This is a genomic window from Chthoniobacter flavus Ellin428, from assembly GCF_000173075.1.
In the GTDB taxonomy this organism is placed as follows: Bacteria; Verrucomicrobiota; Verrucomicrobiia; order Chthoniobacterales; family Chthoniobacteraceae; genus Chthoniobacter; species Chthoniobacter flavus.
Genome location: NZ_ABVL01000018.1, coordinates 1 through 57,422, shown reverse-complemented (window position 1 = coordinate 57,422; position 57,422 = coordinate 1). Strand labels below are relative to the sequence as shown.

Genomic DNA, 57,422 nt, shown 5'->3' with positions numbered 1-57,422 from the left:
GACGTGGCCGGCGAGGATGTTTCATTCTCGGTATGGGCTTCGCGACGCTCAATCTTTGGCTGCGTTTGCGTCTACTACATGCGGCTTGGGCGGGTTGGATGTCGGTATAGGATGTTCCTCCTTCGCCGCGCCGGCGGATGAGCACTCTGCGAATCAATCCCCCTCCGATGAAACACACGCTCTCACTCCTTTTACTCATCCTCCTTTCGCTGAGCCATCGGGCCTCCGCTGCGGAGTGGAGAGGCGTGGTCGGCAAAACCGCGGCCGAGTCCCGCGCCGAGTGGCAGCGCGTGACTTCCGGCGAGGAACTCGCGCGTGGCAAAGAGGTGCGCTTCTTGCCCAAGCCGAATTATCCGCTCACCACCGATGACAACGATGCGCATGACTTGACCAGTGGTGTCCTCTCTGCGCGCAAGGACGATCGTGTGTGGTTCAGCAAGGACGCGGTGGGCTGGCACTATGGGGTGGGGACGGGCACGGGCATTCTCATGATCGTCGATCTCGGGCAGGCGCAGCCGGTCGGGCAGGTGGCTTTGCGCACGTTGGGAGGACGCGAGCAAGGCGCTCTCGAACTGCCGGCATCGGTCGAGTTGCTGGCCAGCCTGGATGGCACTCACTATTATCGGCTGCAGCGCATGGCGAAACTCACGCCCGCGGAAAGCGAGCTGTCGGATTTCAAAACGGCCTTCTACATCCCCGAGGAAGGCACCGCCTTCATGGTGCCGCTCGTCTGTGCGCAACCGGTGCGCGCGCGCTTCATCGCCCTGCGCGTGACTCCCCAATCCAGCTTGTTCGTCGATCAGCTTTCCATTCTCAAAGCGACGGACGGCACGGCCCTCCAGGATTTGGCCAGCTTTCCGCCGGTCCAGGTCTTCACCGACGGACTGGCGGCCGTTCCACGCAGCGGAGAGTTCGTGGTCACGACCAATATCGTGACGCCGAACTGGATCGAAATCCAGGACTTCACCGGAACCGCTCCCGGGAAAAGTCTCGCCGGATTCCGGCTCGAGTTACCCGAGGGACTGGAATTGTTGCCGCAGTCGAAGCCGGCCTTCACCGAGACAAAATTGCCACGGGCCGGCTGGCGCTCCTATGAGTTTGCCAGGGCCGCCTCCCACGGCAGCGCGGCGGATGCGACGCCGCAAGGCCCGCTCTACATCACCGTGCACCCGGGCGCAAAAATTCCCCAGAACGCCAGCATCGTACTCACCGGTCTGCTCGATGGTCAGCCTTCGCACACGCTCGAGTATCCGCTCCAACTCGTCGAGATCCCGACCGTGCCGCCGCTCCCAGCGCTGGATATCAGCCTGGCCTGGATGTCCGATGATGAGGAGAAGGTGTGGCCGGATTTCCTGCCCAGCTTTTCCCGGATGGGCTTCAATCTGGTTTCCACATTTCCGCGCAACATCCCGATCCAGCGCGACGGAACCTGGCCATCCGCGGAATTTCTCGGACAGGCGCGCCAGCAAGGTTACCGGGTCGTCTACAATGAATCGCCGTTTCACGTCATGGACGGAGTGATCCGGTCGAGGTTGAAGGCCGGGAAGATCGAACCCGCCGAGGCCGCGGAAATCTTCAATCAGGTCAAAGGCCAGCCGGGTAAGTATCTCAGCCCGCTTTACCGCGGCCGATTCTTCCGGGAGGAGCTCGAGCGCGTCGCCAAATTGACCGCCCGGGCGCAGCCGGACCACGTCTATCTGGACGTCGAGCTCTGGGCGCGCGCGGTGGTGGAAGCGAAGCAAGATCCGCGCGTGCAGGACGCCTGGAAATCCAGCGGCCTGAGCTGGGATGACTTCATCACCAATCTCGGCAGCGAAGCGCTCGGGAGTCTCGTGAAAGCCATCCGCGATGCCGTGCCGAAGCGCCAACTTACGGTGGGACTTTATAATTCAGATCCCGACCGATCCGTGATGGATGGCATGTTCCAGTGGACGAAGATTTACCCCGGCATCCTGGATGTCGCCATGCCGTCGATCTATGTGCAAGGCCGCGCGCTCGACGTAGCGAGGCGCCTTCGCGCCGATCACGAAGCGCTGCAAAACCGCCAGATCATTCCCTGGTTGACGGCCGGAACCTACGGGAAATTTCCCGCGCACCTCATGGAGCCGATGGTGCTCGAAACCATTCTGAACGGCGCGCGTGGCCTGACCTACTATGAGTTCAGCGACTTCGATCCGATGGACTTCTACTTCCACGCCCGGGCGCTGGCCGCGCTCGGCAAATTTCCCCAGCTTTTGCAAACGGGAAAACCCATCCCTTGCCAGGGCAGCAACCCTGCCTTGCATTACACCTGCTTCGCCTCGGACAGCGAAGCCCTCTTGTTGGTGGGCAACTACAGCAAGGCTCCCCATGACGAGGTCACGGTGCCGCTGCCCATGAAATCGATTTCGCAGGCGGCCATGGTGGATGGCCAGAGTTTGCCGATTGAAAAAGGAAGCATCTCGATGCACGTTCCCGCCGGCGAGTTTCGCTTGATTCACCTGACGGCTCATACCGCCGGGGAAAAGTGAACCCGCGCATTCCGCACGCACCTTACCTCAGCATTGGGGCACAGTCCGTTCCCGGCTGGCCCTTATTTCAAAGACCATGAATACCGCTGTCACGCCGGGCAAATTTGCCGCCCTCGCGGTGAGTGCATTCTGGATGATCGTGGCGCCTGCCGCGCTCGCTCAGCGGCTCCATCCGGCCGAAATGGCGGGCATCAAGTCGGCCATCGGCGCGGCCACGAAGATCACCTTTGTCAACGGCAGCACCCAAGCCATCCAGGTCTATTGGATCGATTACAACGGCAATCGTGTCCTCTACCAGACGCTGGCCCCTGGAGAAGAATACGGGCTGAATACCTATCTCCACCACCCGTGGGTCATTACGGATGAAGAGGGCAATGCCTGGACCATTTATTATGCCGACGCGCAACCCCGCCGTGTCATCGTCACCAAGCCGGAGCCCGACTAGGGCAGTTTATCAGCCGCCTGCCCGCAGTTTCCTCCACGAAGCGAGGCAGCGTTCGGCGGTTTCGAATTCCGAAAAGCGGCTGCCTTCCTGTTCCATCAGATAGAACTCCACGCCCCCGACGGATTCGACCGCGGCCGTGATCTCCTTCCACGGGGCCACGCCTTCGCCGAAAAGCACGCGATACCCTTTCTCCGCGGATTTATCACCGGGCGCCCAATCCTTGAGGTGCACGCTCTTGATGCGGCCGGGATTCGCCCGGATCCAGGCGATCGGATCGGCGCCGGCTTCGAGGCAGGTCCCGACGTCGAACTGCAAAATAAATTCCGGCGGCGTGTTGGCGGCCAGGATGTCCATGATCCGCGGGCCGTTCTCCAACGGCAACCATTCGACATGATGATTGTGGAAGCCCGCCGAGAGGCCGTGCGGTTTCAGTTCTTCGACGGCCGTCGCCAGGTGACCGCAAAGGCGTTTCCAGTCATCGACGGTCTTGGTGGTCCGCGGCGCGGAAGCCATGATGATTTGGCGCGCGCCGAGGATCTGGTTGAGCTCGATGGCATGTGACATGGTCTCCCCCGGCAGCAGAGACTCGAAACCGTTGTGCGTCGAGAAGCAGCGGAGACCGAGATCGTCGAGTTGGGCGCGGACGTCTTTCGCAAAGGGAAACGTCCAGCCGAAATACGGTGAGTAGAACTCGACCACCTCGTAACCGATCTTGGCGACGGTGCGCAAAGTATTGGGCAGGTCTTTGGTCAGCTCACCGCGAACACTGTAGAGTTCGATGCCGATCGGGTATTTTTTTGGGACCGGAGGCGGCGCGGGGGCATCGGCGGCGCTGAGTTCACCGGGCATTAGCGATCGTGCGGCGACCATGGCGGGCAGCGCGGCGGAAATTTGCAGGAAACGCCGCCGGGATTGGGGCAAAGGGGAGGTGGTATCGGGGGACATCGGTGAGATGATATACGGTTCGTCCAAGTGGTGATACCCCCAAAATATTTTCGCCTTTGTAATATTCTCCTGCGCGTCTGCGACTAATCAGTCAAAGGAAACAATTTGAACTCTGGATTTCAAAACAACGAAGGACGCTTTCTCGAACTCGTGAACGAGAATCGACCGAAGATTTTGAAAATCTGCCGCGTCTATGCCTGGAATCGTGACGATCAAGATGACCTTTATCAGGAAATCCTGTTCCAGATTTGGCGCGGTCTGCCGAATTTGCAGGAGGATCGCTACGCCGGCACGTGGCTCTACCGCATCGCCCTCAACGCCTCGATGAGTTTTGTGCGCAGGAAGACTTCCCGCGGTGCGGCTCAAACCACGACCCACGACCACGCCCAACTCGAACAGATACTGGAAACCCAACCGGTCACTGAATCCAGGAACGATCAACTCACCCATCTCTACGAAGCGATTGCACAATTAGACGACGTGGAAAAAGCGCTCATCACGTTGTTCCTCGAAGATTTGAGTTACGAGCAGATCGCCGCAATCATGGGTATCACCGAAAGCAACGTGGGCGTGCGGTTGCATCGCGCGAAAAAGAAGCTTCTAACCTTGATGAAGGAGGCCGGACATGAATGACCAGGAACCAAAAGACCTCTGGCAGGCGCTAAAGTGCGTCTGGCAGGAGCAGAAGCCCTCCGGCGGTCCGGCGCTGACGGCCGACGAACAAATCGCGGTGATGCGAAAGAAGATGGCGAAGATGCACCCGGGATTGAATAAGACCGATTTCTGGGGAGCGGCGTTGTACGTCCTGGTCACCGTGCCGTTCATTATCTACGTCTTTACGACTCCGAATTTCGTCGTGCGGATTGGCTATTTCATCATCATTGGCGGGATGCTATTGGCGTCATGGAAAAGCATCCGGCGCCTGCGTTCCGTACCGCAACCGATTGCGGATGCACCGGTCATGGAATGGTTGAAATACGACCTGGCGAAGGTTCGCCAGCAGGCCGATGACAGCCGCACGTTGCTGTGGTGGTATGTGCTGCCGTTCCTGGTCGGAATGTGCGTTTCAACCTGGGGGATGCGGATCGAGTTGATGGCCAAGATCGGAATGTCCGTCATGACGGTACTGATTGCCGGCGTCACCTGGTGGCTGAACCGACGGGTGTGGCGCCGTCAGTGGGTTCCGATGCAACGTGAATTGGAAGCGCTCCTGTATCCCGACCCATTGGTCTCCCAACCGGAACCCCCAAAGAAAACGGGATGACGAGAATGTTCGAGTAGTCGCGGCTAATTTAAACGCAGAGGGCGCAGCGCGGCGGAGCCGCAACCAAAGGCCCTACCCATTTAAACGCAGAGGACGCCGAGAACGCAGAGGGCCGCAGAGGAAGAGCCATCCCTCCTTTCCTCTCTCAAAATTCTCTGCAGTGCTAACCATGAAAATGTCCGCACGACGCGTAGAATTTTTGGCCCGCGAATCACGCAAATAACACGAATGAGGGCAGATCATTCGCGTCATTCGGGTGATTCGCGGGTCACTTTCCCTTCCCTGTCTTTTCGAATGTTCGTGGCTCCCCTTTTGGTTGCGGCTCCGCCGCGCTGTGCCCTCTGCGTTAAATTCGGACCGTTCCCTCGAGTGATCCCGGCTGCGGTATTATTTAAAATGCTATAACCCGGGCGGCCGGTTTCACGCCCTATTCTCCCGCTCGTTTGGAGACCCAATCCCAGCGCTCGCTTGCCTGTTTCATTTGCGGCTCGCGGTCGCTCTCCAGCATGAGCCGCCGCTCGATCAGTTGCTGGATGACCGCACTCACCTTCGTCATGAACTCGTCCTTCGAGGCGTAGCGCTCTTCGAGTGAAAGGCGCGGATCGCCGGTCTTCTCCCGCTGAGTTTTGGTCGCGGCGAAGGGCGTCCATGCGCCGCGCAGCATCACGAGGGTATCAGGAGAACCCATGGATGGCGGACGAAATACCCAGCCGGCGGCGGTGCCGAGCGGCACGGCGAGGTCGGGCATGCGAATCCCGCCGAGGTCGTTGCCATCCGCATCGACTTGCGGGACGAGCAGTGGCAGTGCGGTGCCTTCGCCCGCGCCATCGGGCCAGAGCGGATCGCGTACGCGTCCACCCGCTTGCACCGCGTTGGGCGCGGCGATACCGGGCACTTTCGGGTAATGAATGTCGGCCACGGGCGTGAGCGTGCCATCGGCGAGTTTGGGGTAAACGCTCGGCGGTGGCTCGACGCCTTCGCTCACCCAGCGGTGCATCGCCGTCCGCAGCGCGTTCACCGTGGCATTCGCATTGATCGGATCCGCGAGCGGAGCGCCGCTGGCCTGGGCGGTCGGGGGAAAGGGGGCCGGTCCATGGGAGGTACCGGCCAGGAAATACGAGCGCACATTCGCGGGGAAGGCGATGTCTTGCGTGCCGGCAACATTCGTATGCGTGAGTGCGGCCACGCGACCGCCGCCCCAGTATTCGGTGGCCGTGTTGGTGTAGAAGATCTTGGGGGCTTGTTTCACCCGCGGGTTTTCGAGGATGCCTTCGGAGTGGCCGCTGACCGGATCCCGCTGCGCGGTGTCCGCGAAGGGATACGAGGCCGTGTAGTAGCTCGCGAGGCTGCGCGGCGTGGCCCAGCGCTCATTGAGCACGAGCCGCCCGGCGCCGGCGATATGGGCCATCACGCCATCGAGCGCCAGGCGATCCTGTTCGTCGGTATCGAAGCCGAGATAGACGAAGTCGCGCAGCATGCGTCCGCATTGCGACGCACCGAAAGCATACGCATGCTTCACCGGGGCGAGCGAGGTCGCATCGTACTTCAACCACGATACCGCATCGCGGATGGCCGCATAGCCCAGCCCCGCGACGGGCGGCGCTTCGCTCAGGTAGAAAATTTCGTAGGTCTTCCCTGGCGCGAATCCGCCCTCGAGATGCAGGCGCTGGTTCTTCCAACTCCACTGCGTGCGCGGAATCTCGCTGCCCCCGGGCCAGGCAGCGCGCGTGCGCACGATGAGCTTGCTGTCGGGACCATCGAGATCGACGGGCGGGTAGTCGGCCAGGTCGGAGATCGTCTGTTCCTCGGTGGGTTTGTCCGGCGTGAACTGCGCGCTCACCACGCCGCGAATCGCCGAGCCATCCTTGTTCCGCGCCCGCGGCACTTCGATGCGCAGGGCATCCGGCTTCGCCGGCACGTCGAATTCCCAGCCGACGTTCAGCATCGTGAATCCCTGCGCCATCAGGGCCGCGGACAGGCTCGCCCTGCCTCCTCGATTCGGAATCTCCACCCACGCCGCGCCATTGCTGCGCGCCGCGTCCTTCGGCTTCCACAGCCGCAGATCCGCCACGAAGCTCACCTTGCCCGACGCATTCGTCGGCGCGAGGCCGACGTCCGCGATGACTGCATTGCCGGGCAACTTCGGATCGATTGCGAAGTGCAGTTTGCCGGTGATCTGCTCGTAACCCGTCTTGTCATCCTCCGTGCGTTGCAAGACCTCCACGCTGACGACGGCGGCCCGCGCGGCAATCGCGGAGCAACAAAAGCTAATGAGCAGAAGGCGGGAGATAGAAGGGATCACAAAGTAGGCGAGGGATTGGGAGGCCAGCGGCATCTTCTGATTCGTCCAGCGATCATGTCCATCCATTCCGGTCCGGCGTACAGCGTTGGATCGCTTCTCGTACGTGATCCGCCTAAATCGACTATCGAGATTTGGAACCGTCAAAATGTCGCCCGACCCGTATCGCGCGCGTGCTTGTTTCTAGCGTGGTAGTTGCACGCCACCCGCGGGGTTTTTTCGCCGTTGCAAGTCGAGGACAATTCTCTCTATTGGAGCGATGCGTTCCTCCAGGATGGTCTGCGCCTTGTTCATCGTTTTAGTTGGTCTGTTCAACCCGGCTTGGGGAGCCGAGTTGAGCGATCCGATTTTGGGGCAATGGAAATGGTTCACCAATTCGACCAAGGTCTTCCATTCCGACGGTCGCCTCACGAGCAACGTAGGTCACACATCGACCTGGAAGTGCCTGAATCCAGGCGAAGTGCCGCGCAAATATCGCATCTTCTGGGCGATGGGAACTGTCGATACCCTCACTTTGGACAAAGACGAAAACCGCCTCTCTGGAAAGAATGCCCAGGGGGTTGTGGTTTCCGGGAAAAGACTGACTCGCGAAGACCCGGACAAAACCCCCGAGGTGCCGGCTGTCGCGGCGAACCTGCCGCCCTCCCAACAAGTCGAGCCGCTGCTGGAGCCGTGCCTGGACGCGATTCTCGCGCCCTTGCCGCAGGAGCCGCAAATGCCGCGGGTGAGCGTGGAAAAGCTGCGCGCGACGTTGAGTGGCGAGGCCGTCAGGGCCAAAACACCATCGCAAAAGCAGATTTGCCAATACGCCATTTGGGTCTGTGATGCGTTGACCAACGGGATGGACGAGCGTGCCCAGACACGGGCGGCCGCCGTCTCTTCGGCGCTGGTGCCGTCGTTGTCCAATGGCGCGAGCATTGTCAATACGATGCCCCTTCACCCGGGAAGGAATTCCGGGGGCGCCGGGGAAGCGATTCGCAAAAAGCAGAAGGACGAGCGCGCCTATGCCGACCAACAGGCCCAGGCGTTTTCGTCCTTTATGGAATCCTCCGCCTACAAAGCCTGGGTGACGAAGTCGACGAAACTGCGGGAGGACGTGATGGGCGTCTACACCAAGCTCGTCCAACTCGAAGCGGCGGAGCCTCCCGTCGAAGCTGCCAAATAGTCCGCTAAAGACTGCGTTTCTTCACGGCACGATTGGACCGTCTGCGTTGCGCTCGTCGCGGGCGGACAGAGCGACGCTACTTCAAGCAGAGCCTGGTCAGAGGAGCCGCTTGGGCTGGCGCTGGATGGATACTTCCTGGCCTGTGATTTTGAGGCTGCCGGGCTTGGCGGTGCCGCCGACGGTGACTTTCAGCTCGAATTCGCCGCCGATCTTTTTGCTGCATCTGACACAGACTTCGGTGTCGGGAATAACATCGAGCCGTTCTTTCGGTATTTCGGCGCCACAGATCCTGCAGTTTTTTACTTCGGGATTCATCGCGCCGCGCGTTTAGTCCGATTTCAGCGGGATGTCAAGCAGTCGATTGAAGCTTTCGCCAGCGTCTCTTTGAGGGTTCAACTGGATACGAACGTCATTCCGGATGTCGCCCTCCGGCCTCCCAACCTATTCGACGATAGCAAACGTGCGTTGGAAAAATGCGAGGCCGAATCGTGCGAGTCGAACCTCCTTTTAGGCTGAATGATTTCGAAGATGTTCGCTTCCAAGACGGCATGTTGCTGGTGTATTGCATCGATGCAAGATATGCGCCGCGAACCCCCCGCATCCTTCGGCCCAGACGTTCCGGAAGCAGGGCGTTTTGAATTGACGCGGTGGAGCGTGGTCGTGGCCGCCGGCGGCGATGACTCCCAGTTGGCGGACAAGGCCTTGGAGCACCTTTGCCATGCTTACTGGTATCCGCTCTACGCCTTTGTCCGGAGGGAAGGCCACTCCACACAAGACGCGCAGGATCTCACTCAGGAATTCTTCGCGCGTCTCCTGCAGAAGGGCTGGCTCCAGGCCGTCCGCCGCGAAAAGGGCCGGTTTCGCTCCTTTCTTCTGGCGTCGATGCGCCATTTCCTCGCGAACGAATGGGACCGCGCCCATGCGCTGAAGCGCGGCGGCCTGCAATCCCCGCTTTCCTTCGACGCGCAGTCCGCGGAAGAGCGCTACGCCTTGGAGCCCGCGGATCCCATGACCGCCGATCGCTTCTACGAACGCCGGTGGGCGCTCACCCTTCTCGATCGAGTCCTCGCCCGTCTCCGGCGCGAGTTCGCCGCCGTGGGAAAGGAGACGCTTTTCGAGGAGTTCAAACCCTCGCTCAGCGGCGGGAAAGTGTCTTACGCCGAAATTGCCGCGCGGCTGAATGCGCAGGAAACCGCCGTCCGGGTGGCCGCACATCGGTTTCGGCTGCGCTACCGCGATCTCATCCGCGCGGAGATCGCGGACACCGTGGCCGGCCCTGGCGAAGTGGATGCGGAACTGGCGCGCCTTTTCGCCGCCCTGGCCTCATGATTCTACAAAAAGTCCGTAACAACCTTGGGTCGGCGCTTCTTTAAGGGGGGAAACAAAACGCCCATGGAAACCTCCCGCTTCTGTCCGCAATGTCGGCAACCGCTCGCCCCGGATGCCCCCGAAGGCCTGTGCCCCCAGTGTCTGCTGAAGGCTGCCGCCGGCCCGCCGCCCAGCGGCGCTGGTGATGGCTTGCCGGACGACCTGACGGACATCGCCGCCCCCGCCGAGGTCGCGAAGAAACTGCCGCAGTTCGAAATCCTCGAATTGCTCGGCCGCGGGGGCATGGGCGTGGTCTACAAAGCGCGGCAGATCCAGCTCGACCGCATCGTCGCGCTCAAGATCCTGCCGCCGGTCGATGCGCTCTCGCCGAATTTCATCGCGCGCTTTACCCGCGAGGCGCGCGCCCTCGCGAAGCTCAATCACCCGAACATCGTCGCCGTTCACGATTTCGGCGAGACCAACGGCCTTTACTTCATCGTCATGGAATATGTGGATGGCGCCAATCTGCGACAGTTGCAGCAAGGGCGGAAGCTCTCGCCAGGGGAAGCGCTCGCCATCATTCCGAAGATCTGCGAGGCCCTGCAGTACGCCCACGAAGAAGGGCTTGTGCACCGGGACATCAAGCCGGAGAACCTCCTCATCGACACCAAAGGCCGCGTCAAGATCGCCGATTTCGGGCTGGCGAAAATGCTCGGTCGCGAACCGCTGGATATGACGCTCACGGTTTCTGGCATGGCCCTCGGCACCATGCGCTACATGGCGCCGGAGCAACTCGATAAACCGGAGACGGTGGATCATCGCGCGGATATTTATTCCCTCGGCGTGGTCTTCTACGAACTCCTCACCGGCGCACTGCCCGTAGGCCATTTCGAATTGCCCTCCCAGAAAGCGTCCGTGGATACGCGCCTCGATCGAATCGTCCTCCACGCTCTGGAGCGGTTGCCCGAGCGCCGCTACCAGCAAGCGCGCGAAGTGCAGACCGACATCGAGAGCGTCGCCTCCACTCCCCGCGCCGCCGCGGCTTCGCCCGCAGCCGCCGCCAGCACGCCGGTCGATCAGACCTTCCCGCCATCCCGATCCGCTGGGAAAAAGACATTCATCATCTCCGTCGCTGTCGCGGCCTTCCTCCTTGGATTTTGGCTGCTGTTTAGGCCAATCCCGCCGGCCGGTCCTCCGGCGCGTCCGGCGGCCGATGCTTCCACGCCCGCGGTCGCGGCCGGAAATACGGGAGTGCAACGGGTTTCGCCGCCGGTCGAGCCCCGCCGGACTCCATCACCCAGCGAGACACCAAGCGGCGGACACCTGGCGATCGATCATCCGGTGAACTCACCGGCAGCAGCCGTGGCGCCGAACCTCGCCTTCGAGGAAAAGAACTTTCGAGTGACCAGCATTCTTGTCGGCAGCGGCACGAGTCCCTCGCTCGCGGTCATCAATGGGCGGGCCTATTCGGAGGGAGAATTGCTCCGCGTGTCGAAAAATCCCGGTGCCCGGGTTCCAGTGCGAGTGAAGCAGATCTCTGGCGATAATGTCGTACTCGAATCCCATGATCAGACAATCGTCGTGCCGCTCCGGCGTCCGGAATTGAATCAAAACAAGGGAGCTACTGACGAAACCAAAACGGGTGGCCGCGAAGTCAAAAGCGTGGAATCCGCACCAGGACCGAAGATGGAGACGCCGGTCGCCACGCCTGCGGTCAACAGCCTGGGCCAGCGGTTCGTTCCCGTGGGAGACGTGGAGTTTTGCATCTGGCCGACGCGGGTGAAGGACTTCGAAGCATTCGCGCAGGCCGTCAAATTGCCGTCAGTGCGCTGGCGCAGTGCGGGTTTCAAGCAGGGACCGGATCATCCGGTGGTCGACGTCACCTGGCAGGAGGCCATGGCATTTTGTGAATGGCTCACGAACAAGGAACACCAGGAGGGAGTGCTTCCGGCGAATCGAGTCTACCGCCTGCCGAGCGACCTGGAGTGGAGCAAAGCCGTGGGGCTTCCCGAGGAACCGCAAAAAACGCCCGCCGAACGAGACAGCGTTATCGCCGATGTGTATCCGTGGGGCACCGAGTGGCCGCCGCCGCCGCGCGCTGGAAATTATACCGGCGAAGAAACGGGATCGGACGTCGCGATCAAGGGTTACGACGATGGATTCCCGTGGACCTCTCCCGTGGGGAGTTTCAAGCCGAACCAATATGGACTTTACGATATGGGCGGCAACGTTTGGCAGTGGTGTCTGGATTCCTGGAACGAGACATCCACGGCCAAAGTCCTGCGCGGCGCGTCCTGGTACAATGGCGCGCGGAAATTGAGCCTCCTCTCTTCCTGCCGGGTCCATGCGGCGCCCGACAGCAGCACCGACAATTACGGATTCCGAATCGTCAGGGCCTCGTCGGAAAAAGGGAAGTGACTGCTGATTCCCGCGTCAAAAAATGAGAGACTGTGAAATAAATGGGGAGGGTCACGGCCCTCTCCTATTTATTTCACAGTCCCTTAGGATCAAAATAATGTCGCCGCGGTCGGGCGGGGACGGAGATGCGATCGCGCTCAATTACTCTGATGGATCGAAGCCAATCCTCTGATCGTATCGAAAACGAGAAAACTGGCCTTATATTTTTGTGCCAACGAGGCATCGCAAAATTACGCGGGGAGGGGGGATTTGCCGGAACGGGGCACGCTATTTTCTCTCTAGAGAAGGATGACCGCGACCGATAGCTATGCCGATATTGCCGACGCGCCAGAGTGCGTTTCTCTTCGTGAGGGGCAGCGCGTTTTTGAACGATATGTGCTCGTAGAGATGGCCGGGCGTGAATGCAGGGGAACGCTGTGGAAGGCCCGCGACAAGACGCTCGATCGAATCGTGGCCCTGAAGTTTTTACCCGATCGGCTCTATCGGGATGCCGCGGCGCGAGACGAATTGAAACAGGAGACGCGACGGTGTCTCGAACTCGCGCACCCGAACATCGTGCGCATTCACGATTTCCTCGAGGATGGAGACATGGCCGCGATCGCCATGGAATATGTGGATGGGCTGAATCTTTCGGAGTTGCGGATGGAACGCCCGAGCCGGTGTTTCAAACCGGAGGAGTTGAGTGTTTGGGTGACCGAATTGTGCGCCGTGATCGACTACGCCCACGAGACCGGGCGCTGCCTGCTCCACAAACTCAAGCCGGACAGTCTCATGGTCAATTCCCTCGGAGCCCTGAAGATCACCGACTTCGGCTTCGTCTTTGGCACGCGAGGCCACGCAGAGGCCGGGGCGAATCACGACGCCACGCTCGGTTACATGAGTCCGCAACAGGTCATGGGAGAGCCGCCTTCACCGAGCGACGATATCTACGCGGTGGGAGCCACCCTCTACGAATTACTGACCGGCAAGCCGCCCTTTGACGGTGACGACTTGAGCACGCAGATCCGGGAGGTGATTCCGGAGAGTATGGCTCAGCGGCGCCGCAATTCCGGCCGGCCCGAGTCCGCGCTTCCGCCTGCTTGGGAAGACGCGATTGCCGCGTGTCTGGCCAAGGAACCCTGCCGGCGGCCGGCCTCCGGTAAAGAAATGGTCTGCCTTCTTGGACTAGCGGTGCAGCCCCCCGCCGAGGCCACGGGACGGGCCGCACGGGCATTTTCTTTCGCGGAAATATCGGCCTCGATCGCCAAGTGGCTGAAGGATCCCCGACTCGCGAGCGCGCTTTCGCGGGTGGCCGGGCAAGTGCGGACCGGGATGGCGCAATTGAAAAGGACGCGACTGGATCCGGCACAATTGAGCAGGGTGCCGTGGAAACAATACCGCCCCATCATCATCAGCGCGGCGATTCTCTGCGCGCCGCTGGCGATTTTCTTCGCCATTCGACCCTGGCTCGTGAAAAAGCACCCCCCATCTGCCGAGCCGGTGGCGGTCGTCGCTCCCGCAGTGGTGCCGGCTCCCGCAGTGGCATCGGTTCCCGCAGTGGTGCCGGCTCCCGCAGTGGCATCGGTTCCCGCAGTGGCGCCGGCTCCCGCAGTGGCGCCGGTTCCCGCAGTGGCGCCGGTTCCCGCAGTGGCGCCGGTTCCCGCAGTGGCATCGGCTCCGGCGTCCGCGTCGCTGCTGCCAGCCGCCCCTCCTGCGGCGGTGGCTACGGCGACTCCGGTCGTTGCCCCTGCGGTTCCTCCTTCGCCTGCCTCCGCTGAAGTGCCGGCGATTCCCCATGTGCCGCCACAGACGGCGGATCAACGTGCGTTGGCGGAGCCGATTCCCACGCCGGAGGCCGGGGCCCAGGTCCGGATCGAGACCGTTCCTCCCGGCATTCCATTTCAAGTCATGCCCGATTCTCCGGACGCCTCCGCCCATCCCGAGGCGCAGAGTTCCGGCGTGTCACCGGCGACGCTTATTCTGCCGCAGGGCGCGTACCGCATCGTTTATTCGCTCCCGGGCCAGGCGCCCCGGATGACCAGCGTGAAAGTGCCGGCCGCGGGAAGTGCCCTCTTCCAACAGGAGTTCCCGCATGGGGTGGTGAAAGTGTCCTGCCAGCCCGATCGCGCGGAGGTGATTTGCGATGGACGAGCCGTCGGCGCCGCCCCCCTTGATTTGTTGTTGCCGCCCGGCCGTCACGAAATCGGGGCCCGCTGGAATGGCCACCAGGCACGGACCCGGACTGTCGAACTGGCGGCCGCCGGAGAGCAGACGCTCGCTTTCGAATTTCACGCGAGTTCTTCCTCCCCGCGGTCTCATCACTCGAAGAAAAAGCCGGACGATTCTCTCTTCGCGAAGATCGGCCGTGGTTTCAAAAACCTCTTCGAGGGCGATTCCGACAGGAGACACTGATCCACCGGTGCGGCCGTCGGCCGCCGTGCATGGCTTACCTCGAGCGATAGCCGTTACAAGAGGCCGATGTTATACCACATGGGCGGGCGCCAGATGGCATTCCACGTCACCATGCTCGATTTGCACGGTGGAATGGCCGATGCCGAATTTTTCCCGCAATGCGTGCGCAACGTCGTGCAGGAAATTGTCCCCCGTTGGCGGCACGGGCATGACCAGATGAGCCGTGAGAGCCACTTCCGTCGTGCTCATGCCCCAGATGTGTAGATCGTGGACAGTTTGGACGCCGGGGAGGGCCGCGAGGTAGTTCTCGACAGCGTGTGGATCGATCGCCTCCGGCACCGCATCCAGTGCCAGGTTGATCGATTCACGGAGCAAACTCCACGTGCCCCAGACAATCACCGCGCCAATGAGAATGCTGACTGCCGGATCGAGCCAATGCCATCCGGTGGCGCGGATGGCGAAGCCGATGATGATGACGCCTACCGAAACAATGGCGTCTCCCGCCATGTGGAGAAATGCACCTTTCACGTTCAGGTCGTGCTTGCGGCCGGCCATGAAGAGCCATGCAGAAATGCCATTGATCAGGACGCCCACCGCAGCCACCCAAATCACGGTCGTCCCGGCAACCGGTTCAGGTTTGTATAGCCGTTCGATGGCTTCCCAAGTGATGCCTCCCACCACGATCAGCAAGACAACCGCATTGACCAATGCGGCGAGAATGGACGATCGGCGGTAACCGTAGGTGTGACGCTTGGTAGGGATGCTCTTGCCGATGTGAATCGCTCCCCAAGCGATAAGGAGACCGAAAACATCGCTTAGGTTGTGCCCGGCGTCGGACAGCAAGGCCAACGAATGTGCGGCCAGACCGTACACTACCTCCGCGATCACGAATCCCATATTGAGGGTCACGCCTACGGCGAAGGCGAGGGTGTTGTCCGGCGGCGCGTGGTGGTGATGGCCGTGGCCATGGGGATGATGATGGTCTCCCTCGTCACGATGATCGTGATCATGCCCATGACCTTCGTGTTCGTCATGGTGATGATCCTCTTTCCCATGATTGTGTTCGTGATCGTCTGGGTGGTTTTTGGGCATGGTTGCAGGATAGTATATTATTGCAAAAAGCGCTAAATCCCCCGTCCACCGCCAATGGTGTTATCGCCTGCCCCTAATGCCTCGGAAGTGCCGGCTCGACCTCGGTCTTTGTCAGATTCCTGGCAATGTCATCCGATGATGCAGTGTGGCCAGATTACCACTCTGGAAAAAGGCAGGGAGGCTGTTCTTCGGTGGGGACTTCGGCCACACCGCGTGCATCCACCCTGGCGGCAAGCCACGGATCAACGACTTCGATCTGTTGCAAAAAGCGATCCCGGTGCCATTCCTTTGCCGCCTCAAAACGCGCGGCAAAGAGTTCGACCGGAATGCCTTCGTGAACGGCTATCTCCTGTGCGAATTGCAGGAGGACCTCGCGAGTGGCGTGTTCGCTCGACATCACTTCCAGGTGCTTGCTGGCCTGTGCGGCGTCCGCGCCGCGAGCCCTTTCCAGCGACTCGACGCGCTCCGTGACGAGTTGTAGTGCTCTGCTGAGGGTTTTCAGGTTGGGTTTTTCCATATCGGAGGTTACTAGCGGGAATCGATTCCGACAAGCGCACCCCCCGATCTGCGGAAAATCAAGAAGATGAATGAACGTGTGCAGTGTGACGGTGAGTTCGCGGACAGCGTCCCACGCGTCCGCTTTTCCGCTCGGTTCATCCGCGTGCAAAACCCAAGGCGAAAGATATTTCTTGCGCTGGCGCCCAATCGCCTATCTACTGCGACTTACAAGTTTGGAACCTTTCGAGGTTTGGTAGATTGCTAGTTGTTTCAAGATGCGGATTTTTTCCGCGGACGTCAGTGGCAGTTTTGAGATCCGATAAACGGAAACAGCCACCCAGGTCCGCACTTGCAAGAAAGAAAAAACCATCATGTCCAACAAACTCTACGTCGGGAATCTCTCCTTCGACACCACTGAGATGGACCTTCAGGATACCTTTGCCGAAGCCGGCACCGTCTCCGAGGCCACCCTCATGCAGGACAAGTTTACCGGCAAAAGCCGCGGCTTCGGCTTCGTGACCATGTCTTCGAGCGAAGAAGCGCAAAAGGCGATCGACCTCTTCCACGGCAAAACCGTGCAGGGCCGTGCGCTCACCGTGAATGAAGCGCGTCCGCGTGAAGAACGCGGCGGCGGCGGCGGTGGCTCGCGCTCGTTCGGTGGGAACCGCTCCGGCGGTCAGGGCAAGCGCTACTAAGCGCCGGCAGCTTCACGATCTGCATTTCGCAAACGCCCCGTGCGCAAGCCGGGGCGTTTTGCTTTGCCGATGAGGGCTGGATCGCTGGAGTAACCCCCTCCGCAGGGGGCGTCGCGACGATGAGCATGAAATGGGCGGGACAGGCAAGGGGACCGCTGGCGCGGCGGATAGTGACGCACGAGTCTTCCAGGGGCCGTCGAAGTACTTGCCGCGATTCGGTATTGTCAAAAAATGCCGCCTGCCCCCTATCCCTTCTGCGGGCCCTGCCATTCGGGGCGTCCGATGTCGCTCAATGCAAATTCCGGCTGTGAGAGTTTCCGGTCCAATCAGAACTTCTTGGAAGAAAATCGCTGCCGAGCGTGCGGTTATGCTCATCGCTTTACGCTTTTTGCGCATCGGTTTGCCCGGCAGATTCATCCCGGTCTGTAAATCTGAAAGCCGCCCCCCATGAAACACGCCCTCCATACCCTCACCGCCGTGCTGCTGGCTCCGCTGGCGGCACTCCATGCCGCCGACCCCGACCGCATCGCTCCGCTCACCGCGCCGAAGCGGCTCATCCTGAATGATGACGGGCACAACGGATTCTACACGGGCCGGCTGAAGGACGCTGCGACGCTCCGGGAGGTACCGCAAAGAATGCGCGGCACGCAGGTGGGCATTTACCAATGGGGCGTCACCTTGGGCACGAAGGTAAACTACCCTTCGCGCATCGCCGAACTCTGCGGCGAGGGCATTTCGACGGAGACGCTCGCGGCGGTCCGCGATGGCGACCGGACGCTGGCGGGTTTGTTGCAAAAGCTGCGAGCGGATGGTGTGGATACGTTGCAGTGCATTGCCGAGGGGTGCCATGCGGCGGACATGCAGTGCTATGCCTCCGTGCGGATGAATGCGGTGTATCCCTTGAAAGCGAATGGTTGGGTCGGCGATAGCATGGCGCGATTCTTCAATTCGAAGTTCTGGTGGGATCACCCCGAGTGGCGCGTGCGTTCTCGCGATGGACGCGAGCAGCCCTCCTTGAGCTACGCTTTTCCCGAAGTGCGTGCTCGGGTGCTCGGCATCGTGCGCGAAGTGTTGGAGCGCGATGTGGACGGCGTCGATCTCGATTTCCTGCGCCATCCACCGTGCTTCGGTTATGAAGAGTCGCTGGTCAAAGGCTACCAGGATCGCTTCCATCTCGATCCGCAAACGATCCCGGACGATCACGATGAACGCTGGCTGCACTACCGCGCGGAGTTGATGACGGGGCTGCTCCGCGAGATCCGCCAGGCCGTGGACGAAGCCGCGAAGAAGAAAGGCCGGCCACTCGGCCTCTCCGCGCGCATCGATCACGCCAATTATCTGCTTTGGGGCTGCGATGTCGATGTGTGGTTGCAGGAGCGCTTGCTCGACATCCTCGTCGTCTCGCAGCACGGCCTCGGCGGATGGGATTTCGATCTGCGTCCGTTCGTCCAGAAAGCGAAAGGCACCGGCTGCGCGGTGTATCTCGGTGAAGAAGCCACCATCGCCGGGCGCGATCCCACGCCCGGAGACGTCGCCAAGTTGAAGCCTGGTGAGAAAGCGCCTGCCACCGCCACGACGATGACCGAAGCCATGTGGTTCGAGCGTGCCCGCCATTGGTACGAACAGGGAGCGGCTGGCATCCACATCTTCAATGGTGCCCCGCCGAGTGTCTTGAAATATCTGGGTGATCCGCCGGCGAAGCAGCCATCGGGAATCTGACCATCGCCAGACGTGCCCTGCCGAACACCGCTGGCGCGCGAGAGCACCTGGAAAGCGCCGATGAGTCGCCGGAATAGCCTCAGATCAATAGCTTCCTTCAATCCGCTTAGTCCAATCGGAAGCCCTCCGGCTTACGATCCATGCGTTACCCGGCGGGAATCATTGTTTTCCTGACGAGTAAGAACAACGAATTGCGTTACATTTTCGCGAGCAATCACTTCGCCGCCTTAAAGAATACATAACTGGTCTCGTCCATGCACACAGCACCAGGACTTTTTAACGCCGCTGGAAACACAATGATTCCAGTTGGCTATTTAACTTCCAAAAAAACCGCATCACTCGTGTACGACACCTCGGTATGCTGTTCCCCCTTGTTGACTCGGGTCGTGGCCACCCAGGCAATCCCCTTGGTTTTGTCAAAGTCAATACAAGCACTCAACGCATCGCGAACGACGCCTGCCTGCAGCGATGCCCTGACCTTGGGAACGACAACGAAAAAATACAGCTTATTGATGTCTGGAATGGGCAGGAAAGCGACCGTCTTGATAGACGGCACGGTGTCTCCGATCCGCGAAATCAACCCGTTGGGGCTGCCTTCAAATTGAAAATCGCCAAGCTTCTGCTCCATTGCATAGGAGCTGACGCTATTAGTCTGCCGGGATATTACGAAATGCAAAGTAGGCTGGGTAGGTGATCGCACAATTTCGTACTGAGGGAAGTATGCCCGAAGCAGCTTTTCTGAACTGGTGTATGCGTTGATGACATTGAGATCCATCTGCGGGCAGGAACTCTTGACACCCTTCTCGCCTGCAAAAAGTTCGAGAGCGAATACGTCCCCATTCCGTAGTGAAAGCTCACGGAGCACTTCTTGCAGAAAATGACCTCTCGTCCCATTTTCCTGCGCACTTGCCTGCGTCAGGAATGGACCGACGACAACGAAAATAAGGAATAGGATAGGGTATCGCATCGGTTAAGCATCCTCCGACTTCAGTTTATAAAGTTTCCCTTCGGCCAATCTACTTTCAGGAGATCGGGCGATCTAGTTCTAATTCTTCGACCAGTGAATTGCGGGATCCAACGCGGATCCGTCGGCGCCGGGACGATGACGAATGGTCGTCATCGCCAGGGATACGCGACTAAGGATTCGGCCATTTTGCGCGGACCGTCCGCTCCCATTCATCGGCCATCAATTGGTGGCCGGAGTACGTGGGATGAACTCCATCCCAGATCCAGTGCTCGGCGGGAGCGATTTTGCAGGCCGCGTCGAAAACCGGCTGAAAGCGCACCAGCGCGGCATCGTGCTTGGCGGCCAGCCTGGCCACCACGTCCTGCCGTGCCTGAATGCCGGCGCGCCATGCTGCGTAGCCGTCCTTCCGTTTGCCGACCGGCAGCGTGAAGGGCTCGCAGAGCACGATCCGGAGCTTGGGATTCGCGGTCTTCGCCTGGGTGATCAGTTCATCGTAAGTGCGCTCATATTCATCGATGGGCACGTCGTGCGACTGATCATTCACGCCGATGAGGATGCTCAACACATCGGGCTTCATCTCGAGGGTGTCCTTCTCCCAACGTTTCTGCAGTTCACGCACCGTGTTGCCGGATACGCCGCGATTCGCGAAATCGAGATCGAGCGCCGCGAACGCCGCTCCATATTTCGCTGCGATGATGAAAACGTAGCCGTGACCGAGGATATGATTCGGATCTGCGTTGCGACCACGATTCCCATCGGTGATCGAGTCGCCTTGAAAAAGGACGCGCGTGCCGGATGAGAAAGCGGCAATGGGTTCCACCGCCTGGAGATGGCCGAGCAGCAAGGCGATGAGGAGAAAGATGGGTTTCATAAAGTTAATGCCCTGCCACATGAACCGTCGCCGGGGGCGAAATGCCTCCCGCGTTCACGGCCGTCACTTGGTAGGAATAGTCACTGGCATTGTCCAACCCCTTCACTTTGGCGCCTTTGTCGGTATTGCCCTGGTCAGTGTAGGTGGTCTCGACCAATGCGGTCAGAAAATGGACCGGCCACTGGAATTCCGAAACGGTCCCCGTCGAACGGTAGATGACATAGCCCGTCGCGCCTGGCACTGGCTGCCAAGTGAGTGAAATTGCGTTGCCATTCCGCGTCTTTTTCCAATTGCCGGCGAGCGCCTCCGGAGCCGTGGCCGGCGGCGGGGGCAACGGCACTGCGGTCACCGCGTCGGAGGCGCCGCTGGTTCCGGCGGCATTCGTCGCGGTGACGTGATAGCGATAAATGCGTCCGTCGGTCGGCGAATGATCGGTGAAGCCGGTGCCGGCCGTTTCGTCCATCAGAACAGTGCGCAGCGGATCGGTGCCGCCGACACCGTCGAGATGCATCGTGGTTCGCCACACGCGGTAATAGTTCGCGCCGGGCGCCGCGCTCCAGGTTAGAGCAGCTTCGTGATGACCGGAGTGGGCGACCGTCAGCCTTGTCGGCGCGGGCGGAGCGCTCGCGGAGAGTTTCGCTGTCGGGGTCGTGCCCGCGCTCGGTTTCGAGTCCGCACTCTTTCCGCCGGGGTTCACCGACTGCACAACGTAAAAATATTGCGTTCCGTTGGCCGCGGTCGTGTCGGCGAAAGTCGTCCGGATTTGGCCGCTCCCACACACCGGTGCAAGGTGTCCGCTGGCCATCGACGCATAGCCGGAATCGCGTTGGGTGGAACGGAGGATGTTGTAACTCGTCGCCCCCGGCATCACCGGCCAGGTGACGAGCACCCGGTTGTTTCCTGCATACGCCATCACTTCCGCCGGCGCCGGCGGCACGTAGCCGGGCAACTCCAACCGCAGATAATCCACCATGAGAAACGACACCATCTTTCGCGAATCCATGGTCAGCGCGATCGTATTTTTCCCGGCGCGCAACAAGTCTGCCGGGAAGGTAATACGCTCGTCGGAGAACGGGCCGTGATCGCTGAAATGGATGCTGCTCGTGTCGGAGTACGGAGGAGCGAACCCGGCGGGCGTCATGGCGTTCGGCGCGCCAGTTACCCCCGCGGCAGTCCCGAGGTCGGCGCCATTCACCCTGACCACGACTTTGTCTCCGTCATTGCCGGCGAGCGCGATGTAAATAGACGCCGTCGCTCCCTTATCGGGAGCCTTTGCCAGATCGAAAGTGATCGTGCCAGTGCAAGGCTGATAGTCACCCTTCGCATCGGCCATCGCGGGCAGCACATAATTCCAGTCCTTCGTCCACTGGCTTTGGCCCACGACGTAGTTCAGCCCATCCGGGAAATCCAAGGGGAATTCCATCTGCCCGCCCCACACGGGAGTGGGAAAGCCGAGCTTCGGAGGCGTGCCGGGCGCCCAGTAATCCTCGCCGTGCCGGAACTCGTCCGCCTTCCGGTTCGGCGTTCCCAATTCAAACACCGTGGCCCCCACGCGAACCGGGGTCCACTGGATCGTGCCGAGATTCTCGGTTTCGCCCGCCTTCACCGCGACGGTGAATTCCTTTGACGGGAGATCACATGCAAAAGGCGGCTGTCCGCCCTCCAGTTTCTGCGAAAGGAACGTCCCCGCCGCGCCCGGGCCAAAGGCCCACAGCAGATACTTTTCACCCGCGTGGACGTTGGGGATGGTAAAGCTTCCGTCCGCTTCCGTCTTGACCCACCACTGATAAGTCTTCGACCACTTCTGAAAGTCGTAGAAGCCCTTGTAGGTCTGCGGCTGCCGCTGCAGGCCGACCCACAGGCCCGCCGCGGAGGCGTTCGGATTGCCGCTATCATGGATCACGATCTTCCCCTTCACCACGCCGCGCCCGGACGCGGGAACGAAGTGCTCATTTTTGAACCAGGCGTAGGGCCACGCCTTTGCCTCCGCCTCGGCTCGCGCCTGCGCGTCCTGGAAGAGCAGGTGCGCCGCCTGCTTCGCATCCTTCACCGAGGCGGGCACGCTGTTCAGGTAGGTGAACCAGGGGCCGCAGGTTTTCGTCCACACCTCTCCATTGTCCAGGTAGCCATCGGATCCCATGCCAACTTCCCCGGTGAGAATGGAGTTGTTGAGCTCGCTGTACGGATACGACGACACATCCCGTTTCAGCGGGCCGCCGTTGCTGAATTCCATGGTCGTCATCATCCAGCGGCCGACATTCAGTCCCCCTTGGCCGACACTGCTCCAGCCCCAGGCCCGCAAGTCCGAGTGATCCTGGCCGTAGATGAACTTGTCCGCGTAATTTCCCGCCTGCGTGCCATCGAGACAGACGGTGATCTCATGCGGTGAGTCCGGCACTTTCACCCCCGTCTTCGTCGGGACTCCGATGAACCAATTCCGCTTGTCGTCCGCGCTCAACCAATTGAACGCCGCCGGAACGCGAGTGACCACTCCCCACGCGCCCACCTCGAACCGCTCATCCTGTGGGCGATGGGTCATCGTCGCCGTGGAATAAAAACCGGGGGAACCGCGCAACATGGAGAAATGGATTTCCATCACCCCATTTTTCTCCGTGCTGCTGACCAACTTCACGTCGGCCAGGTCGCCGCCATTGCTGGCCGGGTCCACGGCCAGTGCGTATTCGAAGACGCCATTCCCCAGGCTGAACCCGCCATAGTAATACTGACCCTTGCCGCTCAGGGTTTCGCAGGTCTTCGGTGTGCCATCATGGTCATAGGTATAACCTACCGAGTTGAGCCGGCCGGTCTTGGTGACGATGACGATGGAGGCGATCCCGTTGGCCATCGTCACCGTGCCGTCGCCGTTCTCTTTCACCGTCACGTTTGGCCCGGGACCAGTCCTTCCTTCGGGCGCATTGGCGGCGGCGCACGCGGGCCGGAATGAAAAGGCGATCGCCAGTATCGCCAGAACCAGTCCGCTCACGCTGGTCAGCGCGCGCGCTAGCGACCAAACCACGACGATGACTTGCCTGGTTCGTCTGCCTCCCTCGGCAGAATGGCGTAAATTCGACCGAATCGTCGTAGAATGTCGCATGTTCAATGTCGAAATGGACCGTGTCGGAATGGTGAAGGATTTGCACCCTAATGAGGCACCGCGTTGAATCCTTAGCGGGATATTTAAACTTCCCCTTCGTAACGCCCCATCCGTGTCCTGGCACCGTGACACGGCAGTCGGCAAACCCTCGCAACGCCCAATGCGCGACCCAAGGGTTTCTGCTGTCGGAGTTCGGGCTCAACTTCTGACCGTGGACATGACCCTTCAATTTTGGGGCGTTGGGCGTAATCGCCTGCACTGACATCCACATTCATGTCATTTTCATCCAGCCTTCGACGGATTCTTCGAGCGCGCAGTGGGGCATGAGGAACTGGGCGGATCTGCACGTTGCGGCTGGCCCTGCCTTCGGCGAAGCGCCCGCTGGATGGCGCATCGGATCGCTAAAATAACCCCATCTGCAGGGGGCATCGCGACGATGAGCATGAAACCGGCGGGACAGGCGAGAGGACCGCCGGCGCGGCGGATGGTGACGCACGAGTGTTCCAAGGGCCGTCGAAGCGCTTTCAGCGATTCGGTGTTGTCAAAAAATGTGGCTCTTCGCTGTTTGGAGTGGGTGCCGACGGCTTGGCGTTTGCCCGCGGTGAAATTATGGCAGAGAGCGCGAAGCGCCCCAACCATCTTTGTCATCCTGAGCGGAGCGGGGAAGCATGGGCGGAGTCGAAGGACCTCCGACTTCCGCGGGTTTTCGCGCGGAGCGTCGGTAAGCTCTCGAAGAGAAAACGTCTTCTCTAGTGAAGCGGATGGAGAAGAAGGATATTGGACGTAATTCTTCTTCAGTAGGGCAAAGATCATGGTATAGCGAATAAGAGTAACGCGTGTATCTTAACTCCGGCACACTGTCACTCGGCTCCGCGCGGAAACCCACGGAGATCAGAGGTCTTTCGACTCCGCCCATGTTTCCCTGCTCCGCTCAGGATGACACGTTTTTTTTCGGGCGCTTCGCGCTCACTGCGATGATTTCACCGCGAGCATAGGCAGTTCGTGAGCCACCCACTCCAAACAGTGAACAGCCAAAAATGTCGCCTGCCCTATCGCCCCCTTGACTCCTATTGCCTACCTATTGCTCTATGTGAGCCCTATCGCTCTACGAGATTTGGCTATTATCGTATTATACAATGGTCTTAATGGTTGCCTGCGGACACCGGCTGGGGCTCCCTTGCCGAATTTCCCGTGGTCATTCAACTCGGCAGGCAACCCTAAGTGGACTCTCACAGATAACACTAATCCGAGGAGCGGGGAACACTGCGCAACGGCCGTAGTTCGGCAAGAATGGGAGAGACCTTGGACAGCGTACGACAATTAAACGATGAAGATACATTTTTTCTGTTTTTTACTTTATATCTGGGTTGTGTTCGCGAGCCGAGCGGACTTAAATCCCGCTGACTTACGCCGTGAGTCTGCTGTTGCGGCGTTCCTATCCGAGAGACCCCAGGTGCCGTCTCCACACGACAAGCTCTTGGTGGTACGGGTTGATTTTAATCAACATGGCGATGCCGCATTTTTATTATGCTATTCGGTGACGGATTATTTTAAGCACGTTGGGCATACTTGGACCGTACTGGAATTCAAAAATGGTGCCTGGGTCGAACCGAAAACGCTTGATGAGAACGGAGTGACAAAGAACACCTCCGCGATATCGTTCGACGAAGATAACGCCGACCTCGTTCGCTTGGATAAGTACGGCCGCTACGGGATACTGAGCTATTCATATAAACAATGGTGGTTCACTTACTTGGAAAATGATGTCTTGAGGACTATTCGCTTTGCGAAAGCGTCCGACATTGGAATGTCCGAGATGGAGTTGAAGCGTTTGGCGGATTCCCGTAAAATTAGCGTGGAGCGAAGAGGACTGAGTAGTTCTCGTTAGTGGAGCGTCGGCCGGCTTGGGCGCGCCAAAAAGTCGAGCGCATTTCCATCAGTAAAGCCGACGTTGTGCGCTAGGCCGGCAATGAAGCGCCACAAACCGCCGCTGTTTTGCGGATTTCACTCTCTGCTTCTTCCCATGGAATGTCTTGCCGCTCTGCGCGAAAATATGAGTCAAACTCGCAGCGCCAGCTTTCTTGCTGTTCTCGCAGCGAATCAATGCTGACAGCGACCTGCGGGTGAAAGTCACCGGTCTCTATGCAGGAGATTCGCTTGTGCATGTCGGCGAGCAAGCGATCGGAAAAGTCGCGGCATTCAGAAGTGAACGCCTCTATGGGTATTTCGTAAGAGCCATAAGAAGCTTCCCAGACTTCGGTGCCATCGACGCGCTTGCTTCGATTGTCCCATCGAATGTGGATCCGGTCACCGATACGGACGAAATAGAATTCGGGGTTTTCGACAAAGTAGCCGGTCCACGGCGACCGCTCTCCCAGCCATCGCCATGCGGTATAATAGTCCGGACTCAATTCGCGGCCGGCTTCGTCTTCAAGCCGAACTGATAAGAGCTGCTCCAGAAGTGCCCGGTCTGTTGCGAGAAGCTCGAAGAAGGGTGGAAGGGGTGCCACGCCGGGAGCCACGCTGCCGAGAATGTCTCGGGCGATGGACGCGATTTGATAATGGGCGTCTCGCTGGACGTCGCTTTCCCACAGCCGCAAAACTTCCTCCCTGTATCGGAAGAGCACTTGATCCCCGATTGGCATCCGAAACTGCCCCAAGGTCAACACAAACCAGGACAACGATGGGTCGTTGGGGCTCCCCCACGGGACGATTTCCTCGACGGGGTCTAAATCAAATTCGAAGAGAGCCATGCTTGCATCAGAGATACGACGGGGAAGTGCAATGAACTGGATGCTGCTCGATCGCATACGGACAGTTCACGCCTAGAGATTGCGATCGAGTGTTCGGTACTGGATCGCTTCGCCGACGTGGTCGGCGAGGAGTTCGGGACGCAGAAGATTTCAAATTGGGGCGCTGCTGAGAGTCTCATTCGCATGCTGGTCGCGGCCGGGATCGGCCTGGATGCGCTTCGCGAAACGTTCGGAGAGAATCGGGCCGGCTACGCAGGAAGCGACGACGAGAAAGAGGACCCCGTTGACGTAGGATTGATCGAGCAAGGGTTCGCCGAAACGATTGACGGTATGATGGGCGACGACCGCCGTGGCCAGCGTGGCCGCCATTTGGGGCAGTGAGATGCTCCAGACCAGCGCAGTCTCAGCGCGGTTGCTCCCGTAAGCCAGTCCGCTGAGCCAGGCGGCAAGATACTTTCCAATGATGAGCGCCGCCAAAAGGCCGGCGACCAGGCCGGGTCGGGTCAGCATTGTCTGCCAGAGCAGGCGGAAATTCACCAGGAATCCGGCGCAGAGGAAGAATGCCGGGATGAAAATCGCGTGCGCGGTGATTTCGAGTTGCTCGACGGCAAATTTGCCCCGCACGGCGCGCTTCACGGCAATGCCCACGAGGAAGGCGCCGACGATGCCTTCGAGGTTGATCGCCCTGGCGCCCTCCGCGCAGAGCGCGATCACGAACAGGAGAATCATCACCCGCAATTCCGGCGTCTCCCCGTAGCGGATGATCGCCTTGCGCGCGAGCGAGCCTGCGCCGTAGAAGACCAGCACGACAAAGACGGCGAGCTCGAGGAATTCCTTGCCGAGGAAGCTCCACGAGAACCCGGCGAGATGCACGCTGGCGGTCACGGCCAGGACGAGCATCGAGGCGATATCGGTAAAAATGGTGCCGCCCACCGCCATGAGAACCGTGGGGTGCTGGGCCAGCCCCAGGCGCCGAAGCAAGGGGAAGGCGAGCAGCGTATGGGAAGAGATGAGCGACCCGATCAGCAGCGCGCTATTCCACCCCGCCCCGCGGAGTCGCCCCAGAACCACGCCGCCGATGAAAGGGAGCAGGAAAGTCAGGGCGCCGAAGGCGAGCGAACGCGAACGCGACCGCTTGAATTCTTCGAGGTCGATCTCGAACCCGACGAAGAACATGAAAAGCAGGCCCCCTATTTCCGCGCGCATGTTGATCACCGGCCCTTCGGGATCGACAATGTCGAGCACGGACGGCCCGATAATGACGCCGGCGATGATGAAACCGAGCACTGAAGGCAGGTGCAGGCGGGACCATCAACTTCGGCAAAATCACGGCCAGGCCGATGGCCATGGCGAATTGCGTCAACAGGCTGAAGTGTTCGTTGATGTGCCCCATGTGCAGGTCTGGTGCCGGACGATAGAGAAGCGTCTCTTTTTTACGCCCCTTGTGGCGCTAAGTGAACTCGGATTTCGGGGGCGATGGCGGCGTGGGCTCAATGCGGAGCGGAGGGAGCCTGACGATGTCGTATGTCGACGAGGCGATGCCGATGCCGGCGGCGTCCAGCTCCTTCAGAATTTGGCGGCTCATTTTGTCTTTCGCCCAGCGGGCGCCGTGCGCATCGACGAGGAAGCGGAGGGTCAGTTCGAGCCAGTTATCCGTGATCCGATAGTAAACCGACGGATCGAGGTCGAGCTGCTCCAAGCCATACTTATCGCGAAGTCGCTGGATTTCGGTGGTCGGCACGGTCTCGGCACGCAGGGCATGGTCTTTCGCCGCTTTGAGAAGGATTTCTTCGACCTTCTCCCGTTCTGCCTCATAGGTTATCGGCAGCGCGATCTCATCCCAGATATAGGGAAAATCGCGGGTATAGTTATAGATTGGTTCATCGAAGATCTTGGCGTTTGCCACGGTCACAATGCGGCCGGTAAATTGCCGGCTCCTCACCCAGACTGACGGGTCTGCGTCTGCGGCTGGCGGCTGGCCCATTTCCATGATCGTTGTCTGGATGAACCCGAGGGCGATGACGTCCCCGCGCACGCCGCCCATGCTGATGCGGTCGCCCACGCTGAAGTTTTCCCCGCGCAGAATGACGAAATAGCCGGCGAACGAAGTCACCACCTTTTGCAGGGCAAAGGCCAGACCTGCCGTGACCAGGCCCATGGCCGTGGTCAGGCGCGTCGGGTCGTCGAACCAAATGGAAAGAATCGCCAGCATCGACACCAGCGCGGTGAAGAGCGTGATGCCCTGGCGCGTCCAAAAACGCCCGCGGCTCATCGGGTTGCCGCCCAGGATCAGATTCGTCAACCAGAGCAGCAGGAGGCGTAATAAGCCGACCGCGAGAACGAAGCCGATGGTGAGAAGAAGTTTCCGTCCGTTCTCGGGATTGACGCCGACGAATTTGATTCCGAAGAATTCCATCGTCCCCCCGGTATCGTTCAGACGCGCCGAGGTGTCAATTGCACGGAGGCTCTCAGCTATCGCGAGCGCTTCGCATGGGCAGCGGGTCCTGTTCCCGGCTGGCGGTGAGGATGGTGGGAGAGATGCCCTTTGCCAGACGGTTTTTTCTGGCTCGCTCAAAAACGTGTGTGGACCACACACACACACACGGTTTGCCCTATATACATGGGCAAAACCGTGTGTGCGTGTGGCACACGGTTTTGGGGCAAATACACGGTTTTTCACACACGGTTTCGAAACGTGTGGTAAATATATTTTCATGCTGTATTTAGGGGAGAGGGGGCTTTACGGCGGCGGGATGCAGGTCGGGTTAAGACCGCGGGCAAAATTCTCCGTGGGATTTGGGGCGCCGAGGCTAAATAGGATGATGCCAGACGGTTCCGATTCCAGTCTTCCCCCGGCGGATTTCATTGCGCACGTGACGCGTGCGCAACGGACCTTGCATGCTTTCATCCTGTCCATCGTGCGCAATGCGGCGGATGCGGATGACGTGCTGCAGGAGGCGAATATCGTCCTCTGGCGCAAGGCGGCGGAATACGATGCCACCCGGGAATTCATGCCGTGGGCGATGCGGATCGCGCAGTGGCAGGCCCTGGCGCTGCTGAAGAAGAAATCCCGGGCACGGGTGACTTTCGATGACGATTTACTGGCGCTCATCGCGGAGGAGGCCATGGCGGAAGCCGCCGAGACGGATCCGCGCCGGGTGGCCCTGGCGGGCTGCCTGGAAAAATTGCCGGATGGGCAGCGGGCGCTCATTGCGCGCCGTTACGAGCCGGGCAGTTCGGTGAATGCGCTCGCGGAAGAGCGCGGCATTTCGCCGAAGGCGCTTTCCGAGATGCTGCGGCGCACGCGCCAGATGCTGCTCAACTGCATTGAACGCACCCTGGCCCAGGAGGCGCGCGCATGAACGGGCATCCTGATGAATTGGAAAGGCTCTTGAATGCCTTGGTGGATGCGGATTCCGCTGAGGCTGTCGAAGAGTGTGAAGCGCAGTTGGCGGGGATTTTGCGGAACGATGCGTCGGCCCGCCGGCGGTACCGGGAATTCATGGGGCTGCACTCCGCGCTGATGTGGGATTACGTGGCGGCAGCGACGGATCGGCCGGAAAACGGGGTGGTGATGGAGCCGCGGCGCGCACTTTGGCGGAGGGCGCTTTCGTGGGCGGCGGTGATTGCGGTGGCCGGACTGGCCGCGGCGCTCTTTTCCTGCGGGCAGCCGGAAATCGAGCCATCGGGAGGTGGCCCAGGTGGAATCGGTGGAAGGCGCCGTTTCGTGGAGCGATGATACCGGAGGGCAGCGCACCGGGCTTTCCTCTGGCGCGAGGCTGGCGGCAGGCACGCTGAACGTGGAGGGGGCTTCGAGCTCGGCCCAATTGCGATTTGACGACGGCACGGTCCTGACGCTGACCGGCGACGCCGAGTTGGGCTTTTCCGATGATGGCCAGAAGCGGCTCGCGCTGCGCCGCGGCGCGTTCACCGGGCGCGTGGCGCATCAGCCCGCCGGCCGGCCGATGGTGGTGCGCACCAACACCGCGGAAATCGAAGTGCTCGGCACGGTGTTCGCGCTGGCCTCGGAGCAGAATCAGACGACCCTCAATGTGGAGTCCGGGAATGTGCGCATGCGGCGGCTCGCCGACGGGCGCTCCGTGGAGGTGTCCGCCAATCGCGTGGCGGTGGCCTCGCTCGATGTGGGCGCGGCCATGGAGACCCGGTTGCAGGGCGTCCCACCGGAGGAGTGGCGTTGTTCGTTCAACCAACCTCCACCCGCCGGTTCGAATGGACTGTGGCTTCCGCCTTCCGCGGGAAAACGCGGCCGGATGCGCTCGCTGCCGTTTGTCGCCGGGCACGATGCGAACGGCCGGATGGTGGTCCATCACGGCGTGACCGTGCGGGCGATGCCGGGGGAAGATTCCGGTCTGGTGACCCTCACGGAGCGCAGCATGTTGCATGTGCGTTTTCGCACGGAGCAGCGCACCGGTTTGAAGCTGTTCCTTTCCTGCGAAGGGCCGGGGGGCACCTTTGGCGGGAACTTTGAACTAGCGATCCAGCCCTCCGCGGAACTGCCGGATACCGGCGGATGGATGCGCGTCGATGTGCCCCTGCGCCCGTTACATGTGCTCAGCCCGGAGGAGCATCCCTCGGTGGAAGGCGAACGCGTGCGCACGCTCATCCTTCACTCTTACGAGTACGATGCCGGCCTGGAAGTCGCGGAAATCGGCATCGGACAGGAAAAATAAAATGGCTTCGCAACGTAGCTCGTCTTCTCTCCCACTTTGGCTCGCGTCCGCCGTGACGCTGGTCGCGTTCCCCTGGTGGAGCGCCGCGGGCGAGCCCGATTTCGCCCAGGCCCAGGCCGTGATGAAGGAGCATTGCTACAAGTGCCACGGCGCGGAAAAGCAGAAGGGCGACGTGAACCTGGAAGAGTTCAAGGACGCGAGCGCCATTGCGAAGGAGCCGGAGATTTGGGCGAAGGTCGTGGACGTTTTGCGAGGCGGAGACATGCCGCCTTCCAAGGAGCCCAAAATGGCAGACAACTCGCGCGACCTGCTCGCCGGTTGGGTGGAGCAGACGCTCGATGCGGCCATTATTGCCAAAGGACCGGATCCAGGACCGCCGATGATTCGCCGGCTCACTCATGCGGAATATCGCCGGGCGGTGCGCGATCTCTTCGGGATCGATTTCGATTCGGCGGGCGCCGTCGGCATGCCGGAAGATCCGGTGGGGCGCGGCTACGATAATCTTGCCGTGGCGCTGAAGATTCCGCCGGCCCTCACGGAAAAATACGTCTCCGCCGCGGACGAAACGCTGGCCCGCCTCTTCGATCCGAAAGCGCAGGGGAACAACCTCGCCGGCGCCATCAACGCCCAGCTCCGCGCTCGCGGCGCGTCTCCGGCACAGATGCGGGAAACGGCGCGGGCCCTGATGTCCCGGCTGCTTCCGCGGGCCTACCGCCGGCCCGTCGGCGCGGATGAGACGGCGCGCTACGTGGCGTTATTCGACGCCGCCATCGCCCAACGAAAAGCGCCGGCCGAGGCGTTTCGTTTCATGTTCAAGGCGGTGCTGCTTTCGCCGAACTTTCTCTTTCGCGTGGAGCCGGATCGCGCCGGTGCGACGCAGCCGTATCACGTGAACGACCTCGATCTGGCCTCGCGGCTCTCGTTTTTCCTGTGGTCGAGTATTCCCGACGATGAGCTGCTGGCCCTGGCTTCCCAGGGGAAGCTTTCCGACCCGGCCACCCTCCGGGCGCAAGTCACGCGCATGCTGGCCAGCCCCAAAGCGAAAGCGCTCGCGGAGGATTTCGCCGCGCAATGGCTGCAGCTGAAGAAACTCGCGGAGGCCCGTCCGACCATCGAGTTCTTCCCGACCTTTACCGAGGAGTTGAAGGAGTCGATGCGCCAGGAGCCGATCCTCTTCTTTGACGCGCTGCGCACGAGCAACCTGCCGGTCACCGACCTGATCGATTCCGATTTTACTTTCCTCAACGGCGCGCTGGCCGAGCATTACGGAATCTCCGGGATCAAAGGGACTGCCTTCCAGCGGGTGGCGCTCCAGCCCGAGGAACATCGGGGCGGCGTGCTGGGCATGGGTGCGGTGCTCTCGATGACCTCTCACACCTTCCGCACGTCTCCCACGCAACGAGGCAAATATGTGTTGGAAGTGCTGCTCGGCACGCCGCCGCCACCGCCGCCGAATAATGTGGCGCAGATCGAAGACGCGGCCGCGCATGGGGAAGCGAAGAGTTTCCGGGAACTGCTCGCCCAGCACGCCACGGACGCTTCTTGCGCGGGTTGCCATAAGCGGATCGATCCGCTCGGCTTTGGGCTCGATCACTACGACGCGATCGGCCGTTGGCGGGAATCGACGAAAGATCAACCGCTCGACACGGCCGGCGTGCTGCCGACCGGCGAGAAGTTCGACGGCCCGATGGAGTTGAAGCAGGTGTTGAAGGCGAAACAGCAGCGGTTCATCGAGAATCTCAGCGAGCAGATGCTCATCTATGCGCTCGGCCGCGAACTGCGCCCGGCGGACAAGCTGGCGGTGAAGAAGATCGCCGCCGACCTCACCCAGGACGGCTTCCACTTCTCGAGTCTCATCTCCGGAGTGGTGAACTCCTACCCCTTCCAGAATCGCCGGAATTTCGCGCCCGCATCCTCGACCAAAACGGCGGCGCGCTGAATCACGCCATCCATTCTTTCCCTCACGCTTATGAATCGACGTTCCTTCCTCCGCGGCACCGGCGCCTGCATGGCGCTACCCTTCCTCGAGTCACTGCTCCCCAGAGCCGCGCGCGCGGCGCTGGCCGGACGGCCTCCGCTCCGCATGGGCATCTTCACCGTGACCGGCGGGACGGTTCTCGAATCGTGGAAACCGGCGGCCGAAGGCGCGCTCACCACGCTGCCGTCCATCCTGCGTCCGCTGGAGTTTGCCAAGAACGATATTCTCGTCCTGACCGGTCTCTCGCAGAACGGCAAAGCCGAGGGCAAATTCAACGGTCACACGCATGCGGCCACGCTGCATCTCACGGCGTCGGACGTGGTCAAGGAAGAGGGGGGTAAGATCACCGCGAGCGTTTCCGTGGACCAGGCCGCGGCGCAGATCGCCGGGAAGGAAACGTTCCTGCCGTCGCTGGAAATGGGGCTGGGCAAAGGAGAGACCAAATACTCGTTCTCCGCGCCGGATCAGCCCATCCCTTACGAGGCGAATCCGCGTTTGATTTTCGATCGCATGTTCCGTGGCCGGCAGCCGGAGACGCCGGTCTGGGCGCGTGCTGGGGCGAGAGCCAGTGTCGCGGTGGCGAAGCCCACGGTGGCGGCCCCCGCCGGCCCTTCGCTGGATCAGAGCGTCCTCGATCTCGTGCTGGATGAATCCAAGAGCCTGCGCGGGAAACTGGGCAGCGGCGATCAGCAGCGGCTGGACGAATACATGGAAAGCGTGCGCGCCGTGGAAGTGCGCGTGGCGCAGATGAACCGCCAGCAGACATCGGATTCGAAGGACATGGGAATCGCCAAAAGCGGTCTCGTGCTTCCGAAAAATCTACCCGCGGACGCGACCGTGTGGAAAGACGATCGCCCCATGATGTCGGATCCGGAGCGCCACGCGGATTACATCCGGCTCCTCTCCGATCTGATGATCCTGGCCTTCCAGACGGATACGACGCGGGTTTGCACGTTTGCCGTGGGCAGCGACGGCGCGTATTTCCCGGGCGTGGTCACGGTCGGATACGAGCGGCACTGCCACACCCTGGAGCACCAGGGCAACGCCGCGCGGCCCGATCTTGCGGATCCCATTTCCCGCGAAGCCTGCCGCCAGATTCATGAATGGTACACCTCGCTCTTTGCCGACATGATTCGGAAGATGAAGAGCATCGATGACGGCGGCGTTTCGCTGCTGGACAACTCGATGCTCCTTTTCACCAGCTACATGGCGGACGGCGGTCATGGCAGAAAGGACTACCCCTGCCTGCTCGCGGGGAAGGCTCAAGGAACGATCAAGACGGGCCGCCATCTCGCCTTCGAGAAAGACACGCCGGTGGCCAATCTCTATCTCGAGATGATCCAGCGCATGGGCTCGAAGGCGGACGAGTTCGGCGACAGCAAAACGGCCAAGACGGCGCGCTACAACGGGCGCCTGCCCGGCCTCGCCTGATCTGCGCTGCTTATGTTCCTCGCCGTAGGTCATCAGGGCGCCCGCATTCTGTCGAAAGACGGTCTCACGTGGGAGAAGCCCACGTTGGGCAAGGACGGAGAAGTGTATCGCGCCGCGGCGTTTGGCAATGGGCGCTTCGCTGTCGTGGGGACTTTTGGCGGGGAAAACATCATGGCGTCTTCCGCCGATGGCGCGAAGTGGGACACGGGGAAGCGGGACGCGAAGTATTCGCATTATTTCCGGGGCATCGCGTTTGGCAACGGCATCTTCCTCGCGGCGGGTGGCGATCCCACGACCGTCGGCGTGGGCAAGCCGTTCGTCGCCGTTTCCAAGGACGGCGCCGCGTGGGACGACAACGTGCCGATCGATGGGAAGTTCATTTTGCGTCGGCTGGCGTTTGGGAAGGGGATCTGGGTCGGGGTGGGCGACCGCGGGCGCCTCGCGTCGTCCGCGGATGCCACGACGTGGACGGATACGACCGGGACCAAGCCGATCGATACCCTGGTCGATGTGACCTTCGGCAATGGCGTGTTTGTCGGTGTGGGGTTGAATGGGTTGCGGCGCACCAGCAACGACGGCAAGACGTGGACCGACCCGCTGCGCGGCAATGAAGGCGAGCACTTGAATTCCATCGTCTTCACCGGCAACCAGTTTGTCGCCGTGGGCGCGGGCGCGACTTATTTCTCCGCGGACGGCAAAGACTGGAAGCGGGCCCCGAACAAGAATGCGCCCACGTTTGCGACCTTTGGCGGCGGCGTATTTGTCGGCACCTCGTGGCGCGGCCGCCTTTTACGTTCGATGAACGCCGTCGATTGGGCCGATGCGCACAAGTGCGATCAGCCCATCGAGGCGGTCGCCTACGGCGCCAAGCTTTGAACTATTTCCCCCATAAAACCGAAATGAAAATCGCTCCGCTCACCCTCCTGTTCACCGCCGTCTTCTGCATCGCCACCGCGACTCATGCCGCCGATGCGCCGCTCGGCCCGGCGCTGACGCAGATCGGCGCGAAGTTTGGCAAAAGCTGGCAGTTCAAGGAACCGTATCTCTCCTTCAAGACGGATGCGCCTTTGACCGAAGATGCCTGGAAGGAAATCGAAACGCTGAAGCCGAACTATATCTCGGCGAATGGCAAGGGCATCGATGATGCCGCGGTGGCGCGTCTGGCCCGGCTGCCGCTGGAAGGCCTTGGGCTCGACGGCACTTCCGTGACGGAGGCCGTCTTTAAGACGCTGAGCCAGATCAAAACGCTGAAGCAACTCGGCATTTCCCATGCGCTGGGTATCAAGGGCGTCGGCGCGGATGCCCTGGCAAATCATCCTGTGCTGGCGATTGTTTCCATCGGTGGAACGGGCTTTGGCGACGCGGGCATGAAGGCGCTGGCCAGCCTGCGCCAGTTGACGAAGTTGGGCCTGAATCACGATCAAGTGACCGATGCGGGGCTCGCGGCGCTGGCGAATCATCCCGCGCTCGAAACGCTCATGTTCAGCCCGCAAATGACGCCCCGGATTACCGACGCCTCGCTGCAGACGGTGGCGACGTTGAAGGCGCTCAAGGAACTGCAGATCAACGACACCGTTTTGACCTATGACGGTGGGCTCAAGCTCCTGAAGGCGCTGCCGAACTTGCAAAAGCTGACGATGAACAACGTCGGGCTGGTCGACGCCGATCTCGCGAAGTTGAAGGCGGACCTCCCCAAAACGGACATTAAGTTCACGCCGGCCTCGGCAGAGTTGGTGGCGAAGTGGAAGCAGCAACTGGAAAAGAAACTCGCGCAGCAACCGCAGCCCCATCGCTGATCTGCTTACGTCTTACGACGCTGCTACCGGCGCGGAAACGCGGAGGGCATGGGCGAAGAAACCAGGCTCTTCGCTATCGGGACTTGGTAGCCTACGGTCTGACGTCCGCGCGCGGTGAAATCACGGCAGTGAGCGCGAAGCGCTCCAACCACCCTCTTTGTCATCCTGAGCGAAGCGGGGAAGCATGGGCGGAGTCGAAGGACCTCCGAGGCGGCGGCGTCCGGGACAAGTGGCGGCAGGTAAATGGGCGAGCAATTCCCGTGGGTTTTCGCGCGGAGCTTTCTTGATTTGCGTGACCGTATATTAAGCGACCGGAGTTTTCCACCACCTGCGCCCGGGATATTGGAGGTCCTTCGACTCTGTTCAGTCGCTTAGGCTCCTTCTCTACGCTCAGGATGACAGGCTTTTTTCGGGCGCTTCGCGCTCACTGCCTTGAATTTCACCACCAGCATCATCGCGTCGCAGTTCACCGCCGAAGCTGGAGCTTCGCAGACAAGTGCGTACCCAAGCTGGAGCTTGGGCACGAGGAAACAGCATCATCCTGTCGCAGTTCACCAGATCGTAAGCCACCCACTTGAAACAGCGGCGAGCCAAGAATTCTTGAGACCTTTGAATTTTACGCCCAGAGATTGCGATCGAGGGTGCGATACTGGATCGCTTCTCCGACGTGTTCTGCGAGGATGTTTTCGCTGTCAGCGAGGTCGGCGATGGTGCGGGCGACTTTGAGGATTCGGTCGTAGGCTCGTGCGCTGAAGTTGAGTTCGGTCATGGCCATCTTCATCATGCCTTCGGCGGCTTCCTCGAGGGTGCAGTGGCGCTTGAGGAGTTGGGCGGACATGCGGGCGTTGCAGCGGACCTTGCTCTTGCCGTTGCCGTTTTGGGCGAAGCGCTCGCGCTGGATGTCGCGGGCTTTGATGATGCGTTCGCGGATGGAGGCGGAGGATTCGCCGGGGGTTTTGCTGGAGATGTCCTGATACTGGACGGCGGGGACTTCGACATGGATGTCGATGCGGTCGAGCAGGGGGCCGGAGATGCGGTCGCGGTAGCGCTGGACGTCATTGGGACTGCAGCGGCATTCGCGTTTCGGGTCGCTGAAGTAGCCGCATTTGCAGGGATTCATCGCGGCGATGAGCATGAAGTCCGCAGGGAAAGTGAGGGAGCCGGTGGCCCGGCTGATCGTAACCCGCGCGTCTTCCAGAGGCTGTCGAAGCACCTCGAGGGTCTGGCGGCGGAACTCGGGGAGTTCGTCGAGGAAGAGGACGCCGTTGTGGGCGACGCTGATTTCGCCGGGCGTCGGGGTGGCGCCGCCGCCGATGAGGGCGATGTCGGAGATGGTGTGGTGCGGGGAACGGAAGGGGCGGGTGGCGACGAACGATTGGGTGGGATCGAGGAGCAGGCCGCAGATGCTGTGAATCTTGGTCGACTCGATGGCTTCCTCGAGGGTCATCGGCGGGATGATCGTCGGGATGCGCTTGGCGATCATCGATTTGCCGGAGCCCGGGGGACCGATAAATAGTGCGTTGTGGTTGCCGGCGACTGCGACCTCGATGGCGCGCTTGACGTGGTGCTGGCCGCGGACGTCGGCGAAGTCGACATCGTAGTTTTGATGCTGGGCGAAGAACTGGGTGACGTCCTCGCGGATCGGCGTGAGCGTTCTTTCGCCAGTGAGGAATTCGAAGGCCTCGCGCAGGTTGTGCACGCCGTAGACTTCGATGCCGTCGACCATGGCGGCTTCGCGGGCATTTTCGATGGGCACGACGATGGCGCGGCGTCCGGCGCGACGGGCCTCCAGCGCTACGGGGAGCACTCCTTTGACCGGACGCACCTGACCGGTGAGAGCGAGTTCGCCGACGAAGCAGTATTGCTCGGCGTTGAGGAGTTCCATCTCGGCGCCGACGGCGACCATGGCGAGGGCGATGGGGAGGTCGAAGCTGGGGCCTTCTTTTTTTACGTCGGCCGGCGCGAGATTGATGGTGGTGCGTCCACGCGGCCAGCGATAGCCGCTGTTCTGGATGGCGGTGGTGACGCGGTCCTTGCTCTCCTTGACGGCGACGTCGGGCAGACCGACGACGACGATGACGCCATTGCCGCTGGCGCCGTTGACTTCGATTTCCACCTCGAAGGCGTCCACACCATACACAGCAGCAGAATAAACTTTGGCCAGCACGGGGCGCAGCGTGACAAAGAAGCGCGGCGATGGCTAGTGCGGGCTTGAGATTCGGGAGAGATGCGCTCCCCCGCATTGTCATTTTGAGCGGAGTGGAGGGAGTGTAACGACCGGAGCGCAGTCGAAGAACCCCGTGGAATAACCAGCGATGATCTCTGGTAATGCGACGGGGTTCTTCGACTACGTGCCCCGCCGCCTTCGCCCATCGGGGCACTCCGCTCAGAATGACACGCGGGGGAGGCGGTTTATTTATTTCACAGTCTCTGAGAACGATGTGCCGAGAAATAAATTTCAGCACGCCCTGTTAGATTGGGGACGCGCGGGAGCGCAACCCTCCGTGGTGTTTGTTTGTTCGGGTCGTTAACCTTTCAGTTGACGCGAATATAAAACTAATCTATCTTCACTGTTCTGGCCAAATCACGGCAACCGTTGACAGCTCCATTTCCCCCGCTGGGAAGTCAACCTTGCAGGCCAGTGGACGGGCTAAAGTAGCTGGGTCGCAAGAGGACGCAAAAAGGTTTGAACATCCGCTAATAAAGTCTGTCAGAGACCGTGATACTTAACAACATTGACTACTGACCCTCTGAGATAAACAAATTTCCTTGAAACCCCGGCGATCCGAAGCCATTGTCCATACAACGACACTACATCAGCGCCGCCCAACACCCACCTACAACCGGAAACGCACTCTCAGACGTTACAGTTTAACGACGCATACATCCTGCTAGAAAGCCAGAGGCACCCAAAATGAACTACAAATCCGGCGAAGATTCCGATTCGGGAATCAAGATCTACCTGCGCGAGATCGGGCAAATTCCGCTTCTCACGCCGGAGCAAGAGATTGAACTCGCTGCCAAGATCAAGAAAGGCGACAAGGCGGCGCGTTCGCTCATGATTCGGTCCAACCTGCGTTTGGTCGTGAAAATCGCGCATGATTACGCGAACCTCGGTCTCCCGCTGCTCGACCTCATTTCCGAGGGCAACATCGGCCTGATGAAGGCGGTGGAGCGTTTTGACCCGGCCAAAGGTGGCAAACTTTCGACCTACGCCGCGTGGTGGATCAAACAGTCCATCAAGCGCGCGCTCGCGAACCAGAGCAAGACGATCCGCCTGCCCGTGCATCTTGTGGACAAAATTTCCAAGATGCGCCGTGTGGCCTTGCAGATGAGCGAAGAGCTCGGCCGCGAGCCCACCGACGACGAGTTGGCGGAAGAAGTCGGGCTTTCGTCCGGCAAAATCTCGCAGCTCAAGACTGTGTCCATCCGCCCAGCCTCGCTGGATGCGCCGATCAGCGACGACGACTCGACGGAATTCGGCGAGATCGTTGGCGACCTGGAAGCGCTCACGCCCTTCGAACGTCTGCGCGACAAAAATCTGCGCGACGAAGTGGGCGACCTGCTCGAGGTGCTCGATGAACGCGAAAAGAAAATCATCTTCTCGCGCTTCGGCCTCGACGGCGGCAAAGCCAAGACGCTCGAGGAAGTCGGCAAGAAATTCGGCGTGACGCGGGAACGCATCCGCCAACTGCAGAACATCGCGCTCATGAAGCTGCGCCGTGCGCTGCAGAAGAAGGAGAAGCCGATCGACCACCTCCTGCCGGCGCATGTCACCGGCGGTGATATGGACTTCGACGATTAAACGAAAACAATTCCCACAAAGGGCGCACTCGAAAGAGTGCGCCCTTTTAGTTGGTGGTGGGACGAAGGAGGCGGTGGGCCTCTTAATCTTAATCTTGATCTTAATCTTAATCCCGACCGGCAGGAGTAAGATTAAGATTAGGATTAAGATTAAGAAATGCCCCGGAATCCCTACCCGACCACGCGCACCTGGATCGTATCGAAGCGCTCTTCGCCGGCGAGCATGTCGCTGACGATCACGAGGTGGTCGCCTTTTTTCGTGAGCTTCGCTTCGACCAGCGTTTGGATCGCGGAGCCGATGGTGCGGCCAGGGTTCGCGTCAAAGGGTAGATAGTGCGGATACGTGCCCCAGTTGACGATCAGCTTGCGGCAGACCTCGTAGTTCGGCGCGAAGGCGTAGATAGGTGCGTTCGGGCGCAGATTGGAAACGTAATCCGCCATCGTGCCGCGACGGGTGAAGACGACGAGCTTGGAGTCGGGCAGGGAATTGGCCAGCGACACCGCGGAGCGCACGGTCTTTTGCCGATCGTCCTCGAGCATCGCCTCCTCGCCGTAACCGGCGCCGCCGCTGCGCTCGATGCGGGTCGCCACCTTGTGCATTACTTCGACGCACTTCACCGGGTATTTGCCCACGGTCGTTTCGCCGCTGAGCATGATGGCGTCGGCCTGTTCGAAAACGGCGTTGGCCACGTCGGTAATCTCCGCGCGCGTGGGCACGGGATTCGCGATCATTGACTCGAGCATGTGCGTGGCCACGATGACCGGGACGCCTTTCATCAGGCAGCGCTTGACGATCTTGCGCTGGATGATCGGCAGATCCTCCATTGGGCATTCGATGCCGAGGTCGCCGCGCGCGACCATTACCACATCGGTCGTCTCGATGATCTCGTTGATGTTCTTCACCGCGAGCTGATCCTCGATCTTGGCCACGATGCGCGCGGTGCTGTCGTGCGAGCGCAGGACGCGACGCAGTTCTTCCACGTCGCTCGGCTCACGGCAAAAGCTGAGGGCGACGTAGTCCACTTGCATTTCGGCGCCGACGGCGACATCCGCGAGATCCTTCTCGGTGAGCGGCGGCAGATTCACTTTTACGCCGGGCAGATTGATATGGCGTCGTGAGCCCATGGTCCCGGAGGTGAGCACTTCGCAACGGATCCGGTTGCCCTTTTTGTTGAGCACCTTCATGTGGATGTTACCATTGTCCACGAGCACGACGTCGCCCACGGAGATATCGTCGATGAGCCCGTCGTAATTCACCGGGTACCGAGTAGTGTTCCTCGGCTCTGCGTGCCGCGCACGGTGAACTCAAAAATGTCGCCGACCTTGAGATCGAGCTTCGTCGGCAGATCACCGGTGCGGATGGCCGGGCCTTGGGTGTCCATGAGGATGCCCACCATCACGCCGAGTTCCTTGGCGATGGCGCGGATCCGCGGCACGATCACGCGCACCCAATCGTGCGGGGCATGGCTCATGTTCAGCCGGAAAATATTCGCTCCGGCATGGATCATCGCGTGCAAGACTTCCGCCGACTCGGTGGCCGGCCCCAGGGTGCAAATGATTTTGGTTTTTCGCATGCGGGAGGGAAGCTGAAAGGTGTCGGGCTAGGCGAGCGGAAATGCGTGGCGATGTGACGGCGAAACTTGAAATGCTACGACGGCTTTACTTTAACGCAGAGGGCGCAGCGCGGAGGGCCGCAGAGAGGGGTGGTAGCGAAACCGCGCGCTCATTTTGAGCGGAGCGACATCCTATCGCTCCTATCCGTTCTATACTTCCTATGAAGAAATAGGAGATATAGGAGGAATAGGAGGAAACCACGGAGCGCACATTCGCACCTCCTCTGCGACCTCTGCGCCTCCGCGTTTGTCCCCACGGCACCACGGAGTTGCCCCATGTTTCCGCGGGCATCTCGCAAGCTCGGCTCTCCCAAAGCGTCGAATCTGCGTTTTAAAATTACCCCGCCTTCGTCGGCGGCTTCACCGGTGGGCGCAATTTCCACGAGGGGGTGCGGGCGTGCTCTTGCGAGCCGGCGGTGAGTTTGAAGACGGACATCGAGCGTGGCTCCAGCGGCAGCTCGTCGCCGGAGGGATGCGTCGTTGGTTGCGCGACGAAGCCCGCTTCATCCGCGGTATCGATGATGCGTTCCCACACCACTTTCTCCCGGCCCGGTATGACGAAGTCGACGGCCTCGTGGTGCGAATTGAAAAGCAACATGAAGGTATCGTCGTGCACCGGCTTGCCGTAGTAATCGCGAATGTCCTCGGCGAAACCCACCAGCACCACGCCGATGCAGCGGATGAAGCTGCGGTTCCAATGCTCCTCGGTCATCTCGCTGCCGTCGGCGTTGAACCACAACAGGTCCTTCGCCTCCATGCCACGAATCTTGCGCCCCTGGAAAAACTTCGGCCGCCGGAAGATGGGATGCGCGTGACGGAAATGGATGAGCTTCGCGGTGAATTCCTCCTGCCGCTGCTCCCAGTCCGTGCGCTCCCACGAGAGCCAGTTCAGCTCGTTATCCTGGCAATAGGCGTTGTTGTTGCCCTTCTGCGTGCGGCCGTATTCGTCGCCGCCGCAGAGCATGGGCACGCCTTGGGAGAGGAAAAGCGTGGCGAGGAAATTGCGCTGCTGCCGTCGGCGCAGGGTATTGATCTTTTCGTCCTCCGTCGGACCCTCGACGCCGCAGTTCCAGGAGCGGCCGTGATTGTCGCCGTCGCGGTTGCCTTCGCCGTTGGCCTCGTTGTGCTTGTCGTTGTAGCTGACGAGATCGTGCAGCGTAAAGCCATCGTGGGCGACGACGAAGTTGATGCTCGCGTAGGGGCGCTTGCCATCGCGTTGGTAGAGATCGGAACTGCCGGTGATGCGATAGGCAAATTCCGAGATGTGCTCGTCGCCCTTCCAGTAGCCGCGAATATTGTCGCGATACTTGCCGTTCCATTCCGCCCAGAGCACCGGGAAATTGCCCACCTGATATCCGCCCTCGCCCACGTCCCACGGTTCAGCGATGAGCTTCACCTGCGAGAGGATCGGGTCCTGGTGGATGATATCGAAGAAGGCCGAGAGCCGGCTGACTTCGTGCAACTCGCGCGCCAGCGTGGCCGCGAGGTCAAAGCGGAAGCCGTCCACGTGCATCTCCAGCACCCAGTAGCGCAGCGAATCCATGATGAGCTGCAGCACGCGCGGGTGCATCATGTTTAGCGTGTTGCCACAGCCGGTGTAGTCCATGTGGAACCGCTTGTTGTCCGGCAGGAGACGGTAATAGGCGGCATTGTCCACACCGCGGAAACACAGCGTCGGGCCGAGCTGATTTCCTTCCGCGGTGTGGTTGTAGACCACATCGAGAATGACCTCGATATTCGCTGCGTGCAGGTTCTTCACCATCTGCTTGAACTCGGTGACCTGCTGGCCGTTCACGCCGCCGCTGGCGTAGGCAGCGTGCGGGGCGAAGTAGCCGATGGAATTGTAGCCCCAGTAGTTCGTCAGTCCCTTCTTTTGGAGAAAATCGTCGTGAATGAAATGGTGCACCGGCAACAACTCCACCGCGTTGACGCCGAGCTTCTTGAAGTAGTCGATGGCGAAATCCGTCCCGAGCGCCGCGTAGGTGCCGCGGAGTTTCTCGGGAATGTGCGGGCAGAGCTTCGAGAAGCCCTTCACGTGCGCCTCGTAGATGACCGAACGATGCAGCGGCGTGGCGAGTTGGTGGTCGCCGCCCCAGTCGAAGCGGTTGTCGACGACGACGCACTTCGGAATGCCAAAGGCGTCGTCGCGCGGGTCGATCACAAGGTCAGCATCCTTCCCCGGACCCACCTTGTAGCCGAACATCTCGTCACTCCATTCCACTTCGCCGGCGATGGCCCTGGCATACGGATCGATGAGTAGTTTCGCCGGATTAAAGCGGTGTCCTTCCTTCGGCTCGTAGGGCCCGTAGACACGGTAGCCGTAGTGCTGCCCGGCTTTGATGTCGGGCAGGAAACAATGCCACACCTGGTCGGTGTGTTCGGTCATGCGAATGCGCGCGGTTTCCTGCGGCGCATCGGCGCTGTCAAAGAGGCACAAATCCACGCCGGTGGCGTTTTCGGAAAAGAGCGCGAAATTCACGCCCTGATCCATCACCGTGGCGCCGAGAGGGTAAGGCAGGCCCCGCCAGACTTGAGATTGCGACATGATCTCCCGAGCCGGCAGCGCTAGTCCTTCTTCAGCACCTTCAGCGCGTGTTTGGTGTCATCCACCCGCATGATGAGCAACCCCTTCTTCGCGCCGGGACTCGTGGCGAGATAGGCGTATTCGATGTTGATCTTCGCCTTGGCCAGGCGCGCGGAAATCTTGGCCAACATGCCCGGCTTGTTGTTGTTCTCGATGGCGAGCACCTTGCTGCCCACGGTGAGCACGCCGCGCTCCTCGAAAATAGCCAGCGCCTTCTCCGGGTCGCTGACCACCATGCGGACCACGGAATGGTCGGCGGTATCGGAAATCGTGAGGGCGAAAATGTTGATGTCCGCTTTGGCCAGTTCATTGCAGACATCCGCGAGCATGCCGGGCTTGTTGGCGAGAAAGACGGAAAGTTGTTTGACGATTTCCATAGTAGTGCGGGTTGAAGGTTCCATCGCAGTGTGGTCGCCGTCGAGCACGGTCTCAACACTCAATTCATGGCGATTTTCCCGGCGGACGGTAGTGGAACTTTCTTTTGGAGCAAGGCCAGGGAGTTGTTGGCGGGGGGGGGGGATCGCGCGGCAGCGTATTCCAAAAGAAAGCTCCGCTGAGGATGATACCACGGGTAGGGCGCGCTCCCTGCTCAGACCCTGCGACGCCTCATTTTTGCGCCTTTTCGTGGCCCTCCGTCGCCTTAGAAAATCCACCCTCCTTCAGACCAAGCTTGCCAAGCAGGGAGCGCCTGCCGATTCTCCCCGCCCGGCACGCTGCCTGTGCCTTCCCACATGACGCCAAACAGCCTCGTTTTTCTTCGCCGCTTCGGCTCGACGGTGGTGCTTTGGACAGTCGCCCTGTGGATCATCCTTTCCGGGTACGAACTCGGCTTCGACTTCCTCATTGGCAGCCTCGCGATGGTCGGGCTGTGGGAATACTACACGATGCTCGATCACAAGAAGCTGCCGAACTTCAAGATCATCGGTCTGATCTGCGGCGGCATCTTCCTCATCGGGAGCTTCTACTACTTCAGCCAGATCGGACCGCTGCATTCCTACGACTTCGAGGTCGCCACGCTGCTCTTCTTTTTGCTCGTGGTCTTCGCCCGCCAGATGTTCCAGCGCACGCGCGACATTTCGCCGCTCGACACCATGGCGTATACGCTCTTCGGCCTCTTTTACGTCACCTGGATGTTCACTTTCGTGACGAAGATCGTTTACATCCTGCCACGCGATGCGGCCGGCCACGTCACCGGTCATTTTTACGTGCTATTTCTCATCCTGGTGACGAAATTCAGCGACATGGGCGCTTACGTCACCGGATCGCTCGTTGGCAAACACCTCATGGTCCCCCACATCTCCCCGAAGAAAACCTGGGAAGGGTTTGTGGGGGCGCTCGCCTTTTCCACCGGTGGTGCGTGCGCGATGGTGGCGTGGATGCCCAAACACACGCTCTCCTATTTCCACCAGCGGGATGCGATCTTCCTCGGCCTCGGTCTGGGCCTCGCCGCGATCATCGGCGACCTCGGTGAATCGATCATCAAGCGCAGCTGCGACGTGAAGGATTCGGGCCATCTCCTGCCGGGTATCGGTGGCGCGCTCGATCTCATCGACTCGATTCTTTTCACCGCGCCGCTCCTCTTCTTCTATCTGCGGTTCGTGCTCAACGTGTCATGAGAAAACGCCGTGTCGTCATTTTAGGAGCCACCGGCTCGATCGGCGAAAGCGCCCGGAAAGTCGCCCGCGACATCCCGGAGCGGATGGAAATCGTCGGCATGTCCGCGCATTCCAATGAGGAAAAGCTGCGCGCGGCCGGCCAGGAGTTCCCCGGAGCCAGACTCGCCATTTCCTCCGGCCCGGATGGAGTGGATCGCCTGGTCGAGCTGGCCACGATGCCCGAGGCCGATCTCGTGCTCATCGCCATCGTCGGCACCGGCGGCCTGCGTCCCGCGCTCGCCGCCATCGAGGCGGGCAAGGACATCGCCGTGGCCAGCAAGGAAATCCTCGTCATGGCCGGCGAAGCCGTCATGGGTGCGGCGAAACGCAAGGGCGTGAAAGTGCTGCCCGTGGACAGCGAGCACAACGCCATCTTCCAGTGCCTCGATGGGAGATCGCAGATCGGAGATGGGAGATCGGAGATGGAAGATCGGGTGAAAGAGGCTTCCCGAACTCCGAACTCCGAGCTCCGAACTTCGCGGTCGCTCTCGTCCGACGTGCGGCGCCTCATTCTCACCGCCAGCGGCGGCCCGTTCCGCAAGTGGCCGGTGGCCAGCCTCGCCGGGGTCACGCCCGATCAGGCGCTCAAGCACCCCACCTGGAACATGGGCGCGAAGATCACCATCGATTCCGCCACGCTCTTCAACAAGGGCCTGGAAATGATCGAGGCCCGCTGGCTTTTCGACGTGGAAATGGCCCGCGTCGAAGTGATCGTGCACCCGCAATCGATCGTCCATTCGATGGTCGAGTTCATCGATAGCTCCGTGCTCGCCCAGCTTTCGACCACGGACATGTGCTTCCCCATTCAATACGCCGTCACCTGGCCGGAACGCGTGCCGAATACTCTGAAATCCCTCGATTTCGCCAAGCTGGCCAAGCTGGAATTCGAAGCCCCACGGCTCGACGATTTCCCGGCCCTGAATCTCGCCCGCTGGGCCGGCGAGACCGGCGGCACCCTGCCCGCCGTGCTCAATGCCGCCAACGAGGTGGCGGTGGCTGCTTTCCTCCGAAAACACTGTGGCTTTACGGCCATCTGGCAGACTGTGGAACAAGTGATGCGCCAGCACCGTTCCATTGCAGGCGCGGACTTGGATGCTATCTTGGCAGCGGATGCTTGGGCGCGCTCCCGCGCGACTGAGCTTCTTTTTTGACCACGGAAAGCAGTGAAGCACGCCGAATGAACGCCCGTTTTCCAGACGTGTCCCTACTGCAGTCCGTGGTTTATTTTCCTCTATGATCATTCTCCATATCCTCAAAGTCGTTCGCATCATCATCGAGGTGTTGGTCATCTTTAACCTGATGATCATCGTGCATGAACTGGGGCACTTCCTGACGGCCCGCTGGCGGGGGCTGAAGATCGAGAAATTTGGTGTTTGGTTTGGCAAACCACTCTGGAAAAAGAAGGTCAATGGGGTGGAATACAGTCTCGGGTCCATTCCTTTCGGTGGTTTCGTCGCCCTGCCGCAGCTTGCCTCGATGGAAGGTTTCGAAGGCGAGTCAGAGACCCCGCAAGACCAGCTTCCGCCGATCTCCGCGTTGGATAAGATCATCGTGGCTTTTGCGGGACCACTCTTCAGCTTCTTGCTCGCGGTCACCTTTGCGATCATCGTTTGGCAGGCAGGCAGGCCGCTGAGCGAGGCTGAAAGCACGACGGTGATTGGTATTGTCGGTGAAGACATGCCCGCGCAAGCGGCTGGGCTGATGGTCGGCGACAAAATTATCGCCGTGGATGGTCATCCCGTGACCCGCTTCAATGGAATGTCCTCGGACAGCATCCAGTGGAGCATCGTCCGGAGCGAAAACAGCACCATCAATGTGGTCGTCGAGCGTGAGGAAAACGGCAAGACGGAGAAGAAGACCATCGCCGTCACGCCGGAGACTGCGCAAAAGGCCCACTGGTGGAACCGTTCGAATCTCCGCAGCATCGGCATCGGGCCGTCGACCAGCTCCGTCGTCGCGAAGGTGAAGCCGGATTCGGCCGGCGCCAAGGCCGGGCTGCAAAAGGACGACATCATCACCGCGATCAACGGCCAGAAACTCTACAGCCCGGATGGCATCTACGATTACATCAAGGATCATCCGGTCGGTCCTTTCCACCTGACTGTGGAACGGCCGGAAGGCCCGGCGGATGAGTCGATCGCCAAGCGGCCCCGGAAGAGCATGCCGCTGGACTTCGATCCGAAGGGCATACTCATCGTCGCCGTCGAAAAAGAAACGCCCGCCGCGGCGGCTGGCCTGCAAAAGGATGACGTCGTTTTGAGCGCGGATGGCAAGGAGATGAATTCGGTCTTCGAGTTCATCGACTACATCGGCGCGCATGCGGACAAGACCGTGGCCCTGCAGGTGCAGCGCGACGGCAAGGCGCAGGAGATCAAGGTTACGCCGCAAGTCCCGCTCGGTCTCCCGGACGGCATGAAGAAACTGGGCAAGATCGGCATTGTCCCGGACAACACCGACGGGGTGATGTTCGATAACATGGGCATTTCCAGCCTGGTCCATCCCAAGCCCCTCGAACAGGTGCGCCTCAGCTTCATGGCCATCGTCAATACACTCGATGGGGTAATCTCCCGCAAATCCAGTATCAGTGTGCAACACATGGGTGGGCCGGTGATGATGATGAACGCCTATTATCACATGCTTTCCAGTCCTGAAGGCATCCGGATGGCGATCTGGTTTAGTGTAGTACTCAACGTCAACCTCGCCCTCCTCAACCTGTTGCCGATTCCGCCTTTGGATGGCAGCCACATCACCCTGGCCATTTTGGAGGCTATCCGTCGCAAGCCCATGAACCCACGTATTTGGGAATACGTACAAGCGACCTTCACCGTGCTCATCGTCGGGTTCATGATTCTCATTCTGTTCTTCGACGTGCAGGATCTGCCATTCGTCGGCGGCAAACGCCCGACGCTGCATTTCCAGAAGGTCGGCGAAGAGGCGAAGTAACGGACGCGCTCGCGCGCGTTCCTCCGAGCCGGTAGCAGCGCCGTCTCGGGGTCGGGGTGCGCAGTTTCCTTGTTGGAAAAGCAGATTTGGGCCAAAGTGATCTTCCGCATGACCGAGTCCACTCATTCCAGCTACTGCCTGAATCCCTATCGCTATTCCCGCCGCGCGACGCGCGAGGTGCGCGCGGGGAATGTCGGCATCGGTGGGGCCAATCCCATCCGCGTGCAGTCGATGATCACCTGCGACACGATGGACACCGCAGCGTCGATTCAGCAGACGCTCGACCTCGTGGCGGTCGGTTGTGAGATCGTGCGCATCACCGCGCCGACGGTGAAGGACGCGGCCAATTTGCAGCACATCGTGGCCGGACTGCGCGCCCAGGGCTGCGAGGTGCCGATCGTCGCGGATATCCATTTCAAACCCGAGGCGGCGATGGAAGCGGCCAAGTGGGTGGAAAAAGTGCGCGTGAACCCGGGCAACTACGCGGACTCGAAGAAATTTGCGGTGAAGGAATACACCGACACCGAATACGCTGCGGAGCTCGACCGCATTCGCGAACGCTTCAGCCCGCTGGTCCAGTTTTGCAAGGAGCATGGCCGCGCCATGCGCATCGGCACGAATCACGGCTCGCTCAGCGATCGCATCATGAACCGCTACGGCGACTCACCGCTGGGCATGGTGGAGAGCGCGCTGGAGTTTGCTCGCATCGCCCGCGAACTCGACTATCACGCGTTCGTCTTCTCGATGAAGGCGAGCAATCCGAAGGTGATGATCGAAGCGTATCGACTGTTGGTCGCGCGCCTCGATGAATTGGGGAACGCCGAGGGAGAAATGCGGAATGTGGAAGGCGGAATGCCGAATAAGGGAGGTGGTGCGGAGCCGAGTCCGAATTCCGAATTCCGAACTCCGCATTCCTGGTCCTATCCCATCCATCTCGGCGTGACCGAAGCGGGCGATGGCGAGGACGGTCGCATCAAGTCGGCCATCGGCATCGGCTCGCTGCTCAACGATGGCATCGGCGATACCATTCGCGTTTCGCTCACCGAGGATAGCGTACACGAGATTCCCGTGGCGCAGGCCATGGTCGCGCCGTTCAATGCGCGCGGGGCAGGAGAGGGGCCGGAGTTCCCCGATGTGCCGCTTTCCTACGATCCGTTTTCCTATCACCGTCGCGAGACCGCGCGAGTGGAGGTCAATGGCATCGCCCTCGGTGGCGAAGAGACCATGCGCGTCTTCACCTCGCAGGAGAAATGGGATGCGCTCGCGCACAAGATTGATCGGCTCGGCGATTACAAGCCGGAGCTCGTGCTGGAGAAATCCGGAGTAGTTGCGGTCGACCCGCTCGATGAATCTGCCGTGGCGAAGGTCAATGCTTCCCAGGATCCCGTCGTCGTGACGATTGCGGATGGCCTCGATGTGCCGGTCATCGCTGCCTATCGCCTGCTCGCCGCGCGTCTCGAGGAGCGGCACCCCATTTTGCTGAAGGACACACTCGCCCCGAGTGCCGACCCGAATGCGCCTTTCCTCGACACGCTGCTCACCGCCGCGAAGCGCATCGGCTCGCTGCTCTGCGATGGCATCGGCGACGCCGTGCTTGTGCAGGGCGAACACGCGCCGGGCCAATCCCTGCGCCTCGCTTACAACATCCTGCAAGCCGCCGGGTCGCGCATCTTCAAGACCGATTACGTCGCCTGCCCGAGCTGCGGCCGCACTCTTTTCAACCTGCAGACCACGACCGCGCGCATCAAGGCCGCGACCTCGCACCTCAAGGGCGTGAAGATCGCCATCATGGGCTGCATCGTGAATGGCCCGGGCGAAATGGCTGACGCGGATTTCGGTTACGTCGGGGGCGCGCCCGGCAAGGTGAACCTCTACGTGGGAAAGAAGCCGGTGAAGTTCAACATCCCCGAAGTCGAGGCGGTCGACCGGCTGCAAGATCTCATCCGCGAACACGGCAAGTGGGTCGACCCCGCGCCCGCCGCGGAGCCGGCTCAGGTTTAGGCGGAAGTACACGGAGGGACGCGCTCCCCGCGCGTTCCCACTCTTCCTTCCGCCTAACCCGTGAAATAGGGAACGCGCAGGAGCGCATCCCTCCGACCGATCCCACTCCAACCGTCAGAATCGTCAGATTCACCTTTCGCCTCTTCCTGCGCACTGCTAACCCTAACTGCTTCACATGCGAACTCGCGAACATTCGGACCAAGGCGTGCAAGTTCTGGCCATCGATGGTGAGATCGACCTCGCGTGTTCGCCCGACTTGCGGACGCTCCTCCACGCCTACGCCAAAAAGAAGTCGCCGGCGCTGTTGCTCGATTTCCAGGGCGTGACCTACGTCGATTCCTCCGGGCTCGCCACGCTCATCGAGTACGTCCGCCTGGCGCAACCTTTCGGCGGCAAATTCGGCCTCGCCCATGTGAGCGAGCGCGTGCGGACCATTTTCGACCTCGTGCGACTCAGCGAGTTCTTCCCGATTTATCCGACGCTCGCCGAGGCGCGCGCCGCTCTGCTCGCTGCGCCCGGCGTGTGAAAGACTACCTCGCGCTGAACGGCCAGATCCTTTACTGGACGCTTCTGGCGCCATGGCGCGGTCAATTTTTCAAGATCGGCGAGGTCTTTCACCAGATGGTCCTCATCGGCGTGCGTGCGCTGCCGATGGCCTCGCTCACCTCGTTCAGTATCGGGCTCACCCTGGCCATGCAGGCCGCGGGACAGCTCCGCAAAATGGGCGCGTCGCAGTTCGTGCCGGACCTGGTCATCCTCTCGCTGTTGCGCGAGTTGGGGCCGCTGCTCGTGGCGGTCGTCGTCATCGGGCGCAGTGGCTCAGCCGTTACCGCGGAGCTTGGCACGATGCGGGTCTCCGAGGAAATCGAGGCGCTGGAGGTGATGGCGATCAATCCCATTCGCTTTCTCATCGTGCCGCGGTTTCTCGCCATGATGATCATGCTTCCGGTGCTGACCATCTTTGGCAGCTACGTGGGCATGGTCGGTGGCTGGTCGATCTGCCACTTCGCCCTCGACTACAGCACCGCGTCTTACATCCTGCACTCCTTCGAACGCGCGCGGCCGTGGGATCTTTATTCCGGGCTCATCAAGAGCGTGGTCTTTGCCTGGATCATCATCACCATCGCCTGCCATATGGGCTTGCGTGTGGAAGGCGGCGCTGAGGGCGTGGGGCAGGCGACCACGGGCTCGGTGGTCTGGTCGCTGCTCATCATGCTCATCGCCAATGCCACCCTGACCGCCCTGTTTTTCTTCGCATGAGTGCGCCGCGCGACGATCCCGCACCGGTCATCGAAGTCACGGATCTCGTCCGCGATTTTCACGGCCGCAAGGTGCTCAATGGCGTCTCCTTCAAGGTAATGAGGGGCGACACGATGATCATCATGGGCGGTTCGGGTTGCGGCAAATCCACGCTGCTCCGCCACATCATCGGTGCGATGAAACCGACCAGTGGTTCGATCAAGCTTTTCGGCCAGGAAATCACCGGGTTGAAAGAAGCGGAACTGGCGCGCATTCGCCGCCGCTTCGGTGTGCTCTTTCAAAGCGGCGCACTGCTGCAATCGATGACCGTCGGTGAAAACGTGGCGCTGCCCATTCTCGAGCACGGGAAGCTCGACCCGAGCATCGTCGACCTCATGGTGAAGATGAAGCTGGAGATGGTCGGCCTCACCGGATTCGAGCATCTGAAGCCCGCGGAAATCAGCGGCGGAATGAAAAAACGCGTCGGCCTCGCGCGGGCGCTGGCGCTCGATCCCGAACTGCTCTTCAGCGATGAGCCGACGGCCGGCCTCGATCCGATCATGACCAGCGTGGTCGATATCCTCACCCAGGAGATGACGCGTAAGCTCGGCGTCACCGCCGTGGTCGTGACGCACGACATGACCAGCGCGTTTCGCATCGGCACGAAGATGATCATGCTCGGCACCGGGCCGAATCAGGGGAAGATCATTGCCGCGGGCACGCCGGAGGAAATGCGCGCGAACCCGCACGGCGAAGTGCAGCAATTCATCAAGGGCGAACCCGATGGCCCCGTGCCGTTGCGGCTCTCCAAGGGCGACTATGTCGAGCGGTTGCTCGGCCATCCCGGATACACCCGCACCAGCTACTCCGCATGAAAAAGAATCTCTCCGACTACATCGTCGCGCTGGTGGTCATCCTCTGCAGCCTCGTCCTGCTCGGGGCCCTGACCTACGCGCTCTCCGGGCGGCACGGCAAAAGTTCGGATCGCACGTTGGAGATCGATTATCCGGATGTGACGGGTATCAAGTTGCACTCCCAGGTCCGCTACGCGGGGGCGGACGCCGGCACGGTGACGAATATCCGCCTGCTCACCTTCGCCGAGCGCGAGGCTGCGGAGACCGAGGAGCAAAAGAAGAATGCCGTGCGTGTCACCATTACATTGCTCAAGGACGTGCCGCCGATTCCTTCCGACGTGCGCGCTTCGCTGGCGGCTGAGACATTGCTCAGTGAAAAGTTCGTCGCTCTTTCCGCGGGGACGCCCACGGCGCCGAAGCTGGCCAATGGCGCGATTCTGCAAGGTCATTCCGGTGGCGGACTGGATGGTCTGTTTGAGGCGGTCGGCCCGCTTGCGGAAAGTCTCCCTCACCTGCTCGCCACGGCGGAGGATCTGCTCAAGAGCATGAATCCGCTGCTCACGAAAACCGGCGACGCCGTCGATTCCGTGAAAGTCGCCGTCAACGATATCGGCCCGCGCGCGAGCAAGCTTTTGGATGGCTTGAAAGTGACCTCCGATTCCGCCGACGTGGCCGTGAAGCGTCTCGACAAAATGATCGCCGACGCCGACGGCCCGCTCAAAGGCGACCTTGAGGAGTTGAAAACCTCGATGGTCAAAATCCAAGGCACGCTGAATTCCGCGAACCTGCTCCTCACCCACACCGACAAGAATCTCGACGCCCGTCTGCAGGAACTTGCCGTCGTCTTTCAAAACCTGAAAGTCGTCTCCACGCACGCCAAAGCTGTAACCCAGGCCCTCGGCGAAAAGCCCAGCCGCCTCATCTTCAGCGGCAAACCGCAGAAACTGACCAGCGAAGAGGAGATTTTGCGAAGCAACAAGCCGGTGCCAGCGGTGAAGCCGTAGGGGGAAAGTTGATAGTGGATGGTTGAGAGTTGAGAGCCGCGACCGGTAGTTCCGTGGCTTTCGACCCAGCCGTGCGGAATCCCGTTCTCTTGGGTCGGAATTTTCCGCAGTCGAGTGCGTGGCTCTCAACTCTCAACCCTCAACTATCAACTCATTCAAAGTACGTATCCTCATGTGCATAAGCCGGCGCGCAGCAGCACAGAAACCGCAACGTCTCCCGCGCCACGATCGTGTGCCACGCCCCCGGCGGAATGAGGATCGCATCTCCCGGCCCGACGGTGCGCTTCTCGCCATTGATCTCCATCTCGCCGTTCCCTTCGAGGATGAAGTAAAACTCCTCGGACAGCTTGTGGTAATGCCGCTGCGTCGCTCCACCTGCCGGCACTTGGGCTTCGGCGAGACTTTGGTTCTGCACCGGCGCGTTGGCGCGATCGAGAATACTGCGAATCGTCGAGCCATCCTTGGTCGTGAAAGGCGGCTGGGTGCGGAGATTGAGGACCGTCATGCGTGCAGTGTCATCGCGCCCATCACCGTCCTGACAAGCCGAAAGCGTCCTGTGGCCGGGATCACTGAACATGATGGGTGAGGGCGTAGTGCGCATTCCCACCCAGTAGCGGCGTCTGCACTGGGTTCACTGCGGCCGGCTACCGCTCCCACTTGTCACTTGCCACGCGCATCTTTCCAGCATCCACTCCCGCGCATGAATTTCTTCCATGGCTGCACGGCGCTCATTACGGGGGCTTCCTCGGGGCTCGGCGCGGAATTCGCACGTCAGCTTGCACCGCATGCGCGTTCGCTCATTCTCGTCGCGCGGCGGCTGGAGCGGCTGGAGGCACTCAAGGAAGAACTCGATCGCCCCGGCCTCACCATTCACTGCCATGCGGCCGACGTGGCGGATGAAGTGCAGATCGAGGCGCTCCTCGCCGCTCTCGCGGCCAGCGGCGAACGCGTGAGCCTGCTGATCAACAATGCGGGGCTCGGCGATCACGGCTTTTTTGAGGACAGCGACTGGGAGCGCGTCGAGGCAATGCTCGACGTCAACATCAAGGCGCTCACCCGATTGACCCACGCGATCCTGCCTGACCTCGTCCGCGCCGGCCGCGGAGCGATTCTCAACGTGAGCTCCATCGCCAGCCTGTTGCCGCTGCCGAAGATGGCGGTCTACGCGGCGAGCAAGGCCTACGTCACCAGCTTTTCCGAGGGTCTGCGCGGCGAGTTGCGCGGCACCGGCGTCTCCGTGACTGCGCTGTGCCCCGGGCCGGTGAACACCGAGTTCTTCAACATCGCGGAGCGTGCGCAATCTCGCGAAAGCATGCCTGCGCCCGAGCTCTTCAAGGTGCCCGCCACCGAAGTCGTTGCCGCCGCGCTGGATGCCGTCGAGCGCGATCGCGCCCGCGTCATTCCCGGCTGGCTGGTGTGCATCATCATGACCATCGCCTCGCTGGTCCCGATCTTCGTCCTGCGCCTCTTCATCGCCCAACGGCGAAAGGAGAAGGCAGAGGGATAAAACGACAAAACATCTAATCGAGGAAAATCGCCCGCACCACGCTTGCGCCATTGGGTGTTGGATGTTGGATGTTTTCCCCTTATCAACGTCCCATGCTCGATCCGACCCGCCTCTTCTACTACCTCTTCGGCCTCCTCACGCTCATTGGTGGGATCCAGGCATTCGTCTCCGTTAAGAGCAAGCCTTCGCTCATTGCCGGTGGCATCTCCGGCATCCTTTTGCTCGTGGCGGGCTGGCTGCTCCAGTCGGGCCAGATCATGCCGGGCTTGATTCTCGGCCTTATCATTTGTCTCGGTTTGGCCGGGCGTTTCCTACCGAAATTTTTCAAGGGCGGTGGTTGGTGGCCGGCTGGTGTCGAAGGCTGGCTCGGCCTCATCGGGTTGGTGCTCTCGGTCATGGCGTTGGTGAAGAAATAACCGAAATCGGGCGTGAGGGTTCCTCGCATCGCACAATTCACCGGGCTCGGCCTGGCGACGTTTGTCCTGCTCACGGCCTGCCCACGGCCTCCAGAGCCGCAGTCCACTCCGCCTCCAGTAACGCCGCGCTCGCCCACGCCGACACCGCAGCCCACGCCTCCGACGCCGACCCCGCCGCCCTACGTGCCGAACAAAAAGCTGGAGGTCGGCAAGATCTTCAACGGCATGCAGTACAAGGTCACGCTCGAGACCGACCACGGCACGACCGCGACGCGCGACCGCAATGAACCCGGCAGCTACACCGCCGAGGTCACGGTGAAGGTGAAGGTGCCGAAGCCGCATCACGATCTCGAAGAGATCAAACGTCTCAACGAATCGCTCCCGGAAATTCTGCCCGGCCTGCCCGCTTTGCTCGACACCGCGAAAGTCTCGCCCGGTTTCGACAATCTCTACCGGCTGAAAGTGGCGTCCCTGCAGGCCAGCCTCATGCGCCTGGATAATCTGCTCACGCGTCACAATTTTTTCGACTGCGAGACGATCCTCGAGTTGCGCGACGCGAAGACGAGCCGCCGCGCGCTCTTGATCCAGGCGGATATGGATGTCGACACCGATGGTTCCGATCCCGATCGCGTGCCTGAGGTGGACGGCGCGTCGCCGACCTTCCAGCCTTTCACCAGTTATCGCTGGGCGCGCAAGACCACGAACCCCAGCTCGTTCGTCGCTCCGCGCGAGCTGAAGATCAAAAATTACGAATCGCAAATCTCCGCCGGTGTCGGCCTGGCATCGCGGCTGCGACAGGAGATCGCCGATCTGCGAACCGAGGTGTCCGATCTCAAAAAATACAGTTTCCTCATCGGCGCGGATGATCCCTTCATCGTCCTGCCCGAATCGCTCTTCGGGAAAAGCAAGGGAGCATTCGCGCCGGCGATCGGCGACTATTGTGTCGTGGCCTATCAAAAGACGCTCTATCCCGCGATCGTCGGCGACGCGGGTCCGCGCAACCTCATCGGCGAGGCGTCGCTGCGCGTTTGCAAGGAGGTCAATGCGAAGTCGACTTCGGAGAATCGCCCGGTCAGCGATTTGAAGGTGACCTACATCGTCTTTCCGGGCACCGCGGAAAAATACGACGCGCCGAATCTCGACCACTGGTACGAGCGTTGTGAGAAGCTGCTGAACGAAATTGGCGGACACAACGGGACGTTGTTCAAGTGGGAGGACCTGACCAAACCCAAGCTGCCACTCGCGACGCCCACACCGAGCACTCCGGCTCCGGGCACGCCAGCCCCCTCGACGCCCGCGCCTGGTACCCCGGCTGCCAGTCCGACCCCGACCGCTGCGCCGAAAAGCAGTCCGTCACCTGGCACGCCGAAAGCGAGTCCGGCGCTGACTACGCCGGCCCCCACGACTCCGATTCTACCGACGCCCAAGCCCGTGCCGTAGTCATCGGGAACGGTGAAGAGACGCTTGCGTTT

46 protein-coding genes and 2 pseudogenes are annotated in these 57,422 nt (G+C 60.8%); 30 read left to right on the top strand and 18 right to left on the bottom strand.

The genetic code is table 11. The features are described 5' to 3' along the window. Nucleotides 1-167: 167 nt before the first annotated feature. A complete protein-coding gene (locus CFE428DRAFT_RS23650; RefSeq protein WP_042725652.1) occupies nt 168-2,510 on the top strand; it encodes a hypothetical protein in 2,343 nt (780 codons plus the stop codon). A gap of 76 nt (nt 2,511-2,586) precedes the next feature. Beyond that, entirely contained in the window at nt 2,587-2,955 is a 369-nt protein-coding gene (locus tag CFE428DRAFT_RS34350; protein ID WP_006982192.1) for a VHL beta domain-containing protein, read from the top strand. A 9-nt stretch (nt 2,956-2,964) separates the two neighbouring features. On the opposite strand, the gene CFE428DRAFT_RS23640 is transcribed toward CFE428DRAFT_RS34350, so the two are convergent. Continuing rightward, nucleotides 2,965-3,900 carry a sugar phosphate isomerase/epimerase family protein gene (locus CFE428DRAFT_RS23640; RefSeq protein WP_006982191.1) on the bottom strand — a complete coding sequence of 312 codons (936 nt, stop codon included), beginning with the start codon at nt 3,898-3,900 and terminating at the stop codon, nt 2,965-2,967. Nucleotides 3,901-4,005: 105 nt separating this feature from the next. On the opposite strand from CFE428DRAFT_RS23640, the gene CFE428DRAFT_RS23635 reads away from it, so the two are divergent. Beyond that, complete coding sequence (locus CFE428DRAFT_RS23635; protein WP_006982190.1) at nt 4,006-4,533, top strand: RNA polymerase sigma factor; 528 nt, start codon at nt 4,006-4,008, stop codon at nt 4,531-4,533. Continuing rightward, nucleotides 4,526-5,164, top strand: a complete 639-nt coding sequence (locus tag CFE428DRAFT_RS23630) for a hypothetical protein (RefSeq protein ID WP_006982189.1) — start codon at nt 4,526-4,528, stop codon at nt 5,162-5,164. The genes CFE428DRAFT_RS23635 and CFE428DRAFT_RS23630 overlap by 8 nt, the downstream gene beginning before the upstream one ends. A 427-nt stretch (nt 5,165-5,591) precedes the next feature. Here CFE428DRAFT_RS23630 and CFE428DRAFT_RS23625 read toward each other — a convergent pair whose 3' ends face one another. Next, nucleotides 5,592-7,532, bottom strand: a complete 1,941-nt coding sequence (locus CFE428DRAFT_RS23625; protein ID WP_006982188.1) for an alpha/beta hydrolase domain-containing protein — start codon at nt 7,530-7,532, stop codon at nt 5,592-5,594. Between the two features lie 190 nt (nt 7,533-7,722). Between CFE428DRAFT_RS23625 and CFE428DRAFT_RS23620 the strand changes: the two genes are divergently transcribed. Further along, nucleotides 7,723-8,628, top strand: a complete 906-nt coding sequence (locus tag CFE428DRAFT_RS23620; protein WP_131989404.1) for a hypothetical protein — start codon at nt 7,723-7,725, stop codon at nt 8,626-8,628. 96 nt (nt 8,629-8,724) lie between these two features. On the opposite strand, the gene CFE428DRAFT_RS23615 is transcribed toward CFE428DRAFT_RS23620, so the two are convergent. Further along, nucleotides 8,725-8,943: a TraR/DksA C4-type zinc finger protein gene (locus CFE428DRAFT_RS23615; RefSeq protein ID WP_006982186.1), complete on the bottom strand. Its 219-nt coding sequence runs from the start codon at nt 8,941-8,943 to the stop codon at nt 8,725-8,727. Between the two features lie 264 nt (nt 8,944-9,207). Here CFE428DRAFT_RS23615 and CFE428DRAFT_RS23610 point away from each other — a divergent pair, with 264 nt between their 5' ends. The 3 genes from CFE428DRAFT_RS23610 to CFE428DRAFT_RS23600 all read left to right on the top strand — a co-directional run bounded on the left by CFE428DRAFT_RS23610 (nt 9,208) and on the right by CFE428DRAFT_RS23600 (nt 14,745). Further along, on the top strand, nt 9,208-9,957 hold the full coding sequence (locus CFE428DRAFT_RS23610) for an RNA polymerase sigma factor (protein ID WP_131989405.1): 750 nt from the start codon (nt 9,208-9,210) through the stop codon (nt 9,955-9,957). A gap of 63 nt (nt 9,958-10,020) precedes the next feature. After that, a complete protein-coding gene (locus tag CFE428DRAFT_RS34345; RefSeq protein WP_006982184.1) occupies nt 10,021-12,354 on the top strand; it encodes a bifunctional serine/threonine-protein kinase/formylglycine-generating enzyme family protein in 2,334 nt (777 codons plus the stop codon). Nucleotides 12,355-12,642: 288 nt separating this feature from the next. Next, complete coding sequence (locus CFE428DRAFT_RS23600) at nt 12,643-14,745, top strand: serine/threonine-protein kinase (protein WP_006982183.1); 2,103 nt, start codon at nt 12,643-12,645, stop codon at nt 14,743-14,745. A 69-nt stretch (nt 14,746-14,814) separates the two neighbouring features. Here CFE428DRAFT_RS23600 and CFE428DRAFT_RS23595 read toward each other — a convergent pair whose 3' ends face one another. Further along, nucleotides 14,815-15,837: a cation diffusion facilitator family transporter gene (locus tag CFE428DRAFT_RS23595; RefSeq protein ID WP_042725651.1), complete on the bottom strand. Its 1,023-nt coding sequence runs from the start codon at nt 15,835-15,837 to the stop codon at nt 14,815-14,817. 154 nt (nt 15,838-15,991) lie between these two features. Next, on the bottom strand, nt 15,992-16,354 hold the full coding sequence (locus CFE428DRAFT_RS23590) for a hypothetical protein (protein ID WP_006982180.1): 363 nt from the start codon (nt 16,352-16,354) through the stop codon (nt 15,992-15,994). Nucleotides 16,355-16,706: 352 nt separating this feature from the next. On the opposite strand from CFE428DRAFT_RS23590, the gene CFE428DRAFT_RS23585 reads away from it, so the two are divergent. Then, nucleotides 16,707-17,030, top strand: coding sequence for an RNA recognition motif domain-containing protein (locus CFE428DRAFT_RS23585; RefSeq protein ID WP_006982179.1), 324 nt, complete (start codon nt 16,707-16,709; stop codon nt 17,028-17,030). Here the strand turns inward: CFE428DRAFT_RS23585 and CFE428DRAFT_RS41310 are convergent. Next, nucleotides 16,927-17,232, bottom strand: a pseudogene (locus CFE428DRAFT_RS41310) (ATP-binding protein); the annotation flags it as partial. The gene CFE428DRAFT_RS23585 and the pseudogene CFE428DRAFT_RS41310 overlap by 104 nt on opposite strands. Nucleotides 17,233-17,477: 245 nt before the next feature. Here CFE428DRAFT_RS41310 and CFE428DRAFT_RS23580 point away from each other — a divergent pair. Beyond that, nucleotides 17,478-18,749 carry a family 10 glycosylhydrolase gene (locus CFE428DRAFT_RS23580; RefSeq protein ID WP_006982178.1) on the top strand — a complete coding sequence of 424 codons (1,272 nt, stop codon included), beginning with the start codon at nt 17,478-17,480 and terminating at the stop codon, nt 18,747-18,749. Nucleotides 18,750-19,059: 310 nt separating this feature from the next. Here CFE428DRAFT_RS23580 and CFE428DRAFT_RS23575 read toward each other — a convergent pair whose 3' ends face one another. The 4 genes from CFE428DRAFT_RS23575 to CFE428DRAFT_RS41305 form a co-directional block, all read right to left on the bottom strand. Continuing rightward, entirely contained in the window at nt 19,060-19,716 is a 657-nt protein-coding gene (locus tag CFE428DRAFT_RS23575) for a hypothetical protein (RefSeq protein WP_042725650.1), read from the bottom strand. Nucleotides 19,717-19,885: 169 nt separating this feature from the next. Further along, complete coding sequence (locus CFE428DRAFT_RS23570) at nt 19,886-20,587, bottom strand: SGNH/GDSL hydrolase family protein (RefSeq protein ID WP_131989406.1); 702 nt, start codon at nt 20,585-20,587, stop codon at nt 19,886-19,888. 4 nt (nt 20,588-20,591) lie between these two features. Next, a complete protein-coding gene (locus tag CFE428DRAFT_RS23565) occupies nt 20,592-23,603 on the bottom strand; it encodes a polysaccharide lyase family protein (protein WP_006982174.1) in 3,012 nt (1,003 codons plus the stop codon). A 360-nt stretch (nt 23,604-23,963) separates the two neighbouring features. Next, on the bottom strand, nt 23,964-24,320 hold the full coding sequence (locus CFE428DRAFT_RS41305; RefSeq protein WP_420196894.1) for an ATP-binding protein: 357 nt from the start codon (nt 24,318-24,320) through the stop codon (nt 23,964-23,966). Nucleotides 24,321-25,008: 688 nt separating this feature from the next. On the opposite strand from CFE428DRAFT_RS41305, the gene CFE428DRAFT_RS23560 reads away from it, so the two are divergent. After that, complete coding sequence (locus CFE428DRAFT_RS23560) at nt 25,009-25,569, top strand: hypothetical protein (protein WP_006982172.1); 561 nt, start codon at nt 25,009-25,011, stop codon at nt 25,567-25,569. Nucleotides 25,570-25,639: 70 nt separating this feature from the next. Here CFE428DRAFT_RS23560 and CFE428DRAFT_RS23555 read toward each other — a convergent pair whose 3' ends face one another. The 3 genes from CFE428DRAFT_RS23555 to CFE428DRAFT_RS23545 all read right to left on the bottom strand — a co-directional run bounded on the left by CFE428DRAFT_RS23555 (nt 25,640) and on the right by CFE428DRAFT_RS23545 (nt 28,850). Beyond that, entirely contained in the window at nt 25,640-26,434 is a 795-nt protein-coding gene (locus tag CFE428DRAFT_RS23555) for a DUF5984 family protein (RefSeq protein ID WP_042725649.1), read from the bottom strand. A gap of 150 nt (nt 26,435-26,584) precedes the next feature. Beyond that, nucleotides 26,585-27,730 carry a cation:proton antiporter gene (locus CFE428DRAFT_RS23550; RefSeq protein ID WP_272941138.1) on the bottom strand — a complete coding sequence of 382 codons (1,146 nt, stop codon included), beginning with the start codon at nt 27,728-27,730 and terminating at the stop codon, nt 26,585-26,587. Nucleotides 27,731-27,884: 154 nt separating this feature from the next. Continuing rightward, nucleotides 27,885-28,850, bottom strand: a complete 966-nt coding sequence (locus CFE428DRAFT_RS23545) for a mechanosensitive ion channel family protein (protein WP_006982169.1) — start codon at nt 28,848-28,850, stop codon at nt 27,885-27,887. 406 nt (nt 28,851-29,256) lie between these two features. Here CFE428DRAFT_RS23545 and CFE428DRAFT_RS37705 point away from each other — a divergent pair, with 406 nt between their 5' ends. From CFE428DRAFT_RS37705 to CFE428DRAFT_RS23510, 7 genes are read left to right on the top strand one after another with little or no spacing between them, the layout of a single operon-like run. Next, nucleotides 29,257-29,796 (top strand): sigma-70 family RNA polymerase sigma factor, encoded by a 540-nt coding sequence (locus CFE428DRAFT_RS37705; protein WP_157447612.1) that lies wholly within the window; start codon nt 29,257-29,259, stop codon nt 29,794-29,796. Continuing rightward, on the top strand, nt 29,793-30,173 hold the full coding sequence (locus tag CFE428DRAFT_RS37700) for a hypothetical protein (RefSeq protein ID WP_006982167.1): 381 nt from the start codon (nt 29,793-29,795) through the stop codon (nt 30,171-30,173). The genes CFE428DRAFT_RS37705 and CFE428DRAFT_RS37700 overlap by 4 nt, the downstream gene beginning before the upstream one ends. Then, nucleotides 30,127-31,125 (top strand): FecR domain-containing protein, encoded by a 999-nt coding sequence (locus CFE428DRAFT_RS23530; protein WP_042725648.1) that lies wholly within the window; start codon nt 30,127-30,129, stop codon nt 31,123-31,125. The genes CFE428DRAFT_RS37700 and CFE428DRAFT_RS23530 overlap by 47 nt, the downstream gene beginning before the upstream one ends. A gap of 1 nt (nt 31,126) precedes the next feature. Beyond that, nucleotides 31,127-33,064 (top strand): DUF1592 domain-containing protein, encoded by a 1,938-nt coding sequence (locus tag CFE428DRAFT_RS23525; RefSeq protein ID WP_006982165.1) that lies wholly within the window; start codon nt 31,127-31,129, stop codon nt 33,062-33,064. A gap of 30 nt (nt 33,065-33,094) precedes the next feature. Continuing rightward, nucleotides 33,095-34,534, top strand: coding sequence for a DUF1552 domain-containing protein (locus CFE428DRAFT_RS23520; RefSeq protein ID WP_006982164.1), 1,440 nt, complete (start codon nt 33,095-33,097; stop codon nt 34,532-34,534). Between the two features lie 12 nt (nt 34,535-34,546). Next, nucleotides 34,547-35,410 carry a sialidase family protein gene (locus tag CFE428DRAFT_RS23515; RefSeq protein WP_006982163.1) on the top strand — a complete coding sequence of 288 codons (864 nt, stop codon included), beginning with the start codon at nt 34,547-34,549 and terminating at the stop codon, nt 35,408-35,410. 23 nt (nt 35,411-35,433) lie between these two features. Continuing rightward, nucleotides 35,434-36,330 (top strand): leucine-rich repeat domain-containing protein, encoded by an 897-nt coding sequence (locus tag CFE428DRAFT_RS23510; protein WP_006982162.1) that lies wholly within the window; start codon nt 35,434-35,436, stop codon nt 36,328-36,330. 616 nt (nt 36,331-36,946) lie between these two features. Here the strand turns inward: CFE428DRAFT_RS23510 and CFE428DRAFT_RS23505 are convergent. Further along, complete coding sequence (locus tag CFE428DRAFT_RS23505; protein ID WP_006982161.1) at nt 36,947-38,497, bottom strand: YifB family Mg chelatase-like AAA ATPase; 1,551 nt, start codon at nt 38,495-38,497, stop codon at nt 36,947-36,949. A 747-nt stretch (nt 38,498-39,244) separates the two neighbouring features. Here CFE428DRAFT_RS23505 and CFE428DRAFT_RS23500 point away from each other — a divergent pair. Further along, nucleotides 39,245-40,135, top strand: a complete 891-nt coding sequence (locus CFE428DRAFT_RS23500) for a sigma-70 family RNA polymerase sigma factor (RefSeq protein ID WP_006982160.1) — start codon at nt 39,245-39,247, stop codon at nt 40,133-40,135. A gap of 170 nt (nt 40,136-40,305) precedes the next feature. Here CFE428DRAFT_RS23500 and pyk read toward each other — a convergent pair. The 3 genes and pseudogenes from pyk to CFE428DRAFT_RS23485 form a co-directional block, all read right to left on the bottom strand. Continuing rightward, a pseudogene (gene pyk / locus CFE428DRAFT_RS23495) lies at nt 40,306-41,708 on the bottom strand (pyruvate kinase). A 376-nt stretch (nt 41,709-42,084) separates the two neighbouring features. Then, nucleotides 42,085-44,292 (bottom strand): glycogen debranching protein GlgX, encoded by a 2,208-nt coding sequence (gene glgX / locus CFE428DRAFT_RS23490; protein WP_006982157.1) that lies wholly within the window; start codon nt 44,290-44,292, stop codon nt 42,085-42,087. A 20-nt stretch (nt 44,293-44,312) separates the two neighbouring features. Further along, complete coding sequence (locus tag CFE428DRAFT_RS23485; RefSeq protein ID WP_006982156.1) at nt 44,313-44,708, bottom strand: ACT domain-containing protein; 396 nt, start codon at nt 44,706-44,708, stop codon at nt 44,313-44,315. A 354-nt stretch (nt 44,709-45,062) separates the two neighbouring features. Between CFE428DRAFT_RS23485 and CFE428DRAFT_RS34340 the strand changes: the two genes are divergently transcribed. The 8 genes from CFE428DRAFT_RS34340 (at nt 45,063) to CFE428DRAFT_RS23445 (ending at nt 54,027) form a co-directional block, all read left to right on the top strand. Continuing rightward, complete coding sequence (locus CFE428DRAFT_RS34340; protein ID WP_006982155.1) at nt 45,063-45,947, top strand: phosphatidate cytidylyltransferase; 885 nt, start codon at nt 45,063-45,065, stop codon at nt 45,945-45,947. Then, complete coding sequence (gene dxr / locus CFE428DRAFT_RS23475) at nt 45,944-47,137, top strand: 1-deoxy-D-xylulose-5-phosphate reductoisomerase (RefSeq protein ID WP_006982154.1); 1,194 nt, start codon at nt 45,944-45,946, stop codon at nt 47,135-47,137. Before CFE428DRAFT_RS34340 ends, dxr begins: the two co-directional genes overlap by 4 nt. Before the next feature lie 82 nt (nt 47,138-47,219). Beyond that, nucleotides 47,220-48,929: a site-2 protease family protein gene (locus tag CFE428DRAFT_RS34335; RefSeq protein ID WP_006982153.1), complete on the top strand. Its 1,710-nt coding sequence runs from the start codon at nt 47,220-47,222 to the stop codon at nt 48,927-48,929. 108 nt (nt 48,930-49,037) lie between these two features. Continuing rightward, nucleotides 49,038-50,930 (top strand): (E)-4-hydroxy-3-methylbut-2-enyl-diphosphate synthase, encoded by a 1,893-nt coding sequence (gene ispG, locus CFE428DRAFT_RS23465; protein ID WP_042725663.1) that lies wholly within the window; start codon nt 49,038-49,040, stop codon nt 50,928-50,930. Nucleotides 50,931-51,105: 175 nt separating this feature from the next. Continuing rightward, complete coding sequence (locus CFE428DRAFT_RS37695) at nt 51,106-51,456, top strand: STAS domain-containing protein (protein ID WP_006982151.1); 351 nt, start codon at nt 51,106-51,108, stop codon at nt 51,454-51,456. Further along, nucleotides 51,453-52,190 carry an MlaE family ABC transporter permease gene (locus tag CFE428DRAFT_RS23455; protein WP_006982150.1) on the top strand — a complete coding sequence of 246 codons (738 nt, stop codon included), beginning with the start codon at nt 51,453-51,455 and terminating at the stop codon, nt 52,188-52,190. The genes CFE428DRAFT_RS37695 and CFE428DRAFT_RS23455 overlap by 4 nt, the downstream gene beginning before the upstream one ends. Then, a complete protein-coding gene (locus CFE428DRAFT_RS23450) occupies nt 52,187-53,044 on the top strand; it encodes an ABC transporter ATP-binding protein (protein ID WP_006982149.1) in 858 nt (285 codons plus the stop codon). Before CFE428DRAFT_RS23455 ends, CFE428DRAFT_RS23450 begins: the two co-directional genes overlap by 4 nt. After that, nucleotides 53,041-54,027, top strand: a complete 987-nt coding sequence (locus CFE428DRAFT_RS23445) for an MlaD family protein (RefSeq protein ID WP_006982148.1) — start codon at nt 53,041-53,043, stop codon at nt 54,025-54,027. The genes CFE428DRAFT_RS23450 and CFE428DRAFT_RS23445 overlap by 4 nt, the downstream gene beginning before the upstream one ends. A gap of 151 nt (nt 54,028-54,178) precedes the next feature. Here the strand turns inward: CFE428DRAFT_RS23445 and CFE428DRAFT_RS23440 are convergent, their stop codons facing one another. Next, nucleotides 54,179-54,532, bottom strand: coding sequence for a cupin domain-containing protein (locus CFE428DRAFT_RS23440; protein ID WP_006982147.1), 354 nt, complete (start codon nt 54,530-54,532; stop codon nt 54,179-54,181). 195 nt (nt 54,533-54,727) lie between these two features. Here CFE428DRAFT_RS23440 and CFE428DRAFT_RS23435 point away from each other — a divergent pair, with 195 nt between their 5' ends. From CFE428DRAFT_RS23435 to CFE428DRAFT_RS23425, 3 genes are all read left to right on the top strand, one after another. Continuing rightward, nucleotides 54,728-55,534, top strand: a complete 807-nt coding sequence (locus tag CFE428DRAFT_RS23435; RefSeq protein ID WP_006982146.1) for an SDR family NAD(P)-dependent oxidoreductase — start codon at nt 54,728-54,730, stop codon at nt 55,532-55,534. Between the two features lie 92 nt (nt 55,535-55,626). Further along, nucleotides 55,627-55,950 carry a TMEM14 family protein gene (locus CFE428DRAFT_RS23430; protein WP_042725646.1) on the top strand — a complete coding sequence of 108 codons (324 nt, stop codon included), beginning with the start codon at nt 55,627-55,629 and terminating at the stop codon, nt 55,948-55,950. A 12-nt stretch (nt 55,951-55,962) separates the two neighbouring features. Further along, nucleotides 55,963-57,390, top strand: coding sequence for a glycoside hydrolase family 75 protein (locus CFE428DRAFT_RS23425; RefSeq protein WP_006982144.1), 1,428 nt, complete (start codon nt 55,963-55,965; stop codon nt 57,388-57,390). The last annotated feature ends 32 nt before the right edge of the window (nt 57,391-57,422 follow it).

Bases quoted from the DNA above. Each gene is read 5' to 3' on its own strand.
- CFE428DRAFT_RS37695 (WP_006982151.1), top strand. From the start codon at position 51,106: ATGCGAACTCGCGAACATTCGGACCAAGGCGTGCAAGTTCTGGCCATC.
- CFE428DRAFT_RS23485 (WP_006982156.1), bottom strand. From the start codon at position 44,708: ATGGAAATCGTCAAACAACTTTCCGTCTTTCTCGCCAACAAGCCCGGC.
- ispG (WP_042725663.1), top strand. From the start codon at position 49,038: ATGACCGAGTCCACTCATTCCAGCTACTGCCTGAATCCCTATCGCTAT.
- CFE428DRAFT_RS23440 (WP_006982147.1), bottom strand. From the start codon at position 54,532: ATGACGGTCCTCAATCTCCGCACCCAGCCGCCTTTCACGACCAAGGAT.
- CFE428DRAFT_RS41305 (WP_420196894.1), bottom strand. From the start codon at position 24,320: ATGGTTGGGGCGCTTCGCGCTCTCTGCCATAATTTCACCGCGGGCAAA.
- CFE428DRAFT_RS23435 (WP_006982146.1), top strand. From the start codon at position 54,728: ATGAATTTCTTCCATGGCTGCACGGCGCTCATTACGGGGGCTTCCTCG.
- CFE428DRAFT_RS23585 (WP_006982179.1), top strand. From the start codon at position 16,707: ATGTCCAACAAACTCTACGTCGGGAATCTCTCCTTCGACACCACTGAG.
- CFE428DRAFT_RS23590 (WP_006982180.1), bottom strand. From the start codon at position 16,354: ATGGAAAAACCCAACCTGAAAACCCTCAGCAGAGCACTACAACTCGTC.
- CFE428DRAFT_RS34335 (WP_006982153.1), top strand. From the start codon at position 47,220: ATGATCATTCTCCATATCCTCAAAGTCGTTCGCATCATCATCGAGGTG.
- CFE428DRAFT_RS23545 (WP_006982169.1), bottom strand. From the start codon at position 28,850: ATGGAATTCTTCGGAATCAAATTCGTCGGCGTCAATCCCGAGAACGGA.
- CFE428DRAFT_RS23515 (WP_006982163.1), top strand. From the start codon at position 34,547: ATGTTCCTCGCCGTAGGTCATCAGGGCGCCCGCATTCTGTCGAAAGAC.
- CFE428DRAFT_RS23575 (WP_042725650.1), bottom strand. From the start codon at position 19,716: ATGCGATACCCTATCCTATTCCTTATTTTCGTTGTCGTCGGTCCATTC.
- CFE428DRAFT_RS37705 (WP_157447612.1), top strand. From the start codon at position 29,257: ATGCCAGACGGTTCCGATTCCAGTCTTCCCCCGGCGGATTTCATTGCG.
- CFE428DRAFT_RS23430 (WP_042725646.1), top strand. From the start codon at position 55,627: ATGCTCGATCCGACCCGCCTCTTCTACTACCTCTTCGGCCTCCTCACG.
- CFE428DRAFT_RS23640 (WP_006982191.1), bottom strand. From the start codon at position 3,900: ATGTCCCCCGATACCACCTCCCCTTTGCCCCAATCCCGGCGGCGTTTC.
- CFE428DRAFT_RS34350 (WP_006982192.1), top strand. From the start codon at position 2,587: ATGAATACCGCTGTCACGCCGGGCAAATTTGCCGCCCTCGCGGTGAGT.
- CFE428DRAFT_RS23510 (WP_006982162.1), top strand. From the start codon at position 35,434: ATGAAAATCGCTCCGCTCACCCTCCTGTTCACCGCCGTCTTCTGCATC.
- CFE428DRAFT_RS23500 (WP_006982160.1), top strand. From the start codon at position 39,245: ATGAACTACAAATCCGGCGAAGATTCCGATTCGGGAATCAAGATCTAC.
- CFE428DRAFT_RS23445 (WP_006982148.1), top strand. From the start codon at position 53,041: ATGAAAAAGAATCTCTCCGACTACATCGTCGCGCTGGTGGTCATCCTC.
- CFE428DRAFT_RS23630 (WP_006982189.1), top strand. From the start codon at position 4,526: ATGAATGACCAGGAACCAAAAGACCTCTGGCAGGCGCTAAAGTGCGTC.
- CFE428DRAFT_RS23615 (WP_006982186.1), bottom strand. From the start codon at position 8,943: ATGAATCCCGAAGTAAAAAACTGCAGGATCTGTGGCGCCGAAATACCG.
- CFE428DRAFT_RS23560 (WP_006982172.1), top strand. From the start codon at position 25,009: ATGAAGATACATTTTTTCTGTTTTTTACTTTATATCTGGGTTGTGTTC.
- CFE428DRAFT_RS23525 (WP_006982165.1), top strand. From the start codon at position 31,127: ATGGCTTCGCAACGTAGCTCGTCTTCTCTCCCACTTTGGCTCGCGTCC.
- CFE428DRAFT_RS34340 (WP_006982155.1), top strand. From the start codon at position 45,063: ATGACGCCAAACAGCCTCGTTTTTCTTCGCCGCTTCGGCTCGACGGTG.
- dxr (WP_006982154.1), top strand. From the start codon at position 45,944: ATGAGAAAACGCCGTGTCGTCATTTTAGGAGCCACCGGCTCGATCGGC.
- CFE428DRAFT_RS23580 (WP_006982178.1), top strand. From the start codon at position 17,478: ATGAAACACGCCCTCCATACCCTCACCGCCGTGCTGCTGGCTCCGCTG.
- CFE428DRAFT_RS23570 (WP_131989406.1), bottom strand. From the start codon at position 20,587: ATGAAACCCATCTTTCTCCTCATCGCCTTGCTGCTCGGCCATCTCCAG.
- CFE428DRAFT_RS23555 (WP_042725649.1), bottom strand. From the start codon at position 26,434: ATGGCTCTCTTCGAATTTGATTTAGACCCCGTCGAGGAAATCGTCCCG.
- CFE428DRAFT_RS23625 (WP_006982188.1), bottom strand. From the start codon at position 7,532: ATGGATGGACATGATCGCTGGACGAATCAGAAGATGCCGCTGGCCTCC.
- CFE428DRAFT_RS23620 (WP_131989404.1), top strand. From the start codon at position 7,723: ATGCGTTCCTCCAGGATGGTCTGCGCCTTGTTCATCGTTTTAGTTGGT.
- CFE428DRAFT_RS23520 (WP_006982164.1), top strand. From the start codon at position 33,095: ATGAATCGACGTTCCTTCCTCCGCGGCACCGGCGCCTGCATGGCGCTA.
- CFE428DRAFT_RS37700 (WP_006982167.1), top strand. From the start codon at position 29,793: ATGAACGGGCATCCTGATGAATTGGAAAGGCTCTTGAATGCCTTGGTG.
- CFE428DRAFT_RS23595 (WP_042725651.1), bottom strand. From the start codon at position 15,837: ATGCCCAAAAACCACCCAGACGATCACGAACACAATCATGGGAAAGAG.
- CFE428DRAFT_RS23650 (WP_042725652.1), top strand. From the start codon at position 168: ATGAAACACACGCTCTCACTCCTTTTACTCATCCTCCTTTCGCTGAGC.
- CFE428DRAFT_RS23610 (WP_131989405.1), top strand. From the start codon at position 9,208: ATGCGCCGCGAACCCCCCGCATCCTTCGGCCCAGACGTTCCGGAAGCA.
- glgX (WP_006982157.1), bottom strand. From the start codon at position 44,292: ATGTCGCAATCTCAAGTCTGGCGGGGCCTGCCTTACCCTCTCGGCGCC.
- CFE428DRAFT_RS23600 (WP_006982183.1), top strand. From the start codon at position 12,643: ATGACCGCGACCGATAGCTATGCCGATATTGCCGACGCGCCAGAGTGC.
- CFE428DRAFT_RS34345 (WP_006982184.1), top strand. From the start codon at position 10,021: ATGGAAACCTCCCGCTTCTGTCCGCAATGTCGGCAACCGCTCGCCCCG.
- CFE428DRAFT_RS23450 (WP_006982149.1), top strand. From the start codon at position 52,187: ATGAGTGCGCCGCGCGACGATCCCGCACCGGTCATCGAAGTCACGGAT.